The 57,371-nt window shown below is 67.9% G+C and carries 53 protein-coding genes (2 of these 53 only partly in view); 35 read left to right on the forward strand and 18 right to left on the reverse strand.

From position 1 onward, the window contains the following. The 9 genes from FDA38_RS06815 to FDA38_RS06855 all read left to right on the forward strand — a co-directional run. Nucleotides 1–412, forward strand: partial view of a nucleotidyltransferase domain-containing protein gene (locus FDA38_RS06815; RefSeq protein ID WP_137253183.1) — the end only. The gene continues 506 nt to the left of window position 1, outside the view; only the last 412 of its 918 coding nucleotides appear in the window; its start codon lies beyond the left edge, outside the window; the stop codon is at nucleotides 410–412. Then, nucleotides 402–1,157, forward strand: a complete 756-nt coding sequence (locus FDA38_RS06820; protein ID WP_233714561.1) for a nucleotidyltransferase domain-containing protein — start codon at nucleotides 402–404, stop codon at nucleotides 1,155–1,157. Before FDA38_RS06815 ends, FDA38_RS06820 begins: the two co-directional genes overlap by 11 nt. 204 nt (nucleotides 1,158–1,361) lie before the next feature. Then, complete coding sequence (locus FDA38_RS06825) at nucleotides 1,362–3,485, forward strand: alpha-galactosidase (protein WP_137253184.1); 2,124 nt, start codon at nucleotides 1,362–1,364, stop codon at nucleotides 3,483–3,485. 137 nt (nucleotides 3,486–3,622) lie between these two features. Then, on the forward strand, nucleotides 3,623–4,465 hold the full coding sequence (locus FDA38_RS06830; RefSeq protein ID WP_137253185.1) for a carbohydrate ABC transporter permease: 843 nt from the start codon (nucleotides 3,623–3,625) through the stop codon (nucleotides 4,463–4,465). Beyond that, the gene (locus tag FDA38_RS06835) at nucleotides 4,462–5,361 is read left to right on the forward strand and encodes a carbohydrate ABC transporter permease (RefSeq protein ID WP_233714562.1); all 900 of its coding nucleotides are present in this window, start codon (nucleotides 4,462–4,464) and stop codon (nucleotides 5,359–5,361) included. Before FDA38_RS06830 ends, FDA38_RS06835 begins: the two co-directional genes overlap by 4 nt. An 8-nt stretch (nucleotides 5,362–5,369) precedes the next feature. Beyond that, nucleotides 5,370–6,731, forward strand: coding sequence for an ABC transporter substrate-binding protein (locus FDA38_RS06840; RefSeq protein WP_137253186.1), 1,362 nt, complete (start codon nucleotides 5,370–5,372; stop codon nucleotides 6,729–6,731). 182 nt (nucleotides 6,732–6,913) lie between these two features. Beyond that, nucleotides 6,914–7,465, forward strand: coding sequence for a DUF1707 SHOCT-like domain-containing protein (locus FDA38_RS06845; RefSeq protein ID WP_137253187.1), 552 nt, complete (start codon nucleotides 6,914–6,916; stop codon nucleotides 7,463–7,465). After that, the gene (locus FDA38_RS06850) at nucleotides 7,462–7,875 is read left to right on the forward strand and encodes a hypothetical protein (protein ID WP_137253188.1); all 414 of its coding nucleotides are present in this window, start codon (nucleotides 7,462–7,464) and stop codon (nucleotides 7,873–7,875) included. The genes FDA38_RS06845 and FDA38_RS06850 overlap by 4 nt, the downstream gene beginning before the upstream one ends. Continuing rightward, nucleotides 7,868–9,322, forward strand: coding sequence for a multicopper oxidase family protein (locus tag FDA38_RS06855; RefSeq protein WP_233714563.1), 1,455 nt, complete (start codon nucleotides 7,868–7,870; stop codon nucleotides 9,320–9,322). Before FDA38_RS06850 ends, FDA38_RS06855 begins: the two co-directional genes overlap by 8 nt. Before the next feature lie 259 nt (nucleotides 9,323–9,581). On the opposite strand, the gene FDA38_RS06865 is transcribed toward FDA38_RS06855, so the two are convergent. Genes FDA38_RS06865 through FDA38_RS06885 form a run of 5 tightly spaced genes read right to left on the reverse strand, consistent with a single transcriptional unit; the run spans nucleotide 9,582 to nucleotide 14,130 of the window. After that, nucleotides 9,582–10,679 (reverse strand): sulfite oxidase, encoded by a 1,098-nt coding sequence (locus FDA38_RS06865; protein ID WP_137253190.1) that lies wholly within the window; start codon nucleotides 10,677–10,679, stop codon nucleotides 9,582–9,584. 44 nt (nucleotides 10,680–10,723) lie between these two features. Next, complete coding sequence (locus tag FDA38_RS06870; protein WP_130444881.1) at nucleotides 10,724–11,332, reverse strand: response regulator transcription factor; 609 nt, start codon at nucleotides 11,330–11,332, stop codon at nucleotides 10,724–10,726. Between the two features lie 10 nt (nucleotides 11,333–11,342). Continuing rightward, a complete protein-coding gene (locus tag FDA38_RS42920) occupies nucleotides 11,343–12,479 on the reverse strand; it encodes a sensor histidine kinase (RefSeq protein ID WP_137253192.1) in 1,137 nt (378 codons plus the stop codon). A gap of 17 nt (nucleotides 12,480–12,496) precedes the next feature. Then, nucleotides 12,497–13,231, reverse strand: a complete 735-nt coding sequence (locus FDA38_RS06880) for an ABC transporter permease (RefSeq protein WP_137253193.1) — start codon at nucleotides 13,229–13,231, stop codon at nucleotides 12,497–12,499. Further along, nucleotides 13,228–14,130, reverse strand: coding sequence for an ABC transporter ATP-binding protein (locus FDA38_RS06885; protein ID WP_137253194.1), 903 nt, complete (start codon nucleotides 14,128–14,130; stop codon nucleotides 13,228–13,230). Before FDA38_RS06885 ends, FDA38_RS06880 begins: the two co-directional genes overlap by 4 nt. Nucleotides 14,131–14,304: 174 nt before the next feature. On the opposite strand from FDA38_RS06885, the gene FDA38_RS06890 reads away from it, so the two are divergent. Continuing rightward, entirely contained in the window at nucleotides 14,305–14,796 is a 492-nt protein-coding gene (locus FDA38_RS06890) for a DUF1269 domain-containing protein (protein WP_137253195.1), read from the forward strand. On the opposite strand, the gene FDA38_RS06895 is transcribed toward FDA38_RS06890, so the two are convergent. After that, entirely contained in the window at nucleotides 14,793–16,079 is a 1,287-nt protein-coding gene (locus FDA38_RS06895) for a hypothetical protein (protein WP_137253196.1), read from the reverse strand. The two genes, FDA38_RS06890 and FDA38_RS06895, sit on opposite strands and share 4 nt — an antisense overlap. Nucleotides 16,080–16,351: 272 nt before the next feature. Between FDA38_RS06895 and FDA38_RS06900 the strand changes: the two genes are divergently transcribed. After that, a complete protein-coding gene (locus FDA38_RS06900; RefSeq protein ID WP_170989607.1) occupies nucleotides 16,352–18,541 on the forward strand; it encodes a chitobiase/beta-hexosaminidase C-terminal domain-containing protein in 2,190 nt (729 codons plus the stop codon). 16 nt (nucleotides 18,542–18,557) lie between these two features. Here FDA38_RS06900 and FDA38_RS06905 read toward each other — a convergent pair whose 3' ends face one another. Continuing rightward, complete coding sequence (locus FDA38_RS06905; protein ID WP_137253198.1) at nucleotides 18,558–19,535, reverse strand: glucuronyl esterase domain-containing protein; 978 nt, start codon at nucleotides 19,533–19,535, stop codon at nucleotides 18,558–18,560. A 109-nt stretch (nucleotides 19,536–19,644) separates the two neighbouring features. Between FDA38_RS06905 and FDA38_RS06910 the strand changes: the two genes are divergently transcribed. Together FDA38_RS06910 and FDA38_RS06915 are read left to right on the forward strand one after the other, a co-directional pair. After that, complete coding sequence (locus FDA38_RS06910) at nucleotides 19,645–20,679, forward strand: LacI family DNA-binding transcriptional regulator (RefSeq protein ID WP_137253199.1); 1,035 nt, start codon at nucleotides 19,645–19,647, stop codon at nucleotides 20,677–20,679. A 55-nt stretch (nucleotides 20,680–20,734) separates the two neighbouring features. Continuing rightward, nucleotides 20,735–21,634: an aminoglycoside phosphotransferase family protein gene (locus FDA38_RS06915; protein ID WP_233714564.1), complete on the forward strand. Its 900-nt coding sequence runs from the start codon at nucleotides 20,735–20,737 to the stop codon at nucleotides 21,632–21,634. A gap of 6 nt (nucleotides 21,635–21,640) precedes the next feature. On the opposite strand, the gene FDA38_RS06920 is transcribed toward FDA38_RS06915, so the two are convergent. After that, a complete protein-coding gene (locus FDA38_RS06920; RefSeq protein WP_137253201.1) occupies nucleotides 21,641–22,288 on the reverse strand; it encodes a TetR/AcrR family transcriptional regulator in 648 nt (215 codons plus the stop codon). Nucleotides 22,289–22,354: 66 nt separating this feature from the next. Here FDA38_RS06920 and FDA38_RS06925 point away from each other — a divergent pair, with 66 nt between their 5' ends. From FDA38_RS06925 to FDA38_RS06935, 3 genes are read left to right on the forward strand one after another with little or no spacing between them, the layout of a single operon-like run. Next, nucleotides 22,355–23,809, forward strand: a complete 1,455-nt coding sequence (locus FDA38_RS06925) for a flavin-containing monooxygenase (protein WP_137253202.1) — start codon at nucleotides 22,355–22,357, stop codon at nucleotides 23,807–23,809. Nucleotides 23,810–23,863: 54 nt separating this feature from the next. Next, entirely contained in the window at nucleotides 23,864–25,168 is a 1,305-nt protein-coding gene (locus tag FDA38_RS06930) for a hypothetical protein (RefSeq protein WP_137253203.1), read from the forward strand. Next, on the forward strand, nucleotides 25,165–25,500 hold the full coding sequence (locus FDA38_RS06935; protein WP_137253204.1) for a hypothetical protein: 336 nt from the start codon (nucleotides 25,165–25,167) through the stop codon (nucleotides 25,498–25,500). Before FDA38_RS06930 ends, FDA38_RS06935 begins: the two co-directional genes overlap by 4 nt. 54 nt (nucleotides 25,501–25,554) lie before the next feature. Here FDA38_RS06935 and FDA38_RS06940 read toward each other — a convergent pair whose 3' ends face one another. Both FDA38_RS06940 and FDA38_RS06945 read right to left on the reverse strand, forming a co-directional pair. Further along, nucleotides 25,555–25,776: a hypothetical protein gene (locus FDA38_RS06940; RefSeq protein WP_137253205.1), complete on the reverse strand. Its 222-nt coding sequence runs from the start codon at nucleotides 25,774–25,776 to the stop codon at nucleotides 25,555–25,557. A 358-nt stretch (nucleotides 25,777–26,134) separates the two neighbouring features. Beyond that, nucleotides 26,135–26,875, reverse strand: a complete 741-nt coding sequence (locus FDA38_RS06945) for a MerR family transcriptional regulator (RefSeq protein ID WP_233714565.1) — start codon at nucleotides 26,873–26,875, stop codon at nucleotides 26,135–26,137. A gap of 79 nt (nucleotides 26,876–26,954) precedes the next feature. On the opposite strand from FDA38_RS06945, the gene FDA38_RS06950 reads away from it, so the two are divergent. The 6 genes from FDA38_RS06950 to FDA38_RS06975 are packed head-to-tail and all read left to right on the forward strand — an operon-like array spanning nucleotide 26,955 to nucleotide 33,416. Further along, the gene (locus FDA38_RS06950) at nucleotides 26,955–28,778 is read left to right on the forward strand and encodes a hypothetical protein (RefSeq protein ID WP_137253207.1); all 1,824 of its coding nucleotides are present in this window, start codon (nucleotides 26,955–26,957) and stop codon (nucleotides 28,776–28,778) included. Further along, nucleotides 28,775–29,794, forward strand: a complete 1,020-nt coding sequence (locus tag FDA38_RS06955) for an alpha/beta fold hydrolase (RefSeq protein WP_233714566.1) — start codon at nucleotides 28,775–28,777, stop codon at nucleotides 29,792–29,794. The genes FDA38_RS06950 and FDA38_RS06955 overlap by 4 nt, the downstream gene beginning before the upstream one ends. A 46-nt stretch (nucleotides 29,795–29,840) precedes the next feature. Further along, entirely contained in the window at nucleotides 29,841–30,989 is a 1,149-nt protein-coding gene (locus FDA38_RS06960) for a CaiB/BaiF CoA transferase family protein (protein ID WP_267901737.1), read from the forward strand. Between the two features lie 60 nt (nucleotides 30,990–31,049). Beyond that, nucleotides 31,050–32,477, forward strand: a complete 1,428-nt coding sequence (locus tag FDA38_RS06965) for an NAD-dependent malic enzyme (protein ID WP_137253208.1) — start codon at nucleotides 31,050–31,052, stop codon at nucleotides 32,475–32,477. Beyond that, entirely contained in the window at nucleotides 32,474–32,851 is a 378-nt protein-coding gene (locus FDA38_RS06970; RefSeq protein WP_233714567.1) for a VanZ family protein, read from the forward strand. The genes FDA38_RS06965 and FDA38_RS06970 overlap by 4 nt, the downstream gene beginning before the upstream one ends. A gap of 7 nt (nucleotides 32,852–32,858) precedes the next feature. Then, on the forward strand, nucleotides 32,859–33,416 hold the full coding sequence (locus FDA38_RS06975) for a YqgE/AlgH family protein (protein WP_137253209.1): 558 nt from the start codon (nucleotides 32,859–32,861) through the stop codon (nucleotides 33,414–33,416). Between the two features lie 6 nt (nucleotides 33,417–33,422). Here the strand turns inward: FDA38_RS06975 and FDA38_RS06980 are convergent, their stop codons facing one another. Then, the gene (locus FDA38_RS06980) at nucleotides 33,423–33,692 is read right to left on the reverse strand and encodes a DUF3039 domain-containing protein (RefSeq protein ID WP_137253210.1); all 270 of its coding nucleotides are present in this window, start codon (nucleotides 33,690–33,692) and stop codon (nucleotides 33,423–33,425) included. 148 nt (nucleotides 33,693–33,840) lie between these two features. Here FDA38_RS06980 and FDA38_RS06985 point away from each other — a divergent pair, with 148 nt between their 5' ends. Together FDA38_RS06985 and FDA38_RS06990 are read left to right on the forward strand one after the other, a co-directional pair. Continuing rightward, complete coding sequence (locus FDA38_RS06985; RefSeq protein ID WP_137253211.1) at nucleotides 33,841–35,631, forward strand: DEAD/DEAH box helicase; 1,791 nt, start codon at nucleotides 33,841–33,843, stop codon at nucleotides 35,629–35,631. A 165-nt stretch (nucleotides 35,632–35,796) separates the two neighbouring features. After that, nucleotides 35,797–39,129 (forward strand): CARDB domain-containing protein, encoded by a 3,333-nt coding sequence (locus FDA38_RS06990; RefSeq protein ID WP_137253212.1) that lies wholly within the window; start codon nucleotides 35,797–35,799, stop codon nucleotides 39,127–39,129. 79 nt (nucleotides 39,130–39,208) lie between these two features. Here FDA38_RS06990 and FDA38_RS06995 read toward each other — a convergent pair whose 3' ends face one another. Continuing rightward, a complete protein-coding gene (locus FDA38_RS06995) occupies nucleotides 39,209–39,955 on the reverse strand; it encodes a glycoside hydrolase family 16 protein (RefSeq protein WP_137253213.1) in 747 nt (248 codons plus the stop codon). A 47-nt stretch (nucleotides 39,956–40,002) separates the two neighbouring features. Next, entirely contained in the window at nucleotides 40,003–40,845 is an 843-nt protein-coding gene (locus tag FDA38_RS07000; protein ID WP_137253214.1) for a helix-turn-helix transcriptional regulator, read from the reverse strand. A 101-nt stretch (nucleotides 40,846–40,946) separates the two neighbouring features. Here FDA38_RS07000 and FDA38_RS07005 point away from each other — a divergent pair, with 101 nt between their 5' ends. Further along, nucleotides 40,947–41,669: an SDR family oxidoreductase gene (locus FDA38_RS07005; RefSeq protein WP_137253215.1), complete on the forward strand. Its 723-nt coding sequence runs from the start codon at nucleotides 40,947–40,949 to the stop codon at nucleotides 41,667–41,669. A 67-nt stretch (nucleotides 41,670–41,736) separates the two neighbouring features. On the opposite strand, the gene FDA38_RS07010 is transcribed toward FDA38_RS07005, so the two are convergent. Both FDA38_RS07010 and FDA38_RS07015 read right to left on the reverse strand, forming a co-directional pair. Then, the gene (locus FDA38_RS07010; protein WP_134104901.1) at nucleotides 41,737–42,285 is read right to left on the reverse strand and encodes an NUDIX hydrolase family protein; all 549 of its coding nucleotides are present in this window, start codon (nucleotides 42,283–42,285) and stop codon (nucleotides 41,737–41,739) included. Nucleotides 42,286–42,299: 14 nt separating this feature from the next. Further along, nucleotides 42,300–42,974, reverse strand: coding sequence for a helix-turn-helix domain-containing protein (locus tag FDA38_RS07015; RefSeq protein ID WP_170989608.1), 675 nt, complete (start codon nucleotides 42,972–42,974; stop codon nucleotides 42,300–42,302). 87 nt (nucleotides 42,975–43,061) lie between these two features. On the opposite strand from FDA38_RS07015, the gene FDA38_RS07020 reads away from it, so the two are divergent. Next, nucleotides 43,062–43,823 (forward strand): phytanoyl-CoA dioxygenase family protein, encoded by a 762-nt coding sequence (locus FDA38_RS07020; RefSeq protein ID WP_137253217.1) that lies wholly within the window; start codon nucleotides 43,062–43,064, stop codon nucleotides 43,821–43,823. 29 nt (nucleotides 43,824–43,852) lie between these two features. After that, entirely contained in the window at nucleotides 43,853–45,085 is a 1,233-nt protein-coding gene (locus tag FDA38_RS07025; RefSeq protein ID WP_137253218.1) for an MFS transporter, read from the forward strand. On the opposite strand, the gene FDA38_RS07030 is transcribed toward FDA38_RS07025, so the two are convergent. Continuing rightward, nucleotides 45,086–45,835: a hypothetical protein gene (locus tag FDA38_RS07030; protein WP_233714568.1), complete on the reverse strand. Its 750-nt coding sequence runs from the start codon at nucleotides 45,833–45,835 to the stop codon at nucleotides 45,086–45,088. A gap of 55 nt (nucleotides 45,836–45,890) precedes the next feature. Here FDA38_RS07030 and FDA38_RS07035 point away from each other — a divergent pair, with 55 nt between their 5' ends. After that, nucleotides 45,891–46,535, forward strand: a complete 645-nt coding sequence (locus FDA38_RS07035; protein WP_130444922.1) for an IclR family transcriptional regulator — start codon at nucleotides 45,891–45,893, stop codon at nucleotides 46,533–46,535. Here FDA38_RS07035 and FDA38_RS07040 read toward each other — a convergent pair. Beyond that, nucleotides 46,532–47,002, reverse strand: coding sequence for an Lrp/AsnC family transcriptional regulator (locus tag FDA38_RS07040; RefSeq protein ID WP_137253220.1), 471 nt, complete (start codon nucleotides 47,000–47,002; stop codon nucleotides 46,532–46,534). The genes FDA38_RS07035 and FDA38_RS07040 overlap by 4 nt on opposite strands. Nucleotides 47,003–47,152: 150 nt before the next feature. On the opposite strand from FDA38_RS07040, the gene hppD reads away from it, so the two are divergent. The 7 genes from hppD (at nucleotide 47,153) to FDA38_RS07075 (ending at nucleotide 53,629) form a co-directional block, all read left to right on the forward strand. Then, a complete protein-coding gene (hppD, locus tag FDA38_RS07045; RefSeq protein WP_137253221.1) occupies nucleotides 47,153–48,355 on the forward strand; it encodes a 4-hydroxyphenylpyruvate dioxygenase in 1,203 nt (400 codons plus the stop codon). 151 nt (nucleotides 48,356–48,506) lie between these two features. Continuing rightward, nucleotides 48,507–48,980 carry a hypothetical protein gene (locus FDA38_RS07050; protein ID WP_137253222.1) on the forward strand — a complete coding sequence of 158 codons (474 nt, stop codon included), beginning with the start codon at nucleotides 48,507–48,509 and terminating at the stop codon, nucleotides 48,978–48,980. 91 nt (nucleotides 48,981–49,071) lie between these two features. Next, entirely contained in the window at nucleotides 49,072–50,448 is a 1,377-nt protein-coding gene (locus FDA38_RS07055; protein ID WP_137253223.1) for an FAD-binding oxidoreductase, read from the forward strand. A 135-nt stretch (nucleotides 50,449–50,583) separates the two neighbouring features. Next, the gene (locus FDA38_RS07060; protein WP_233714569.1) at nucleotides 50,584–51,174 is read left to right on the forward strand and encodes an LppP/LprE family lipoprotein; all 591 of its coding nucleotides are present in this window, start codon (nucleotides 50,584–50,586) and stop codon (nucleotides 51,172–51,174) included. Nucleotides 51,175–51,222: 48 nt separating this feature from the next. Next, nucleotides 51,223–51,888 (forward strand): two-component system response regulator CseB, encoded by a 666-nt coding sequence (gene cseB, locus FDA38_RS07065; RefSeq protein ID WP_170989609.1) that lies wholly within the window; start codon nucleotides 51,223–51,225, stop codon nucleotides 51,886–51,888. A gap of 3 nt (nucleotides 51,889–51,891) precedes the next feature. After that, on the forward strand, nucleotides 51,892–53,136 hold the full coding sequence (locus FDA38_RS07070; RefSeq protein WP_137254163.1) for a HAMP domain-containing sensor histidine kinase: 1,245 nt from the start codon (nucleotides 51,892–51,894) through the stop codon (nucleotides 53,134–53,136). A gap of 79 nt (nucleotides 53,137–53,215) precedes the next feature. Further along, on the forward strand, nucleotides 53,216–53,629 hold the full coding sequence (locus FDA38_RS07075; RefSeq protein WP_137253225.1) for a hypothetical protein: 414 nt from the start codon (nucleotides 53,216–53,218) through the stop codon (nucleotides 53,627–53,629). Between the two features lie 48 nt (nucleotides 53,630–53,677). Here the strand turns inward: FDA38_RS07075 and FDA38_RS07080 are convergent, their stop codons facing one another. Then, nucleotides 53,678–57,371: the 3' portion of an endo-alpha-N-acetylgalactosaminidase family protein gene (locus tag FDA38_RS07080; RefSeq protein ID WP_137253226.1), read on the reverse strand. It continues 59 nt past the right edge of the window; 3,694 of the gene's 3,753 nt are visible here — the last part of the coding sequence; its start codon lies off the right edge, out of view; the stop codon is at nucleotides 53,678–53,680.

Genomic DNA, 57,371 nt, shown 5'->3' on the forward strand with positions numbered 1-57,371 from the left:
AACTCCACTCGGCGAGGAGTTGGTCGGCTTGCGACAGTCGTTCCTCTCGCAGCTGGTATACCAAACCTATTCGGGCTACGTGCTCAGCCAGTTCAAGAAGCTCGAGGCGGACTTCCGGCGAGACGGTTCGCCGAAGTGGAAGCACGTCATGCATCTGATCCGGCTACTGCTCGCCGCCCGCAGTCTGTTGCTGGAGGCAACGTTGGCCGTCGACGTCGGACCGCATCGCGACCGGCTGCTCGCGGTCAAGCGTGGCGAGGTGCCGTGGCAAGAGGTCGAACGCTGGCGTCTGTCGTTGCATGAAGAGCTGGACGGTGCACTCCAGCGAACGGCTCTCCCGGCGACGCCCGATGTCGCAACGGTCGACGAGTGGTTGCGGTCCGTACGAAAGAGGAGCCTCGGTGACGCGTGACATGCGGCATCTCGACTACGCCGAACTGCGCACGATCATGGGTGAGCAGCCGTACCCCCTGGTCTTTGCGACGGTTTCGGGTGCTCACCTGTACGGCTTCCCGTCCCGCGACTCCGACGTTGACCTGCGTGGGGTGCATGTTCTTCCGGCCGCTGAGGTCGTCGGGCTGCGGACCGGGCCGGAGACGCTCGATCGCACCTGGTTCGAGAACGAGGCCGAGGTTGACCTGGTCACCCACGACCTGGCCAAGTTCGCCCGGCTGATGCTGCGCCGCAACGGCTATGTACTCGAGCAGGTGCTGTCGCCGCTCGTGGTCATCAGTACGCCGGAGCATGCCGAGCTGGTGGAGCTTGCGGGTGGCTGCATCACCAGATGGCATGCGCATCATTACCGCGGCTTCGCGAAGACGCAGTGGGAGTTCTTCCTCAAGAACGGCGAGCTCAAGCCGCTGCTGTACACGTTCCGGGTGCTGCTCACGGGCATCCACCTGATGCGGACCGGTGTCGTACAGGCTGATCTGCGGGAGTTGCTCGACGGGGCGCCGGCCTATTTGCCTGAGCTGATGGCAGCCAAGGCCGAGGCCGAGCATGCGCCGGTGAACGGTCCGTCGGGGGAGCGGCTGTCCGAGGATGTCACTCGCCTCCAGACCACCCTCGACGAGGCGGAGCAGGCGAGCCACCTCCCCGACCGCCCGACAGCCGAGCCCGCCCTGCACGACCTCCTCATCCGCACCCGCCTCGGCTAACCGACTAACCCCGCTCGCCGGTGCGCACGCCCGGTAGTGGGGGCCGTGCAGTGGGTTGTGGGCTGGATAACGGTTGCCGATGGCTGGGCTGACAACGCTGGACAGTCGTAGGGTAATTACTTAACTTCGTGAAGCATTGACATTGAGGCTGGCGGGGTAAATAGTTCCGTCCTGAAATCAATCAGAAAGCAGAGTGAATCAACAGTGTCGAACATCGAGATCCTGCAGCTCCGGGCCGGCGCGGTCAGCCTGGTGCTCGACTGCTCCGGTCCCGGCCTTCCGTCCGTCCTGCACTGGGGTGCGGACCTGGGTGAGCTGACCGAGAGCGCTCTGCTGGAACTGCGCCGCGGCGCGGGTGCGGTCCAGGACGGCAACGGCCTGGACGAGAACCGTCCGATCGCGATCGTCCCGGAGTACTCGGCCGGCTGGTTTGGTATACCAGGCCTGAGCGGGCACCGCGACGGGCACGACTTCTCCGCCAGCTTCCAGCTGACGAGCGTCGCGCAGACCGGCAACACCGTGCAGGTCGACGCCGCCGACACCGAGGCCGGCCTCGATCTCAAGCTCACCATCGAGCTGACCGACTCCGGCCTGCTGCGCGCCAAGGCGGATCTGACCAACACGGCCGCGACGCCGTACACCGTCGACGGGCTGCTGCTTGCGCTGCCGGTGCCGACCGAGGCGACCGAGCTGCTCGACCTGACCGGCCGGCACATCGGCGAGCGCCACCCGCAGCGCCACGAGTTCACCCAGGGCGCGCACATCCGCGACAACCGCCGCGGCCGCACCGGCGCCGACGCGACCCTGCTGCTGTTCGCCGGCACCCCCGGCTTCGGCTTCAATGACGGCGAGATCTGGGCCGTACACACCGCCTGGAGCGGCAACCACCGCTCGTACGCCGAGCGCGGCATGAGCGGGTACGCCGTCATCGGCGGCGGCGAGCTCCTGCTCCCAGGCGAGGGTCGCGTCCAGCCGCAAGGTACGTACAGCACCCCGTGGATCTACGGCTCGTACGGCGTCGGCCTCGACCAGGTCTCGCACCGCTTCCACGACTACCTGCGCGCGCGGGCGAACCACCCGAAGACCGAGCGCCCCGTCGTACTGAACACCTGGGAGGCCGTGTACTTCGACCTCGACCTGGACAAGCTGAAGGCGCTCGCCGACGCGGCCGCCGAGGTCGGTGCCGAGCGGTTCGTCCTGGACGACGGCTGGTTCCGCGGCCGCCGCGACGACCACGCCGGGCTCGGCGACTGGTACGTCGACGAGGGGATCTGGCCGAAGGGCCTGCATCCGTTGGTAGATCACGTGAAGGGCCTCGGCCTGCAGTTCGGCCTCTGGGTCGAGCCGGAGATGGTGAACCCGGACTCCGACCTGGCGCGCGAGCACCCGGACTGGATCCTCGCCACCGGCGACCGGCTGCCGCCGACCGCACGCCACCAGCAGGGCCTGAACCTTGGTATACCAGCCGCCTACGACTACATCCTCGAGCGGCTCGACAGCATCCTGTCCGAGTACGACATCGCCTACCTGAAGTGGGACCACAACCGCGACTTCGTTGACGGCGGCAACCAGTTGACGGGTACGGCGGGCATCCACGAGCAGACCCTCGCGGTCTACCGGCTGATCGACGAGCTCAAGCGCCGGCACCCGGGCCTCGAGATCGAGTCCTGCTCCTCCGGCGGCGCCCGGGTCGACCTCGGCATCCTCGAGCGCACCGACCGGATCTGGGGCAGCGACAGCAACGACGCCCTCGAACGGCAGACCATCCAGCGCTACACCCAGCTGCTGCTTCCGCCGGAGCTGATCGGCTGCCACGTCGGCCCGCCGCGAGCGCACACCACCGGACGTACGCAGACGTTGTCGTTCCGCGCGACCACCGCGCTGTTCGGACACTTCGGTATCGAGTGGGACATCGCGTCCGCCAGCCCCGAGGAGCGCGAGGAACTCAAGGGCTGGGTCGCGCTGCACAAGCAGCTGCGACCGCTGCTGCACACCGGTCGCGTGGTCCGTTCGGACCGCGGTCCCGAGGACGTACTCGTCCATGGAGTCGTCGCGCAGGACGGCGGGCGCGGCGTCTTCAGCGTCGTACAGGTCAAGCAGTCCGTGACGTCCGCCGTCGGACGGGTCAGGCTGCCCGGACTCGACCCGCAGCGGACGTACCGGGTCAGTAAGGTCGCGACACCCGGACCCGAGTCGCGGTCCGCGGCCTGGTCGGTCGACGGTGGAAGTGTGGAGTTGAACGGCGCCGCCCTCGCCTCGGTCGGAGTACTCATGCCCGTGCAATGGCCCGAGAGCGCGATCTTGCTGGAAGTTACAGCGATCGGGTAAGCCCGCCCGATCGCCAAACAGAAGAGGAGATCCCCGTGACCGCCACCACCAACGCACCACCCGACACGAGACAAAGTCACGGGGACTCCGGAGCACCGCCGGGGAAGCGACGAAGCCTGGGAGATCTGAAGGTGGCGATGATCTTCATCGCCCCGGCCACCCTCGGCTTCGTCGTGTTCTACATCTGGCCGACGCTGCGCGGCGCGTACCTGAGCTTCACCGAGTACAGCCTGCTCTCGGCACCGAAGTTCAACGGGCTGGCCAACTACGACCGGATGATCCACGACAGCTTCTTCTGGAACGCGCTCGGCGTCACGGTCGAGTACGTCGTGATCAACATCGGCCTGCAGACCGTCCTGGCGGTCGGGATCGCGATGCTGATGTACCGGCTGACGAAATCGATCACCGTCCGCGCGATCATCCTCGCGCCGTACCTGGTCGCGAATGTCGTCGTCGCGCTGGTCTGGTACTGGATGCTCGACGTGCAGGTCGGCGTCGTGAACACGTTCCTGGGGTGGGTCGGGATCGACCCGGTCGCGTTCTTCGGCGACTCGCACTGGGCGATCCCGACCGTTGCCGGGATCAACGTCTGGCGGCACATGGGGTATACCGCACTCCTGGTCTTCGCCGGACTCCAGACGATCCCGTCGTACGTCTACGAAGCGGCCGAGGTGGACGGGTCGACCGAGTGGAAGACGTTCTGGCGGATCACGTTGCCGCTGTTGCGGCCTGTTCTGGTGATGGTCCTGGTGGTCACCATGATCGGGTCGTTCCAGATCTTCGACACCGTCGCGGTGACGACCCAAGGCGGTCCGATCAATGCGACACGGGTGATCTACTACTACATCTACGAGCGGGCATTCACGCGATTCGACTTCGGGTACGCCTCGGCGATGGCGCTGGTGCTGTTCGCCATCCTCGCGGTCGTCTCGCTGGTCCAGTTGCGGTTGCTGCGGGCGCGGGAGAGTGATCTCGCATGAGCATGTCGACTACTTCTGTGCGGCAGGTAAGCGTTGGGCGTGCTGTTGCCTGGGTCCTGTTGTTCATTCTGCTGATCGTCACGCTGTTCCCGTTCTACTGGATGCTGCGGACGGCGTTCTCCGACAACACCCAGTTGCCCGGTCACCCGAATTCGCTGCTGCCGGTGGAGACCACGCTCGGCGCGTTCAAGCGGGTGCTCGGGTTGTCGAGTATCGAGGAGGCGCAGGCCCAAGGCGGCTCCGGTGCGGCGGTCAACTTCTGGCTGTACCTGCGAAACTCGTTGGTCGTGGCAACCGTCACGACGGTATGCCAGGTGTTCTTCAGCGCGATGGCGGCGTACGCGTTCGCCCGGCTGCGCTGGCCCGGCCGGGACAAGGTGTTCGCGCTGTTCCTGGCCGCGCTGATGGTGCCGCCGATCTTCACCACGCTGCCGAACTTCGTGCTGATCAAGAACCTCGGCCTGCTGAACAGCTTCGCCGGCATCATCCTGCCCGGCGCGTTCATGACGCCGTTCGCGATCTTCTTCCTGCGGCAGTTCTTCCTCGGGATCAACCGGGAGCTGGAGGAGGCCGCGATGATCGACGGCGCGGGACACCGGCGGATCTTCTTCGGCATGATCATCCCGCTGAGTGCGGCGCCGATCGCGACGCTGGCGATCCTGACCTACATCAACTCGTGGAACGACTACTTCTGGCCGCTGCTCGTGGGTCAGCAGGAGAACGTCCGCGTGCTGACGGTCGCGCTCGGAGTGTTCCGGTCGCAGACGCCGCAGGGCGGCCCGGACTGGGCCGGGCTGATGGCCGCGACGCTGATCGCGGCGCTGCCGATGATCATCCTGTTCCTGGCGTTCGCCAAGCGGATCACGAACTCCATCGGCTTCTCGGGGATCAAATGATGAACCAAATGAATGCAACGCCGTCACGAAGGACGCTGCTGAAGGCCGGACTGGCCGCGCTCGCCGTACCGTCGCTTGCCGCATGCAACAACGGCGCCGCGGCGCGCGGTCCCGGCGAGGTCATCTACTGGCTGTGGGACTCCGCTCAGCTGCCGATGTACACCGAGTGCGCCAAGGTGTTCCACGAGCAGAACCCGCAGTACAGCGTCACGATCGAGCAGTACGGCTGGAACGACTACTGGTCGAAGCTGGTGACCGGGTTCATCTCCGACACGGCGCCGGACGTGTTCACCGGGCACTCGTCGAAGTATCCGCTGTTCGCCGCCAAGGGGCAGGTGCTGCCGATCGACGAGTACGTTGCCAAGGACAACGTTGATTTGAGCATCTACCAGAAGAGTCTCGCCGATCGCTGGATCGGTGCCGACGGCAAGCGGTACGGACTGCCGAAGGATTGGGATACCGAGGTCTACTTCTACAACAGCGCGTTCACCGAGGCTGCCGGGATCAGCACCGAGCAGCTCAACTCGATGACCTGGAACCCGCAGGACGGCGGGACCTTCGAGCAGATCGTCCGCCGGTTGACGGTGGACTCGAAGGGGCGTCGCGGCGACCAGCCCGGGTTCGACAAGGAGAACGTGAAGGTCTACGGGCTCGGGTACGCCGATGCCGGCGGTGGTGACGGGCAGACCAGCTGGAGTTGGTATACCGCGATCAACGGCTGGAAGTACTCCGAGGGCGAACCGTGGGGTACCAAGTTCTTCTACGGCGACCCGAAGTTCACCGAGACGATCGGGTGGTGGCGGGGCCTGATCACCAAGGGCCTGATGCCGACGTACGCGCAGGCGAAATCCGGCGTGGACGTGACGACCTCCTTCGGCGCCGGGAAGTACGGGATGACGCCGAACGGCTCGTGGATGCTCGGGACGTACGGGCAGCTGAAGCAGGTGAAGACGAAGCTGGCGCGGTTGCCGATCGGTCCGATCGGGAAGCGGATGTCGATGATGAACGGTCTGGCGGACACGATCTGGGCCGGGACGAAGCGGCGTGACGCGTCGTGGGCCTGGGTGAAGTTCCTCGGTTCCCAGACCGCTCAGGACATCGTCGCGAAGGCAGGTGTGGTGTTCCCGGCGGTGGCGGCGAGTATGCCGGCGGCGAAGGCGGCGTTCGCCAAGAGCGGATGGGACGTCACGCCGTTCCTGGAGCCGGTCGAGGCGGGCGACGTGTTCCCGTACCCGGCCAATCCGAATGCGGCCGACGTGACCGCGGTGATGACGCCGGCGATGGAGTCAGTGATGTCGTTCGAGGCCGAGCCGTCGTCGCTGGCGAAGGCGAACAACGACGTGAACAAGATCCTCGCCGTGAACAGCTGAGGGACCGCCTGGGGGTTCACCCTGGGCGGGCCTACGCCCGGGGGAGTACGCCGTACTGCGTCGGTAGGCGCAGGGTGCTCCTCCGGGGGTAGGTGAGGTGTCGCCGCTGAGGCGACGCGGAGACGGGGGCCGGAACGACAACCTTGGTGCCATCGGAGAACCGACGAGCATCGAGGAGCATCATGAGCGACGACAGGCCGGGCGGATCGATCCGCATCGGCGACAGTGAGCGTGAGGACGCGGTCAAGCGTCTGGGCGAGCATTACGAAGCCGGCCGGCTGAGCGCCGAGGAGCACTCCGAGCGGGTCGAGCAGGCGCTGCGGGCACGCACCGAGGCTGACCTGGACGGGCTGTTCACCGACCTGCCGGGTGCACACCAGGCTGCAAGCGAGGCCGCGAGTGAGAGCGGAGCCGGCGAAGGCTGGGCCGGCCCGTGGGGCTGGCGCAAGCCGCCGTGGACGGCACCGCAGAACGCCGCAGGTGCCGGCAGACCGGCCGCGGGCGGATCAGGTGGCGGGGCTGATGGGCCGTTCGGGGGTTCGCGGCCTGAGTGGGCTCGGCGTGGGTTCCTTGGGCGGATTCCACTGCCGTTGCTGATTGTGCTGGGTGTGGTTGGCGCGCTGGCGTCGTTCGGGTGTGTGGTGTTCGGCGGGCATCCGCCGTTCCTGCCGATCGTGTTGATCGTGGCGGCTGTGATCGTCGTCCGGAAGCGTCGGATGGAGCGCCGGGCATGAGGAAGGTATACCGGACGCTCGGTCTGTTGATCGCGATCGCGGTCGTGCTGCAGATCGCCTCGATCGCGCTCGCCGGGTTCACGATCGCGAAGGACGCCGACGACGGGACCGCGATCGGGGCGGACTACACCAACTTCGGGGAGAGCTACCACAGCATCGCCGGTACGGTGATCGGTCTGCTCGCACTGGTGTTCCTGATCGTCTCGTTCCTGACCGACGTGCCGCGTGGCCGGGTGCTTGCCGGGATCGTGGTCGGCCTGGTGGTCCTGCAGTTCCTGCTCGCGGTGGTGTCCTTCGGGGTCCCGGCGCTGGGCGTGCTGCACGGGATCAACGGGCTCGCGATCGCGGCTGTGGCAAGCATGGGGGCGCGGCGGGCCGCCGTACCCAACCAGCCCGTGACCAGTGGCTGAGGTCAAGAAGCGGCGATGGGGCCGGCTGGTCGCACTCGGGATCACCCTGGCGGTACTCGTACCGCTGGGGTATCTCTGGGCGACCAGCCTGGTCCCGGGCTCGTACAACCCGGCAGAGATGGGGTACGCCGACTACGGCGGCGGACCGTCGATGCCGATGGAGCACATGCAGCACAGCGGGACGAGCGTCGCGGATCTGACCGGACCGAAGACTGGTATACCAAATGTGAACGTGACGCTGACCGCGCGGAAGCAGAAGTTCCAGCTGGCGTCCGGGGAGACGGTCGACGGGTTCACCGTGAACGGGACGTCGCCGGGTCCGCTGATCCGCGCGCGGGTGGGTGATCTGATCCAGGTGACGTTCGTGAACGAGTCGGTCCCCGACGGCGCCACGTTGCACTGGCACGGGATCGACGTACCGAATGCCGAGGACGGGGTCGCCGGGGTGACGCAGGACGCCGTACCGGTGGGCGGGAAGCATATGTACCGGTTCAAGGCGACGGCGGCCGGGACGTACTGGTACCACTCGCATCAGGTGTCGGCGGACGAGGTGAAGGGCGGCCTGTTCGGGCCGATCGTGATCGCGCCGGCATCACCTGGTGAGGTCGTCGCGACGATCCACACGTACGACGGCAAGCGGACCATCAACGGCCGGACCGGGACGGGGCGCGTTGATCTTCCGGCGGGTACGACGGCGCGGGTGCGGGTCATCAACACCGACAACGCGATCCTGCGGGTGGGTCTGGTTGGTATGCCATTCAAGGTGGTCGCAGTTGACGGCCGCGACATACACGGACCGACGCCAACCACGGCTGCGTATCCGTTGGCCGCCGGCGGGCGCGTCGACCTGGAGGCAGGCGTGCCGGCCGGTGGGATGCGATTGGACGCGGGTACGTCGTCAACGTCGCTGGCGATCGGACCCGCGGACCCGCCGAAGGCCGAGCTGCCGGCCGACAACGTCGACCTGCTGACCTACGGGACGCCAGCACCGCTCGGCTTCGACCCAGCGAAGGCGAACCGCAACTTCGAGTACCGGATCGGCCGGAGCGCGGGCTTTCTGGATGGCATACCAGGGCTGTGGTGGACGATCAACGGGCACAAGTTCCCCGACGTACCGATGTTCATGGTCGCCGAGGGGGACATCGTCAAGATGAAGATCTCCAACACCAGCAGCCAGGCGCATCCCATGCACCTTCACGGCCACCACGTCGTCGTCCTGTCCCGCAACGGCGTCGCCGCGACCGGCTCACCCTGGTGGACCGACACCCTCGAGGTCGGCAACAAGGAGACCTACGAGATCGCCTTCGTCGCCGACAACCCCGGCCTCTGGATGGACCACTGCCACAACCTCCCGCACGCCTCCCAGGGCCTGGTCACCCACCTCATGTACGAAGGCATCACCACCCCGTACCAGGTAGGCGGCCACTCCCACAACGAACCCGAGTGAGTCAGGACGCGAGCTGCGCGAGACGCGAGCACGCGGCGTCGAGCGCGGCTTGCTGGGAAGCGTAGGAGCCGTACCACAAGGGGTTGTCCGGCTGGGGGTCCAGTTGGTCGTCTACGTCGGCGTACCACTCTTGTGAGGTTCTGAAGACCCGTGCGTGTAGATGGTTTTCGTTCACCGCCACCACTCCTGGAGTGAGAACCGTGTACCTCTCCAGGATGTGGTGTGGGTCCGGCGGAAACGAACAACGACACGCGGGTTTTCAGGTCACGAGGACGGTGATGCGCTGGGCGGTGTTGTTGCTGAAGCCGCCCCGGTTCCAGTCGGCTTCGATTGGTTGCTCTCGGCCACTTGCGTCGTAGGCGCGGACCGTGAGCACGTGCTCGCCGGGGGTGGCCTCCCAGTCGTAGGCGAAAGCCCGCCAGGCGAGTTCGTCGTTGCCCAGGGCATCCAACGTGGCCTCGTGCCAGTTCACGCCGGCGTCGGTGCTGACCTCGACGCGTTCGATCGGCGCCCAGCCGGACCAGGCCCGCCCGAACAGCGGAACGGTGCCTGCGGCAACGAAGCGGTGGCGGCTCATGAAGTCCGGGAACCCCGGCGGTACGAGCAGCGCCCGCGGCTCGATCCGGGTCACCGGACGGCCCGGATCGTCGGGGCGCTGACGGATCACGTAGGCGACCGCGTTCTGGAACCCGTCGAACTCGTGGTCGATCAGCTCGATCGACCGCAGCCACTTCACACTCGCCATCCCGTACCACCCCGGCACGACGAGACGCAGCGGGTACCCGTGCTGCGGCGGCAGCGGCCCGCCGTTCATCTCCCACGCGACGATCGCACCCGAGTCGATCGCCTCCGTGAGCGACAGCCCGCGCTGATAGTCCTGTACGACGCCACGCTCGACCCCGCGATCCGCGCCGGTGAACACCACGTCCACGGCATCCTCGCGAATCCCGGCCAATCGCAGCAGATCGGACAGCAGCACGCCGGTCCACTCCGCCGTACCGACCGCTTCCGACAGCCACGGCTGGCTGATCGGCCGCGGCTGCAGCGTGGCGCGACCGTTGCCCGCGCACTCCAGTGTGACCCGGATCGTACGGCGTCCCATCGCGCGCAACTCGGTCAGCCCGAACGACAACGGTTGCTCGACGCACCCGTTCAGCTCGAGCCGCCAATCGCCCGCGTTCGTTGCCGGTATGTCGTAATGCACCAGCACGTAGTGCAGCCCCGGCGGCGTCACGTCGTACCGCAGGCTCTCCAACGGCATGCCGTGGTTCCGCGCAGCCAGCTGCAACTCGTCGGCGGTGATCCCCTCACCCGTATCCGCCAACCGGCCCCGGACACTGAATTCCTCGATCGACACCACAAATCCCACCCCCTGGCCCAACCCTAGAGGGTTGGGGCCTCCTACAACCAGCCGTTGTCGACCGCGATGCGGGCGGCTTCGGCGCGGGTGCGGGCACCGGTCTTACCGATTGCGGCGGAGAGGTGGTTGCGCACCGTCCCCTCGGACAGGTGCAGTTCCTTGGCGATATCGGCGACTGTCCCGCCCTCGCGAGCGGCCCGCAGCACGTCGGCCTCGCGCCCGGTGAGCGGGCTCGTGCCGGCGACGAGGGTCTCCGCAGCGAGTGACGGATCGACGACGCGCAGCCCCTGGTGCACCCGCCGTACGGCGTCCGCCAGCTGCGTCGCGGGCGTGTCCTTGACGACGAACCCGGCCGCGCCGGCCTCCATCGCGCGGCGCAGGTACCCGGGCCGGCCGAACGTGGTCACCATCAGCACCCGCACCCCGGGTACGGCGGTCCGCAGCGCGGCGGCCGCCTCGATCCCGTCCAGCCCCGGCATCTCCACGTCGAGCAGCGCGACATCGGGCTGGGAGTTCTTCGCGGCATCGATCACCTCGTCACCGCGACCGACCTCGGCCACCACCTCCAGGTCGGGCTCGAGGTCGAGCAGCGCGGCCAGGGCCCCACGCACCAGCGCCTGGTCATCGGCGATCAGCAGTCGGATACTCACAGGTCCATCCTCACAGGCCGACGCGAACTGCGAGCCGGAACCCACCGCCGGGCGCCTGACCGACCTGCACACTCGCACCGGCCTGGTCCGCACGCTCCCGCAGCCCGACCAGCCCGTGCCCCGACGCGCCACCACCCGGCGTCGGTCCCTTCCCGTCATCCAGTACTTCGATCTGCGTCGCCGTGATCCGGATCGTGCACCGCTTCGCGCCGGAGTGGCGTACGACGTTCGTCACGCCCTCCCGTACCACCCACGCGAACAGCTCCCGGTTCTCCTCCGGTACTTCGTCCATCGTGGTCGGCAGGTCGGCCTTGATCTCGGCGGCCTGCAACGCGGCCCGCGCCGAGACCAGCTCACCGGCCAGGCTCAGCTCGCGGTACCCGGCGACCGCGGCCCGTACGTCGGCCAGCGCCGCCCGCGCCAGGCTCTCGACGTCCGCGACCTCGGCGGCCGCCCGGGTCGGGTTCGCCTCGATCAGCTTGCCGGCCAGCTCCGCCTTCACCGTGATGACGGTGAGCGAGTGCCCGAGGATGTCGTGCAGGTCGCGGGCGAAGCGGTTCCGCTCCTCCTGCACAGCCAGCTCGGCCATGTCCTTGCGGGCGGCGTTCAGCTCGATGCTGCGCTGGATCGCCCGCCGCAGTCCGAACACCGCCAGCGCGCCGAGGAAGATCGCGAAGCCGTAGCTGCCGTCGTCGGTCCACCCGGGCACCACCCGCAGCGAGACCTCGGTGCCGGCGAGCAGGACCGCGACGAACGCGACGGCCGCCCGGAGATCCAGCAGCATCATCGCGACGGAGGCGATGTAGACGAGGCCCGTGAGCGCGGTCTGGCCGGCCGTCGGGATCATCAGCAGGCAGAGCGTGAGCATCAGGCCCAGGTACGCGACCTGCTGCCAGACCCTCAGCAGGTGCTTGCGGGCCATCCGGCGCAGGATCCCGAAGAACCCCAGGTAGCTGGCCGCGAACAGGATCACCGTCAGGAACCCGAGGACCTGGGTGACCCCGTCCTTGCGCTCCGCGATCTTCTGCAGCGGCTGCGCCAGGTAGAACAGCCAGACCCCCGCGGCCAGCCAGCCCCAACGGCCCGGTCCGGCGCCGACGCGGTCGGCCATCCCGTCCAGGACGCTGGGTCTGCGGTTGGTCGTCACGGTGGTCACGGTACCGGTCAGGCGCGGGCGGTGTCGGCGCGGAATCGGCGCAGCCCGATGAATCCGAGTACGACGGTCCAGGCGAGCACCACGAGCAGCGCCTGGGTGTCCACCCCGCCCTGCGTCAGGGCGCTGCGGGAGGTCAGTCCGGTCCAGTACGCCGGGGTCAGCTGCGCGATGTGCTTCATGATCGACGGCATCTGGTCGACCGGCAGCCACAGGCCGCCGAAGGCCGCGATCAGCATCGTGCTCAGACCGGTGATCGGCTGCACGCTGTCCGGCTTGGCGACGTACCCGATGACCAGGCCCAGGGCGGCGAACGGCAGGGCGCCCAGCCAGGACACCATCGCGACCATCGCCCACTGGCCGGCGTCCAGATGCACGTGGCCGACGGCCATGCCGAAGACGAACACGACGAGCAGCGGCGGGATCGCCAGCAGCAGCGACAGGATCACCTTGTTGACGACGTACGCCTGCGGCTTCAGCGGGGTGAGCCGCAGCGTGCGGTTCCAGCCGCCGTCGCGCTCGGCCGCGATCACGCCGCCGCTGCTCATCGCGGCGGACATCGAGCCGAACATCGCCATACTCACCATCACGTACGCGATCGCGGAGATCCCGCCCTCGGTGGCGTCCTTGGGGATCGTCAGGCCGAAGATCATGAACAGCACCAGCGGCATCAGGATCGAGAAGATCAGCACCCGGCGGTTCCGCAGGGTGCGGCGGATGTCGAAGATCAGGTAGTTGCGGTTCATGCCAGGGTCTCCTCTTGGGCCGCGCTGATCGCGAGGACGGCGTCCTCCAGGTCGGCGGACGTGACTTCGATGTCGTGGGCGGTGGTGTTCTCCAGCAGGTGCCGCAGCGTGTTGTCGGAGTCCGCGCACTGCATCAGGACGACCTCACCGCGGGTCTCGACATTCCGTACGCCGGGCAGCGACGCGAGCGCGGCGAGATCGGCGCCGGGGATCGTGGCGCGGATGGTCCGGCCGGACACGCTCGCCTTGATCTGTGCGGCGGTGCCGTCGGCAACGACCTTGCCGTTGCGCATCAGCACGACGCGGTCGGCGTACGAGTCCGCCTCCTCGAGGTAGTGGGTGGCGAACAGGACCGTGCGGCCGCGGGCGGTCTCGGCGTGCATCGAGGCCCAGAAGTCACGGCGGGACTCCACGTCCATACCGGTCGTCGGCTCGTCCAGCACGATCAGGTCGGGCTGCGGGATGATCGCCATCGCGAACCGCACCCGCTGCTTCTGACCGCCGGACAGCGCCTTCATCGTCCGGCCGGTGAGGTCCGCGATACCGGCGCGCTCGAGCGCCTCCTGGACCGGCATCGGGTCCCTGTGCAGGCCGGCGACCAGGTTCAGGAGTTCGCCGACCTTGGCGTCCTCGATGATCCCGCCGCTCTGCAGCATCACGCCGACCTGACCCTGGGCGATCGCGTCGGTCGGCGTACCGCCGTACACCTGGACCGTGCCGTTGTCCGGCTTCACCAGGCCGAGCAGCATCTCGATCGTGGTCGATTTGCCCGCGCCGTTCGGCCCGAGCAGCGCCACCACCTCACCGGCCCGGATGGTCAGATCCACCCCGGCGACGGCCTGCACGTCCGCATAGTTCTTGGTCACACCCCGCAGGCTGACCGCAGTCGTTGTCGTCATACCCAGAAGCTTGTCCGAGGACGTCGTACACCCCCTGGATCGCTCGTCACGACCCACCCATGACATCCGTCAGCCCAACTATTCGCCCGGGCCGACCGTCCACTCAGTGAAGAGGAGGTGGTTGAGGTGGTCGAACTACGGGCACGAGTGGGAGGGTGGCAGGGGAGGACCGAGATGGCGACGTTGACGGTGTGGAAGTTCGAGACCTGGGACGGGGCCAACCAGGCGATCGGGACGCTGGAGAGCCTGGCCAAGCAGAAGCTGATCCGGGTGCATGATGCGGCGTCGGTCTCGTGGCAGCCGGAGAAGAGGCGGCCGCGGACGCGGCAGGTGCGGAACATGACCGGGCCGGGCGCGGTCGGCGGGGCGTTCTGGGGGATGTTGTTCGGGACGATCTTCCTGATGCCGTTCGCGGGGGCCGCGATCGGGGCCGCGGCGGGTGCGGTGGCCGGACGGCTCATCGACGTCGGGATCGACGACGACTTCATCAAGGAAGTGCGGGCTCAGGTGACGCCGGGTACGTCGGCGCTGTTCCTGCTGTCCAGCGACGAGGAGACGGACAAGGTCCGTGAGACCTTCAAGAAGACAAGGCTCCGCGCCAAGCTGATCCACATCAAGCTGAGCGACGACCAGGAGTCCGCCATCCACGAGATGTTCGACAACTAGACGTCCGGGTGGGCTGACACGAAGCTCTTGAAGGCCGAGTACGGCGGGTCGAGCGGCGTACCGTCAGCCTCGGTCAGACCCCACTGGGTGCCGCCGTCGAGCTCGTAGAACATCGCCGACCGGAACGCCTCGGTGGTGCGGTGGGAGCGGAACTCGGCGAGCTGACTCTGGATGTACGACGCCCGGTGCGTGGTGCCCTGGTTGGGATCGGAGTTCCACTCGGTCATCATGAACGGCTTGCCGTAGCGGGCCTTCGCGTAGACCGGGAGATTGAACGACGGGCCGGCGCCGTCGGCGCCGATGTGGAAGATGTCGCCGTCGCCCTCGTAGTTGTGCCAGGTGGTGATGTCCCAGCGGATCTGCGGGTAGCCGCCGGAGCCGTCCGGCTGCAGGCCGTCCCAGAGCGCGTCCGCGGCGCCGATATCGGACTTGCAGAAGTTGATGCCGCACGCCGCTGACGGCTGCACGGTCTTCACGCCGTCGATCAGGCCCTTCATGAAACCGCGCATGATCGGCCAGTTCGTGTTGTTGAAGTCGATCGCCTTGGTGCCGGCGTCGGCGACGTGGTCCGGCAGGATGATGTACGGATCCCGGGTCAGCTCGTTGCCGCACTCGTACATCGTCACGCCGTACGGCGCGAACGCCTGCGCGACCTGGGTGCTGATCGCGCGTGCGGCGTTGTACGCGTCCGACTCGGTGCCGTACGCCAGCGCTCCGCTCGCGTCGCGCAGGCCGGCGTCGATCACCGGGAACGTGTGTTTCCCGACGCTGTTCAGGTGACTTGCGATCGCGGCGGCGCGGCCGATCGTGCTTGCGTCGCCGCCGGTGTTCACGCGGAAGACCGATGCGCCTAGTCCGGACATCCGGTCCGCGATCACGGCCGGCGAGAGCTGGGTGTCGTAGTGCCCGTTGACGCCGTACATCAGACCGGCCGGGGCGGAGAGTGCGGTTCGCGGATCGGTGACCTTGCGCCAGACGTCGTTGAAGCAGACGTACCACTGGCCGCCGGTGCCGCAGTGGTACACCCGGCCGCCGTACCAGAGCAGGACGGAGACGTTGTAGGTCTCGCCGACGGTCGAGCCGTTGCGGTAGATGACGCCGCCGGAGACGGTCCAGACGGCGCCGCCGATGTCGGTGATCGAGGTGGCCGACGGGATGGTCGTGCCCTCCGGCGAGGCGTTGGGCGAGTCGCCGGCAGCGGCGTACGGCGTACCTACGGCGGTGGTGATGAAGGCGGTGGCAGCTGCCGCACCGAGCAGCACGCGACGCGAGACCTGTTTCATTTCCGGCTCCCATCTGGAGGGAGATGCGCAATTGTTTGCGCAGCCAGCATGAGCGCCGGCAATCAAACCGTCAAGAGCTCGCAATGCACCGTTGACAAAGTTGTCATCCCGGTTCTAGCGTCCCCGATCAACCCCCTGATCCCGCGTGAATCTTGATCCTCGACGGAGTCCTCGTGAAGATTCGTCCGCTGTCCGCAGGGCTTGCCGTGGTGCTGCTGTGCACGGTCTCACCGGCACCATCTGTGCAAGCATTTTCACTAACCTCCGAGGCCGTGCCTGTCAGCTGTACGCCGGCGGCCCCGAACCCGACCACCGACAACGTGACCGACTACCGGCTCGACGCCAATGCCGTCGCGCCCGGCCGTTGGTCGTACCAATCGATCGCCGGCGACGCCACCAGCCTGCTGGGCAAGGGCGGCTCGGGCGTGTTCGCGGCCGACGAGTGGGCGGCCGACGTGAAGAAGCCCGAACACGCCTGGTTCGTGAAGGCCGACGGCTCGATCGGCACCGACTACCGCGCCATCGCCGAGACCTACACGGTCGCCGACCAGGCCGACGGGAAGGACGTGCACCTCCGCGGTAGCTTCGACTCGCCGGGCGGCCGCTTCCGGGTGTTGCTCGCCCACGACGGCGACGCCACCAAGGTCGCGGGGCCGTTCACCGAGCTCTACACCTACACCGGCAAGGCCGCGTCGTTCGATCTCGACGTCATCGCGTCGAAGGGCGACGACCTCCTGTTCGTCAGCGATCAGGTCACCACCTGGTGGGCGCCCGGCAAGCTGAAGGCAGCGATCACCACCGAGTTGGCTCCGGAGACCGCGGCAGTCACGGCCACGCCCGGCCCTGGCGCGGTCCGGTCGGGCGCGACTGTGCAGCTCGCCAGCGCGACGAAGGATGCCTGCATCCGCTACACGACCGACGGCAGCGACCCGGCGATGTCGACTACGGCGTACCCCTACCGCATGCCGATCGCGATCACCGCCGACACCGACCTGAAGGCGGTCGCCACCGCGACCGGCTCCGCGCCCAGCGTCGTGGCCGACCTGCCGTTCGTGCTCAACGAGCCGTTCCGCGCGTTCGCCGGTGAGAACCAAGGCACCCAGACCGGTCTCGTCGCCGGCGTGCAATGGGACCGGATGGACTTCGACTGGGGATCGATCGAACCGGCGAAGGGCCAGATCGACCAGGCCGCTGTCGCCGAGTACCTGCGCCAGTTCAACCTCGCCAAGTCACACGGCATCACGATCCTGCCGGTGCTGGCGTACACCGCCGGCTGGGCGGCCAACCGCACCGGCTACTCGTACGACTTCCATGGAAAGACCTACGAGTACGGCCCGGCGAAGTCCGAGAACAACGGCCAGTTCGTCCGTCAACTGGTGACCAAGGACGCGAGCGGCAAGGTGCTGTCGACGAAGGACGTGCAGACGAGCATCGGCCGTACGCCGCCGCAGAACCCGGCCGACTGGGCGAACTTCGTCAAGCTCGCGGTCGACACCCTGAAGCCGCTGGGGATCACCTACTTCCAGGTCTGGAACGAGGCCTACCCCGGCTCCGGTTTCTGGGAGGGCGGCATGGATCAGTACATGACCGACATTCAGTTGCCGGCGGCAAAGATCATCCACGACGCGGGCGTCAAGCTCGTTTACGGCGGCTGGATCTGCGGCGCGCCGCTGAGTGAGTACATCGCGCTGCTCGACAAGTTCAAGGCCTGGAAGAGTATCGACGTGTACGACCTGCACTACATGCCGATCGGCACGATGCAGACCATCTACGCGGCGGCACAGAAGCGCGGGATCAAGAATCCTGCCGTCTGGCAGACCGAGATCGGCTTCACCACCGAGGACAAGTTCGTCGCCGACATCTACCCGCGCGCCTTCCACTGGGCACTGAGCAAGGGCGGCAACGACCTCGACCGGTTCAAGCTGCTGTACTTCGCGGAGTGGGCCCCCGACGACACCAGCGCCTTCGGGTACAACCGGACCCTGCGCACCGGCAACAACCTCAGCCCCAAGGGGAAGACCCTGGTGACCCTGGCGAATCTGTTGCGCGGGGCAAAGGCCACGACGTACGACGACTTCGAGACGTCACCGCAGCTGAAGCCGGAGCTGAACGAGGCGCTGTCCACGGCCAACGGCTTCCGGCTCGACGACAAGCGGGTCGTGCTCGCGATCGACCTCAAGCGGCAGAACCAGGCCGACATCTTCGAGGACCCGAACACCGGTGACACCATCCACCTGAACTTCGGCGAGCCGACGATGACCGTCACGCTCCGGAACGTCCGCAGCGTGAAGTCGCTCGACCGCGTCGACCTGTACGGGAACCGGACGCCGCTGCAGTGGAAGAACACCGGCCACGACACGATCGAGGCCGAGGTGCCGATCATCGATCCGGACCCGACCGTGAAGGCGCTCAACCAGACCGAGCAGGAGGACGTGTTCTACCTGTCCCTGCAGCAGAGCTGAAGCACGATGCACGCCCTCACCTTTGCGCAAAGGTGAGGGCGTGCCTCCAATCCTCCTCGAGCAGGTCGTGCCCGCCGGCCCGCACGTGGTAGCCGATCCCGCCGCCCTCGAACGCCGGAGTCGCCGCCACGACGGCCAGGTACTCGCCGATCGGATCGGCCCACGCGTCGTCCTCCGCGCTGGCGACATACACCCGCCGCGGCGCGATACAGGCGAGCAGTTGGTGCTGGTCGATCGGCAGGCTCTTCTCGAGACCGGCGTACGCCGAGAGCGACGGGACGAACCAGTGCGGGAAGCGCGAGGTGATCGCGGCGATGTCCTCGCCGCCGGGATGCCGGAAGAGCGAAGCGCCGCAACAGCCGGAGTCGTTCGACACCGTCAGGACGAAGCGCTCGTCCTGCGCGCCCGCCCAGAGTGCGGCCTTGCCGAGCCTGGAGTGTCCGAGCGCGACCGCGCCGGCCGTGGTCAGGCCGTCGATGGCGGCGGCGATGTCGAGGCAGCGCGACATCCCCCACGCCCAGGCTCCGACCGCGCCCCACGATCCCGCTTCCGCCGGGAACAACGCCCGTACGCCGGGAGTCGTCGGCGCCGGGTCGTCGGGCTCGATCTGGCGGTAGTCCACGGTCAGTACGGCGTACCCGGCGGCTGCGATCGCGGCGTACGGCCAGCGTTGTGCCTGGTCGCCGTCGATCGTCTGATCGTTGCCGGTGAAGTTGAGCGCGACGATGACCGGCGCCGGGGTTGTGCCCACGGGAAGGTGCAGGAGGGTGTCGAGCTCGAGGTCGCCGAGCGGGCAGCTGATGGTGGCCCGGTGACGTAGGCGATGGGCGAGCTCGCCCTCCTCCCGCGACCGCAGTACGACGTCGGTCACGTGGCCGCCGGTCGGCGTACGGCCGTAGATCGTGCGGGCGAAGTCGTCGACCGACGCGGCTCCGGCGGGCAGCTCGGGCAGTTCGGCACGTTGCCAGGCCTCGGGGAGTGCGGCGTCGGTCATGAAGGCTCCCTGTGAGGTTGAGCGTTTTCGCAGGCGATCTACGCCCGATCAGGTTAGTTGAGCGCAAGCGATTTCACACCTCTACACTCGGGTTTCGAGAGGAGGACGGATGGCGAAACGAGCCAGCATGAGCGATGTCGCCCGCGTTGCGGGGGTCTCGCTCACCACGGCGTCGCGCGCGCTGAGCGGTGGCGGGCGGGTGTCCGCCGAGACCCGTGCCAAGGTGATCGAGACCGCGGAGCGGCTGCAGTTCCAGCCGGACATGATCGCGCGGTCGTTCGTCACCGGCCGGAGTTTCATCGTCGGCGTCCTGGCCGAGAAGGCGCACGGGCGGTTCAGCATGCCGCTGATCGTCGGCGCGACGAACTACCTCGGCCGGGAGAACATCGCCGCCGTCACCCTGGACGCGCACGGCACCCCGCGGGCCTTGCATGAGTATCTGAAGCGCCTGCGGTCCCGTCGCATCGACGGCCTCCTCGTGGTCGGCGACGATCCCAACCGGGCCAGCCTCGTGCTCTCCGAGGACTTCGCCGTACCGGTCGTCTTCGCCTCGTCGTCCGCGACACCGGAGACCGACTACGTCGTCGCGCCGGACAACCGGGGTGCTGGTCGGGTCGCGGCCGAGCACCTGATCGGCCTCGGCCGCCGTCACATCGCCCATGTCACCGCTGCCGTCAACGATCCGGCGGTCGGTGCGCGGGTCGAGGGTTTCACCGGCGCGATGCGGTCCGCCGGGATGGCGATCGCGATGGGCGGCGGTCCGCTGTACGGGAGCTACCTGCAACGGTGGGGGATCGACGCGGCCGAGAGCATCATCGAGAGCGGCCAGCCGGTCGACGCGATCTTCGCGGCCAACGACGAGATCGCGATCGGTCTGTTCGCGACGTTCCACCGGCACGGCATCCGGGTGCCCGACGACATCGCGATCGTCGGCTACGACAATCGTCTCGCCGGCGTACGGCGTCCCGATCACCCGCTCAGCACGTTCGACCCGGAGCTGCCGACGGTCGGCGCGCGCGCGGCCGAACGCCTGCTCGCCGTCATCGGCGGCGCCGGCGAGCCGGGGATCGACTACGTCCAGCCCCGCTTCGTCGAAGGGCGTTCGACCATGGGGCCGACGCTCGAGCCGTACGACATTCTCTGACCGTTCTGGCCGAAATCGTTTGACCGCGTGTCCGTGGGGTGTGAGGGTCCGGGGCGTGGACCGGGTTGCGAAGTTGCATGACGACGAGGTCGATATCGACGCCTCGCTGGTGGAGCGGCTTGTTGCTGAGCAGTTTCCGCGGTGGGCGGGTCTGTCGGCGCGGGTTGTCGAAGGGTCGGGGACGGACAACGTGACGTTCCGGCTCGGGGACGAGCTCGCCGTACGGCTGCCGCGGACCGCGTCGACCAGTGGGCAGGTGGAACAGGATCTGGCCTGGATGCCGCGGCTGGCGCCGTACCTGCCTGTTCCGATCCCGGAGCCGCTGGAGCTCGGGCGGCCGGGGCAGGGATATCCCTTCAGCTGGGGCGTTTACCGCTGGTTGCCGGGTGAGCCGTTCGATGCTGCGTCGGGTGATGCGGTGGCCGTCGCGCGGCAGCTGGCCGAGTTTGTGCGGTGCCTGCGAGAGGTCGACACCGCCGGTGCGCCGGTGCCGTCGGGTGACCCGTTCGAGCGCGGTACGCCGTTGACGCCGCGGGACGGGATGTTCCGCGAGGCGCTCGACGAGATCCGCGAGTACTTCGACGTCGCCCGCGTCCTCGCGTCGTGGGAGGAATCGCTGGCGGCGGACACGTTCGACGGCCCGGCGCGCTGGATCCATGGCGACCTGATGTCCGGCAACGTGATGGTTGCCGACGGCAAGTTGTCGGCGGTCATCGACTTCGGTACGGCGCGCGCCGCGGACCCGGCCGCCGACGTCATGCCCGCCTGGTGGATCTTCGAAGGCGAGTCCCGGAAGGCCTACAGGCAAGCGCTCGCGGTCGACGACAACACCTGGCTCCGAGCCCGCGGCTGGGCGCTCTCGCTCTCCATCATCGCCATCCCGTACTACCGCGACCGCAACCCCGACACGATCCCCGACGGCCAGGCATACGTCGCGGACCTCCTCGCCGACTGATACGTATCAGGTGGATTTGAGGGTGTGCAGGCCCTGCCAGAGCAGGTCCTGGAGGGTTCGGGCGACCTTCTCGGGGGTTGGCGGGGTGGTGGAGCGGGTGCGCCAGATCGCTAGCCGTTCGGTGGCGCCGGAGATGCTTTGGGCAACTATTTGGACCTCGTCCTCGTCCACCGGGCGACCGGCGGGGAGGTTCATCCGGACCATCGTCGCGATCAGTTCGATGAAGGCCGCGCGTACTTCGTCTGTCGCTTCCGCGGCCGGGCCGGCGCTGAGCATGCCCTCGTCGACGAGGACCGACCACGCCTGCGGATGGTCGTCGAGGAACTGGAACCACGCGACGAACCCGGCGTACAGCGCGTCCTCGGCGTCCGGCGCTTCCATCACGGCATCGGACACCGTGTCCAGGAGTTGACCGCGGAGTCGGGCCAGGCAGGCGAGGAACAGGCCGTCCTTCGAGCCGTAGTACTGGTAGATCAGCGGCTTCGAGACGCCGACCTGCGCGGCGACGTCGTCCATCGACGTGCCCTGGTATCCCCGCTCGCCGAAGATCCGCTCGGCGGCCTCGAGGATCTCCCGCTCTCTCGCGGCTCGATCGCGCCGACGCTTCGGCGCGGCCGAGGGTGCGGCGGAGGTCGCGGCAGTGGGCGAGGTCACTTGCGGAGTCTAACTGACTCCGAGTAACTTACTGGGAGTAAGTTCCAGCCGAGCGGGAGGCCAGGGATGACTGAGCAGCATCGGATCGTGGTGATCGGCACCGGGTTCGCCGGGATCGGAATGGCCGTTCGGCTGAAGCAGGCCGGGTACGACGACTTTGTCGTGCTGGAGCGTGCTGATGACGTCGGCGGCACCTGGCGCGACAACACGTACCCGGGCTGTCGCTGTGATGTCCCGTCGCACCTGTACTCGTTCTCGTTCGCGCCGAACCCGAGCTGGTCGTCGACGTTCTCGCCGCAGCCCGAGATCGAGGACTACCTGCGCAAGGTCACCGACGCGTTCGGCGTCCGCCCGCACATCCGCTTCGGCCACGCGGTCGAGTCGGCGCGCTGGGAGGACGGGCGCTGGCGGATCGCGACCAATGAGGGCGAGTTCACCGCGGACATCGTGCTGTCCGGCATGGGCCCGCTGGCCGAACCGTCGTACCCGAAGCTGCCGGGGATCGAGGACTTCGAAGGTGAGGTCTTCCACTCGGCGCGGTGGAACCACGACCTCAACCTCAGCGGTCGCAAGGTCGCTGTCATCGGGACCGGGGCGTCGGCGATCCAGTTCGTGCCGGCGATCCAGCCCGAGGTCGAGGAACTGCACCTGTTCCAGCGCACGCCGCCGTGGGTGATGCCGCGGCCGGACCGCAAGATCACCGCGGCCGAGAAAATGGTATACCGGCGGTTTCCCCTTGTGCAGAAGGCGGTTCGGGCCGGGATCTACTGGGGTCGCGAGTCGATGGTGCTCGGGTTCGCCAAGCTGCCGGCGATCATGAAGCAGGCGCAGAAGGTCGCCGAGAAGCACCTCGCGCACCAGGTCCGCGACCCGCTGCTGCGCGCGAAGCTGACGCCGGACTTCACCCTCGGCTGCAAGCGTGTGCTGATCTCCGACGACTACTACCCGGCGGTCGCGCAGCCGAATGTCGAGGTCGTGACCGACGGGATCGCCGAGGTCACCCCGACCGGCATCATCACGGACGACGGCGTGAAGCACGAGGTCGACACGATCATCTACGGCACCGGCTTCAAGGTGACCGACCTACCGGTGATGGACATGGTGCACGGCCGCGAAGGTGTCTCGTTGCGCGAGGCCTGGGCGGACGGCATGGAGGCCCACCTCGGTACGGCGATCGCGGGCTTTCCGAACTTCTTCATGCTGATCGGCCCGAACACCGGCCTCGGCCACAGCTCGATGGTCTTCATGATCGAGTCCCAGATCGCGTACATCATCGACGCCCTCAAGACGATGGATGCGCAGGGCCTGCGGGAGGTCGAGGTACGGCGGGAGGTCCAGCGCGCGTTCGTCGACGGGGTCCGCGCCTCGATGCGGAACACGATCTGGACCCGCGGCGGCTGCACCAGCTGGTATCTGGACTCGGAGGGTCGCAACACCACGCTCTGGCCGTCGTTCACGTTCCGGTTCCGCTCGCTGACCAGGCGCTTCGACCCCGACGAGTATCAGACGCTCGCTATGTGACATCGAGCGTGTTACATTCGATCGGTCGGATAGTCCGGGTGATCGGAGTGCGCGGTGCTGCCACTGCATGGGATCGGCGGTCGAGGGGACCTGCCGGTGCCGATGTGGCTGGCGATCTACTCCGCCGGCGCCGCAGTCGCGGTCTCGTTCTTCGCGCTCGCGGCGTTCTGGTCGCGTCCGCGGTTCGAGCGGATCGCCGGCCGACCGCTGCGCGTGCTGACCTCGGTCGTCGACAGTCGCGTGACCCGAGTCTTGTTGAAGCTCGCGGGTGTCGCGGCGCTCGCACTGCTGCTCGGCGCCGCCTGGTTAGGCGATACCGAGCCGTCGCTGAACCCGGCGCCGACCTGGCTGTACGTGTGGATCTGGGTCGGCATCATCCCGCTCTCACTGCTCTGCGGCCCGATCTGGCGGCTCGCGAATCCGTTGCGCACGATCGCCGGCCTGGTACGGCGTACGTCGTACCGGCAACTGTCCGACCGGATCGCGTACTGGCCGGCCGTGGCGGGATTGGCCGGATTCCTATGGCTCGAGTTGGTATACCAAAACGGATCCGAGCCGCGGGTGGTGGCGGTTGCCGTCAGCATCTACGCGCTCGTGAATGTTGCCTTGGGCATCGTCTATGGTCCGGCCTGGTTCGCGATCGGGGACAGCTTCGAGGTGTACGCCGAAGTGCTCGCGCGGCTGAGCCCGATCGGACGGGGCGTCGACGGCGAGCTGGTCTTGCGAAACCCACTGGCCGGCCTGGCGACGATGCCGCAGCGGCCGGGACTCGTTGGTCTGTTGTGTTTGTTGCTCGGGTCGACGGCCTTCGACGGCATCTCCCGCTGGTCGGTGTGGACGTCGTGGGCTGGTGAGCTGAGTCGTTCGCAACACCTCGTGATCTACTCGCTCGGGTTGCTCGTCGCGATCGCGGTCGTCACGGGGCTGTTCCTGTTGGCTGCGCGGACGACGGGAGCGGCACAGATCCGGCCGGGTGGGATCGGGGTTGCCGGGCTGCCCGGGGCGTTCGTGCACTCGCTGGTGCCGATCGCGATCGGGTATGCCGTGGCGCATTACTTCTCGTTCGCGATGTTCCAGGGGCAGGAGGGGTGGTTGCTCGCGACCGATCCGTTCGCGCGGGGATGGGATCTGCTCGGGACGAGCGGGATGCGGATCGATTACGCGTTCCTCGGCACCGGTGTCATCGCGGGGGTCCAGATCGGTGCGATCGTGCTCGGACACGTACTCGGGGTCGTGTCCGCGCACGATCGCGCTGCCGACCTGTTCCGGCGCAGGCAGTTGCGGCGGGCGCAGTACCCGATGCTGGCTGCGATGGTTGCGTTCACCGCCGGCGGGATCGCGCTGGTGACGGCGTCATGATCGCGCTGCACATGGGCGGTATACCGGAGACCGCGATGGTGCTCGGTCCGATCCTGTTGATCGTCGCCTTCATCCGCATCGCCCGCCGCAACGAAGCAAACCTCCCCGACGAGGACGACTGGGACGCCGACCTCGGCGACCTCCCCGCCCAGCGGCCGGACCCCGCCCAGCGGCCGGACCCGGACGAGCGGTCGGAGTCGGACGAGCGGTCGGAGTCGGACGAGCGGGCGGAGTCGGACGAGCGGGCGGAGTCGGACGAGCGGGCGGAGTCGGACCGAGGTCGCGACCTGGACCGGCGGCGCGACCCGGTCGATCACACCTGGACAAAGTGAGGCCCGGAGAACCCCCTGCGGTTCGCCGGGCCTCGCCCCGTTGCTCCCCGTGGCTTATGCGGCCAGAGCCGGTTCGTAGTACCCGCTGAGGCGGGTGGGTGTCGCGAGCGTGACGAGCTTGGCGAGCTCGGAGCAGCCGGCCGCGAGGGCGTCCTCGAGGGTGGGCCACTGGTCGACGCACCAGTACGGGTCGTCGGGCTGACGGTCGAGGTCGTCGTCGATGTCGGCGCACCAGCCGCCGGAGCGGATGTGGTGGACGTGCAGTCGAAGCTTCATGGCGGTTCAGCTCTCGGGTTCAGCTCTGGTTCAGCTCTGGGGTCAGAAGGGCAGTGGACGGCCGGACGGGGTCCGGAGGTCGAGGGTCTGGTTCTGGGTCTGGCGGCGGGTCGTCGTGGTGCGTGGTCGCCGACGGATCTGGATCTGGCGCATCGCCGTCCTCCTGCCTGGTCTGTTCTGGTAGCTATACGGTCGCGCGTGAGTGCTGGTTCACGCATGCGGAGGATTACCTATCTGTCTCCCGAGGAATCCCTGATGCGGACCAGGGGAGGAGATAGGGGATCGGCTGATCGCCGGATAGTGCTACCTAGGGGCAACGACCCGCCTCGCTGCGCTCGGCGGGGGAGGAGGAGAGGGGTCAGCCGGTGGAGGGGAGGGTGTTCGGGTTGACGCCGAGTTCCTCGTAGGCGACCTGTTCGATCTCGCGGGCCATCGCCTCGCGGAACGCTGCGACCAGCGCCTGGCCGGCCAGCGGGATGATTCCTTCGAGCGTTCGCTGGATCTCGGGCCAGCCGTCGGCGGGCATGCCGGCGTTGGTGAAGTCGCGCCAGACGGTCGAGCGGAACAGTTCGACGTACGTCTTGGCGACCGCGTCCGCCTGGGCGAACAGTTTGGGCAGCATCTCGAAGATCGCTTCCATCGGGACGCCGAGCTTGATCACCTCGAGGCCGGTGCGGAGCAGGTCCGAGTTCGGGATCCGGAGCCGGCCGTCCTCCAGCCGCTCCGCGATGCCCAGCTCGACCAGCCGCTCGATCACGGCCGGGTCGTACGGCACGCCGGCCCGGTCGGCCAGCTGCTCGCCGTCGAGCACCTCCGGCTCGGACGGCGTCCACGGGTTGACGAGGGTCTCGAAGACGCCGAGCGCGAGCGCGCCATCGGGGAGCTCGCCCAGCATCCGCTCGACGGCGGCGAGCGTGTAGCCCTTGTCGAGCAGCTCCCGGACCAGGGTCAGCCGGGCCACGTGATCGTTGCCGTAGTAGCCGGTCCGGCCGACGAGCCGCGGCGGCGGGATCAGCCCGCGCCCGGCGTACGCACGCACGTTGCGGACCGTCATCCCGACCTTGGCGGCCAGTTGGTCGACCGTGAGCTCCTCTTCCACCCTTGACAGTCTTGCAGACTCCACGTTACATAGTAGATGTAACATCAAGCATGGCGCATGTCTGATGTAAGGAGCTTCGATGACGATCCCGCTGGCGACCACCGGTACGGCGAGCTTCGACCAGATCGCGATCGTCACCGGCGTGGTGGGTTTGGTATACCTCGCACTCGCCGTGCTGCTGTGGCGGGAACGGACCGGACGCGTCACGCTGGTAGGTAGGTTTGCGGACACCATCGGGAGGCTGGACGGAGTCCCCCGATGGGCCGCACTGACGCCGTACCTGCACGCGGTCTCGCTGCTCGCCTGCGCGTTCGGGGTGTGGCGGGACATCGCGATCCACATCGATCGCGGCCGCGACACCGGCCCGTTCGGTACGGCGGCGCACTATCCGATCTTCTTCGGCATCCTCGGCGTGATCATCTCGGGCGTGTTGCCGATCGCGCTCGCGGGCAAGCCGCTGCCGGCCCGCACGATCAAGCTGACCAAGGGCTGGCGGATCCCGTGCAGCGCTGCGCTTGTGACGGTCTGCGGGACGTTCGCGCTGGTCGGGTTCCCGCTCGACGACGTGTGGCACCGGCTGTTCGGTGAGGACGTCACGCTCTGGGGACCGACCCACCTGCTGATGATCGGCGGGGTGGTCTTCTCGATCTTCGCCCGGTTGCTCGCGATCGCTGAGGTCGAGCAGTTGGTCGGGCCGAACAAGCGACGGCTGTTCCAGGAGATCGTCTCGGTCGGTGCGCTGTTGATCGCGTGGGACCTGTTCAGCACCGAGTTCAACTACGGCGTACCGCAGTTTCCCCTTGTTTTGCAGCCGATCCTGATCGTGTTCGGCGCCGCGCTCGGGTTCACGATCCTCCGGGCGCGACGCGGTCCGGGTACGGCGTTCGCCGCGTTGGCGGTCTACCTGATCATCCGCGGCGGGATCGCCTGGGCGGTAGCGGAGCCGCTGGGGCAGATCGTCGGGCACTTCCCGTTGCTGATTGTCGAGGCGGTGCTGGTCGAGCTGGTGGCGTTTGCCTTGGGCAACAAGAACCGCTTCCGGCTCGGTGCGGTCGCGGGTGCGCTGATCGGGACCGTCGGCGTGGTGGCGGAGTACGCCTGGAGTCATGTCTGGATGCCGATCGCCTGGCCGTCGTCGATGCTGCCGTCCGCTCTTGGGTACGGCGTGATCGTGGGAATCGGAGCCGGTCTGGTCGGAGCGTGGCTCGCGACGCGGTACGCCGAGGTTGCCGGCGAGGAACGGGCCGTCGGGATCAAGCACATCCGGCCGGTCGCGGTCCGCCGCACGCATCAGCTCGGTGCGGTCGGGCTGGTCGCGGTCGTGGCGACGGTGTTCTTCTGTGTGCCGCGGTCGGCGGACCCGGGTGTGTCGGGTGTGGTGACGTTGGACCGGGTGGCGACGGGGGCCGAGCCGACGGCGTACGTCACGATCACGATGTCGCCCGGGGATGCGGTCGATGGAGCGCGCTGGTTCGAGGCGCTGGCCTGGCAGGGCGGCGGTTTGGTATACCAGCCGATGGAGAAGGTTGCCGACGGCACGTACCGGTCGGCCGGCGCGGTGCCGATGTACGGGAAGTGGAAGTCGATGATCCGGCTGCACCAGGGGCAGCGGGACATGGTGGCAGCGTGGGTGTACGCGCCGGAGGATGCGGCGATCGAGAAGCCCGCGGTGCAGGTGTCGAACGGGCAGACTGTCGAGTTCGTGAACGAGCAGCAGATCCTGCGGCGCGAGGAGAAGACCGACGTGCCACGATGGATGTGGAACGCCGGTTACGCACTGCTCGCTGTGGTCGGACTTCTCGAGATCATCGGGATCGCCTGGCTGGTCGGCCGTGGTGCGCGCGGCGGGCGGGCGCGTGCGGCTCATCTGGCCGCCGGCGAACGGGAACGGGAGATTGCGTGACGATCCAGTTGGAGCGGTCCGGGGTCACTGCTCGCGACGGAGTACGGCTGAACGTCGAGGTCACCGGGCCGGCTGACGCGCCGGTGACGGTGTTGCTCGTGCACGGGTGGACGTGTTCGACGCGGTCGTGGCACAACCAGGTGGAGAAGCTGCCGGAGGTGCTCGGGCCGGATGCGGTACGCGTCGTCACCTATGACCATCGCGGGCACGGCCGGTCTGATGCGGCGCCTGCCGGGTCGATGCGGCTTGATCAGCTTGCTGATGACATGGTCACGGTTCTGGACGAGGTCGTCGGTGAGGGGCCGGTGGTGTACGCCGGGCACTCGATGGGCGGCATGACGTTGATGGCGGCCGCGGAGCTGTATCCGGAGCTGTTCGGTTCGCGTATCCGCGCGGCGGCGCTGGTCAGCACCACCTCAGGCCACCTCACCGAGGGCGCCCTCGGTATCCCACCCCGCTTCGACCCAGCAGCTGCCCGAATCGCTCCCCGAGTGCTGAACGCAGTCGGCGCGAGAGCAGAGAAACGAGCAGCACGCAAAGCTGCCGCGGGAGCGGACGGTGTGGGAGCGGGTGTGCTCGGCGACGGCGGGGGGCGTGGGGCGCAGCGGGGGGCGCGGTTGGTGGCGGCGCGGCGGCGGGCGGTGGCGGTTGCGGCGAGCTTGCAGGTGCCGGCTTTGCGGCGGGTGGTGTTCGGGAAGCATGCGGATCCGGCGGAGATCGAGCTGTTCCTGCAGGACCTGGCGATCGTGCCCGGTCCGTCGTACCTCGGGTTCTTCGAGACGATGATGGAGCACGATCGCGGCGACGCGCTGAAGGTGCTCGACCAGGTGCCGGTGGAGATCATGCACGGCACCCGCGATCGTCTCCTCCCGCCGCGGCACGCCAACCGGATCGCCGCTCAGCTCCCGAGCGCGCGCCTGTGGATCTACCCCGGCGCCGGCCACATGCTCATGCAGGAACGCCCCCGCGACGTCACCCACCGGCTCGCATCCCTTGCCCGCAAGGTGTCCGCCTGAGAGTCGCGTCACGGCCCGCCGCGGTGTACTCGCCTACGCTCGACCCGTGAACCTTCTGTCCGACGTCGTGGTCGTGGACCTCACCCGTGCGCTCGCGGGTCCGCACGCGGCGATGATGCTCGGCGACCTCGGCGCCCGGGTGATCAAGGTGGAGACCCCGAACGGCGGCGACGACAGCCGCGGCTGGGGCCCGCCGTTCGTCGAGGGCGAGTCGACGTACTACCTGTCCGCGAACCGGAACAAGGAGTCCGTGACCGCTGACCTCAAGTCCCCCGAGGGCAAGGAGTTCCTGACCAGGCTGGTCCGCAAGGCCGACGTCCTGATCGAGAACTTCCGCCCTGGCGTGCTCGACCGGCTCGGCTTCTCCACAGCGCAACTGCACGAGCTCAACCCCGGTCTCGTCATCCTCTCGATCACCGGCTTCGGGCACGACGGGCCGGACGGCGGGCGCGCCGGGTACGACCAGATCGCGCAGGGCGAAGGCGGCCTGATGAGCATCACCGGCGCAGTCGAACCGACCAAGGTCGGCGCCCCGATCGCGGACCTGCTGGCCGGCATGTACGGCGCTTACGGTGCGCTGGCCGCCCTGCACGAGCGATCGATCACCGGCAAGGGTCGCGTCGTACGGACGAGCCTGCTCGCGTCGGTGATCGGCGTCCACGCGTTCCACGGAACGAAGTGGACGGTCGCGCATCAGCTGCCTGAACGGGTCGGCAATCACCACGCGCAGATCGCGCCGTACGGGATGTATCGAACCGCCGACACCAGCATCCAGGTTGCGGTGGGTAGCGAGGGGCAGTGGCGGACGTTCGCGCCGATCGTCGGGCTCGACCCGGAGGACGAACGGTTCGCGGTCAACTCGCAACGGGTTGCCCATCGTGACGAGCTGACCGCCTCCATCGAAGCAGCGTTCGCTGCCGAGCCGGCCGATGTGTGGCTCGAACGCCTTGCGGAGAAGGGGATTCCGGCCGGGAAGGTTCGCGACTTCCAGCAGGTGTACGAGTGGGAGCAGACGCTGTCCCAGGGCCTGCTGATCGATGTCGAGCACCCGACCCTGGGCACGATCCAGCTCCCCGGCCCGCCGCTGCGCTTCGACGACAACCCGTACGCCGGTGCTCGCGAGACCAACCTGCCACCGCCGCGGCTGGGTGAGCACGACGAGTCGGTCCGGGCCTGGCTGGACGAGGACGCCTGAGCCGGGAACTTTACGTACGTAACCTCCGGGCCTTACCAGTGGCGTGAGAGGATCACCCGCGTGACTGCCTTGCCGAGTGTTTCGTACTCCATCACCGTTCGCCTCGAGGTGCCCGCGGGTGGCTCGACGGTGAGCAAGCTGACGACCGCGGTCGAGCAGGCCGGCGGTCTGGTCACCGCGCTCGACGTGACCGCGTCCGGCCACGAGCGGCTGCGGATCGACGTCACCTGCGCCGCGGCCGACACCGAGCACGCCGGCCGGCTCGTCGAGGCGATGCGGGCCGTGCCGGGCGTCGAGATCGGCCGGGTCTCGGACCGGACGTTCCTGATGCACCTCGGCGGCAAGATCTCGATGGAGGCCAAGCACCCGATCCGCAACCGTGACGACCTGTCGATGATCTACACGCCGGGTGTCGCGCGGGTCTGCCTGGCGATCGCGGCCAACCCGGACGACGCGCGCCGGCTGACGATCAAGCGCAACAGCGTCGCGGTCGTCACCGACGGTTCCGCCGTACTGGGCCTCGGCAACATCGGCCCGAAGGCCGCGCTGCCGGTGATGGAGGGCAAGGCGGCGCTGTTCAAGCGGTTCGCCGGGATCGACGCCTGGCCGCTGTGCCTGGACACCCAGGACCCGGACGCGATCGTCCAGATCGTGAAGGCGATCGCCCCCGGGTTCGCCGGCATCAACCTCGAGGACATCTCCGCGCCGCGCTGCTTCGAGATCGAGGCCCGGCTGCGCGAGGAGCTCGACATCCCGGTCTTCCACGACGACCAGCACGGTACGGCGGTCGTCGTACTGGCTGCTCTCTACAACGCGCTGCGCGTGGTCAGCAAGGACATCACGAACGTGCGGGTGGTGCTGTCCGGCGCCGGCGCAGCCGGTACGGCGATCCTCAAGCTGCTGCTCGCCGCGGGCGTGAAGGATGCCGTCGTCGCGGACGTCGACGGGATCATCCACACCGAGCGCGATGGCCTGTCGCCGGAGCTGCGCTGGATCGCGGAGAACACCAACGCCGCTAAGTACAGCGGCAACCTGAAGGGTGCGCTGGCGGGCGCCGACGTGTTCATCGGCGTCTCCGCGCCGAACATCCTCGACGGCGCCGACATCGCCACGATGAACGACGACTCGATCGTGTTCGCGCTGGCGAATCCGGTGCCCGAGGTCGACCCGGGCGAGGCCGGCGAGCACGCGGCCGTGGTCGCGACCGGCCGTAGCGACTACCCGAACCAGATCAACAACGTGTTGGTGTTCCCGGGGGTGTTCCGCGGTCTGCTCGACGCGCAGTCCTCGAAGGTGTCGGTCGACATGGAGCTGGCCGCCGCGAAGGCGCTCGCCGGTGTCGTCACGGACGAGGAGCTGAACGCCACGTACATCGTGCCGAGCGTCTTCCATCCCGAGGTGCACACTCGCGTCGCACACGCTGTCCGCGACGCGGCCGGCGGCAAGGCGCCGGCGCACGAGAACTACCCGGACGACTCTCCGGCGTGACCGTGCAGGTAGCGGATGAGACGAAGACGGGACGGTCGGTCTGGCTGTGGCGGATCGCGTTCGTCGCGGCGGTGGCGTTGCAGCTGTACGGCGTCTACTCGCCGCGTGAGGCGGGTCCGCACGTCGGGATCCCGCAGATCGACAAGGTCGCGCACGCTTTCCTGTTCGCGGCCGTCGCATTCACCGGGCTGAAGGTCGGCGTACCGGCGCGATGGTTGCTGGGAGCACTGGCCGCGAACGCGATCGTCAGCGAGCTCGTGCAGCACTGGCTGCTGCCGCAGCGCGACGGGGACCCGTTGGACGCGCTCGCGGACCTCGCTGGTGTTGCGATCGGTGCCTGGATCGGGTTCAGAGCGAACCGTCGTACGCCATGATGGAGGTATGACGGTCTCGACCCTGACAGGTTCGCTGCTGGTGGCGACCCCGTTGCTCGACGAACCGCCCTTCCGCCGGTCGGTGATCCTGCTGCTGGACCACGACGACGACGGCGCACTGGGGGTGGTCGTGAACCGCGCCGCGGACCTCGCGGTGGACCGGGTGCTTCCGGACTGGTCGACGGCCGTGGACGAGCCCGGCGTGCTGTTCATGGGCGGGCCGGTCGGGACCGACAGCGCGCTCGCGGTCGCCGAGGTGGTCGAGGCCGCGGACCCGCCCGGCTGGCGCGAGTGCTTCGGCCGGATCGGGCTGGTCGACCTCGACGTACCGCCGGTGCTGCTCGAGGGCGCGATCAGCCGGATGCGGATCTTCGCCGGGTACGCCGGCTGGTCCAGCGGTCAGCTCGAGGGCGAGATCGCGGAGGGCGCCTGGTACGTCGTGGAGTCGGTGACCGAGGACGTGTTCGGCCACGACCCGGAGACGCTGTGGCGCCGGGTGCTGCGCCGCCAGCACGACCAGATGGCCTACCTGGCGACGTACCCCGACGACCCCACGATGAACTAGCGGGTCCTACTCGCCGCCACCGTCGCCGCCCCCGTCATCCGGGTTCAGCGAGTCCCAGATCTCCTTGCACTCCGGGCAGACCGGGAAGCGCTCGGGGTCGCGGCTCGGCACCCACACCTTGCCGCACAGGGCCACCACCGGGGTGCCCATCACCATCGCCTCGGTCAGCTTGTCCTTCGGCACGTAGTGCGAGAACCGCTCGTGGTCCCCGCCCTCCAGCGGCTGTGTCCGCTCATCGACAACCGTCTCCGCGCCCGGGGTCAGCTGAGTACTCATACCCCTGAGTGTATGACGTCCCACCAGGCGATCCGGGAACTTTATCCACAGACTGCCCGTACCCCGACATGCCGTACGACGGTTGTCACATCCGTCAGGTAACGTTCCTGCACGGCCGACAGTCGACTATCGGGGGAGAACGCCGTCCGTGGATTCGCATCTGCCCGCCGCGCCAGCCGTACTACCACCGGCGTATCCGGAACGTGCGGCGTGGGGTACCGCGAGCAAGCTCCGTGCGTGGCAGTCCGAAGCGCTGAAGCTGTATCTCGACGCCAACCCGCGCGACTTCCTCGCAGTGGCGACGCCGGGCGCTGGAAAGACCACGTTCGCGCTGACCGTGGCCGCCGAGCTGCTGCAGCGGCGGGTGATCGAGCGGATCACCGTGGTGACGCCGACCGAGCACCTCAAGGTCCAGTGGGCCGAGGCCGCCGACCGGGCCGGGATCGCGATCGACCCCGCGTTCGCCGGGCGGCGCGGCAAGACCAACAAGGACTTCCAGGGCGTCGCGGTGACGTACGCCGGGGTGGCGGTCAACCCGCTCGCGTTCCGGGTCCGGACCGAGCGGTTCAAGACCCTGGTCATCTTGGACGAGGTGCACCACGGCGGTGACGCGCTCAGCTGGGGCGAGGGTGTTCGCGAGGCGTTCGAGCCCGCCGCGCGCCGGCTCTGCCTGACCGGTACGCCGTTCCGCAGCGACGACAACCCGATCCCGTTCGTCACGTACGAAACGGCGCATGACGGGGTCGCCCGCAGCAAGGCCGACTACACCTACGGGTACGGGCATGCCCTGCGCGACCACGTCGTACGTCCGGTGATCTTCATGTCGTACTCCGGTGAGATGCGCTGGCGGACCAAGGCCGGTGACGAGGTCGCGGCGCGACTCGGCGAGCCGCTGACCAAGGACCTGACCGCGCAGGCGCTGCGGACCGCGCTGGATCCGGCCGGCGAGTGGATGGGGGCGGTCCTCGCCGCCGCGGACAAGCGCCTGACCGAGGTACGGCGGCACATGCCGGACGCCGGCGCGCTGGTGATCTCGGGCGATCAGAACACGGCCCGTGCGTACGCCAAGACCCTTCGCGAGCTGACCGGCGAGGCGCCGACCGTCGTGCTGTCCGACGAGAAGGCGGCGAGCAAGAAGATCCAGAAGTTCTCCGAAGGGGAATCGCGCTGGATGGTCGCGGTGCGGATGGTGTCCGAAGGTGTCGACGTGCCGAGACTGGCGGTCGGGGTGTACGCGACGCCGACCTCGACGCCGCTGTTCTTCGCGCAGGCGGTCGGACGGTTCGTCCGGGCGCGGAAGCGGGGTGAGACGGCGTCGGTGTTCGTGCCGTCGGTGACCCGGCTGCTCGGGTTCGCGGCCGAGATGGAGGTCGAGCGGGACCACGTCCTCGGCCGGAAGAACAGCAACGAGGACGGCGACATCTTCGCCCTCGAGGACGACCTGCTGAAGCAGGCGAACCAGACCGAGGGCGCCAGCGACGAGCTCGAGGGGAACTTCGAGGCGCTCGGGTCGGACGCGAGCTTCGACCGGGTGGTGTTCGACGGCGGCGACTACGGGACGGGCGGTGACCAGGCGTCGGACGAGGAGCTGGACTTCCTCGGGCTGCCCGGGCTGCTCGAGCCGGACCAGGTGCGCGAGCTGCTGCACAAGCGCCAGCAGAAGTCGCTGGCCGCGCAGAAGAAGTCGTCCCGGACGACAAGTGAGCGCGAGGACCCGACGCCCACCGAGCTGGCCACCCACGAGCAGATCGCACTCCTTCGCCGCGAGCTGAACGGCCTGGTCGCTGCCTGGCACCACCGCACCGGCCAGCCGCACGGCGTCATCCACAACGATCTGCGCCGCAAACTCGGCGGCCCCGCGGCCGCCCACGCCTCCTCCATCCAGTTGAAGGAGCGGATCGAGCTGATCCGCGACTGGGCCACCCAGCGTCGCGCCTGAGCTTCGCTAGCCGACACCCCGTCCTGGAATCAGGGCGGGGTGATTTCTGTGGGTGGCGAAGTGTTGACCTGCTGCGACGGGTGCTGCAAGCTTCGCGGTACGAGCTGCAAGAAATCATCAATCTCATGCAATTAGCTCACCTCCCACCGCCCCGACGGAGGACCCATGCATCGGAAGACCCTCCTACGGCTGCTGCTTGCCGCCGTACTCATCGCCACCGGCCTGCTGTCCGTCCCGACAGCCACCGCCGCGACCCTGACCAAGACCCTCTCTGCCAGCAGTTCGATCGGGGAGTACCCGAGCGGCAACGCCGGCGACGGCAACCAGAACACGTACTGGGAGAGCAACAACAACGCCTTCCCGCAGTGGATCCAGGCGGATCTCGGTGCCACGAAGGACGTCAACCAGATCACGCTCAAGCTCCCCGCTTCATGGGGCCCGCGGAGCCAGACGCTGACCGTCCAGGGCAGCGCCAACGGCTCGTCGTTCAGCACGATCGTCAGCAGTACGGCGTACTCCTTCAGCGGGAGCAACGTCGTGACGATCAACTTCACCAACACCGCCGCGCGCTACGTCCGGCTCACCTTCACCGCGAACACGGGCTGGCCGGCTGCGCAACTGTCGGAGTTCGAGCTGGCCGGGCCTGGTGGCGGGCCGGTCGAACCTCCGACCGGCACCGACCTCGCCGCCGGCAAAGCGATCGAGGCGTCCAGCTCGGTCTTCAGCTTCGTCGCGTCGAATGCGAACGACGGCAACGCCGGCACGTACTGGGAGTCCAACGGCTTCCCGTCGACGCTGACCGTGAAGCTCGGCGCGAACGCCGACCTCAGCTCGGTCGTCGTCAAGCTCAACCCCGACCCGGTCTGGGGTGCGCGCACGCAGAGCATCCAGGTCCTCGGCCGTGAACAGTCCGCCACGACGTTCACCTCGGTCGTGGCGCGAGCCGACTACCAGTTCGACCCGTCCGCCAACCAGAACACGGTCACCATTCCGGTCACCGGCCGGTACGCCGACCTCCGCCTTCAGGTCTTCAGCAACACCGGCGCACCCGGCGGCCAGGTCGCCGAGCTCCAGGTCTTCGGTACGGCGGCGCCCAACCCCGACCTCGTGGTGACGAACGTCGCCTGGTCCCCGGCCAACCCGACCGAGACCACGCCGATCACCCTGTCCGCAACCGTCAAGAACAACGGGTCCGCAGCCGCCCCGGCGAGCAGCCTGAACTTCCTCCTCAACGGCAGCACCGCCGGTACGGCGAACGTCGGCGCTCTCGCGACCGGCGCATCCGCCACCGTCACCGCCGACGCCGGGACGCGTGCCCAAGGCAACTACACCGTTGCCGCCGTCGCCGATCCCACCAACGCGATCGTCGAACAGAACGACAACAACAACACCCTGCAAGCGACCAGTCAACTGCAAGTCACCCAAGCTCCCGGGCCGGATCTCCAGGTCACCGGCATCACCTCCAACCCGGCCAACCCGGCTCCCGGCGCAGCGGTCTCCTTCACCGTTGCCGTCAACAACCGTGGTACGTCGGCCTCAGCCGCGAGCGTCACCAAGCTGACCGTCGGCACCACCACCCTCACCGGCAACACTGCGTCGATCGCCGCCGGTGCCACCGCCAACGTCGCGATCAGCGGAACCTGGACGGCGACCAACGGCGGCGCCACCCTGACCGCGACCGCCGACTCCACGAATACCGTTGCCGAGACCAACGAAACCAACAACACCCTGACCAAGTCGATCGTCGTCGGTCGCGGTGCCGCCGTACCGTTCACGTCGTACGAGGCCGAGGCGGGTTCCTACACCGGCACGCTGCTGACCGCGGACGCACTGCGGACCTTCGGGCACACGAACTTCGCCACCGAGTCGTCCGGCCGCCAGTCGGTCCGGCTCAACTCGAGCGGTCAGTACGTCGAGTTCACCTCGACCGTTCCGACCAACTCGATCGTGGTCCGCAACTCGATCCCGGACTCGGCCGACGGGCAGGGGCTGCAGGCAACGATCAGCCTGTACGTCGACGGCACGTTCAAGCAGAAGCTGAACCTGTCGTCCCACAACAGCTGGCTCTACGGCAACACGGACCAGCCTGAAGGACTCACCAACACCCCTGGTGGCGACGCACGCCGCCTCTTCGACGAATCGCATGCCTTGCTCGGTACGTCGTACCCGGCCGGCACGAAGTTCCGGCTGCAGCGCGATGCCGGCGACACGGCGTCGTACTACATCGTCGACCTGGTCGACCTCGAGCAGGTCGCGCCGCCGCTGTCCCAACCGTCCGGCTGCACGTCGATCACGCAGTACGGCGCGGTGCCGAACGACGGCGTCGACGACGCGGACGCGATCCAGCGGGCCGTGACCGACGACCAGAACGGCGTGATCGGCTGCGTCTGGATCCCGGAAGGTCAATGGCGGCAGGAGAAGAAGATCCTCACCGACGACCCGCTGAACCGCGGTCAGTACAACCAGGTCGGGATCAGCAACGCCACGATCCGCGGTGCCGGGATGTGGTATTCGCAGCTTTACTCGACCATCGAGCCGCAGAACGCCGGCGGTATCAACCACCCGCACGAAGGCAACTTCGGCTTCGACATCGACAAGAACGTGCAGCTGTCCGATATCGCGATCTTCGGGTCCGGGCGGATCCGCGGCGGTGACGGGAACGCCGAGGGTGGCGTCGCGCTCAACGGCCGGTTCGGGACCGGTACGAAGATCAGCAACGTCTGGATCGAGCACTCGAACGTCGGGGTCTGGGTCGGGCGCGACTACGACAACATCCCCGACCTGTGGGGCCCGGCCGACGGGCTCGAGTTCAGCGGGATGCGGATCCGCGACACGTACGCCGACGGGATCAACTTCACCAACGGCACCCGGAACTCGAAGGTGTTCAACTCGTCCTTCCGGACCACCGGCGACGACTCGCTGGCCGTCTGGGCGAACAAGTACGTAAAGGACCAGTCGGTCGACATCGGCCACGACAACTCGTTCACCAACAACACCGTGCAACTGCCGTGGCGGGCGAACGGCATCGCGATCTACGGAGGCTATGGCAACAACATCCAGAACAACCTGATCTACGACACGATGAACTACCCCGGCATCATGCTCGCGACCGACCACGACCCGCTGCCGTTCTCCGGTACGACGCTGATCGCGAACAACGCGCTCTACCGCTGCGGTGGCGTGTTCTGGAACGAGGCGCAGGAGTTCGGGGCGATCACGTTGTTCCCGTCGAACCTGCCGATCCCCGGCGTCACGATCCGCGACACCGAGATCTACGACTCGACGTACGACGGGATCCAGTTCAAGACCGGCGGCGGCGAGATGCCGAACGTTGCGCTTAGCAACATCCGGATCGACAAGTCGAACAACGGCTCCGGCATCCTCGCGATGGGCGGCGCCCGCGGCAACGCGACGCTCTCCAACGTCACCATCACCAACTCCAGGGACGGCGACATCCTCAAGGAGCCCGGCTCGAGCTTCACCTTCACCGGGCAGTAGTCAGGCCACCGGGCAAACCCAGCCCCGCCCGGTGACCCCCGAGGCCCCGCACCCCGTCCGAGGTGCGGGGCCTCAGCTTCTACGGGCGGTAGACCCGGACGTAGTCGAGCTGCATCGACCCGGCGCTCACGGTCGGCGGGATCTTCCCGTACACGAACAGATCCAGAATCAACGCGTCCCCGCTGCCGGAGTACGCCCCCTGCCGGCACACCTCTTTGCCGTCGACATACCAAACCGTATGGTCTGGTCCGACCTGCTCGGCGATCGTGTGCCAGTCGGTGGTGAGGTCGGTCGGCGACTCGTAGGTGCAGGCGCCGCCGGGGGACTGATGGTTGGTGAGGTACAGCGCCTTGTGGTTGTCGCTGTAGAACTCGTACGTGTCCTGCTCGTTCGATCCGTTACCGTTCCACGTCCAGGTCGAGGGCCAGAAACCCTTGTCCGCCGGGAGTTTCAGCCGCGTCTCGATGTAGTCGCCGGGCTGTACCGCGAACGACTGGGCCGGCTCGTGCCCGCACGCCTGCCCGGTCGTGATCAGCGCGCCCGACCACTGGTACCCGGCCGCTGGGTTGTTCTTCCGGGCTGTCATCGTGAGCTTCCCGTCGCCGACCGACAGCGCGTCCCAGGTATGCCATTCGAGCTGCTGATTGCCCTTGTTGCCGAGGCATTGGTCGGCTTCCGCGTTCGAGTGGATCGCCCACTTCGTCCGGTCGATCGCCGTACCGTCGAACTCGTCGGCGAACACCAGCTTCCCCGGCGCCGCGTCGGCCGCCCGGATCGGTACGGCGAACAAGCCGAGCACCACCAAAGCAGTAAGTAACTTACGCATCAGCTAGACCTCTCCGTCGAAAACCAACGGATCAAACGGTCGCTTGATCAGGGCCGGGTTGTCAACTCCTGCATACCGATCACATCCAGCAGCCGGATCGCCTGATCGGACTCGGATCCGGGCTCGGCCGTGTAGAGCACGACCCGCTGATCGCGCTCGGGGACGACGAGCACCTCGCAGATCACGTCGATCCGGCCGACCTGCGGATGGAAGATCGTCTGGCACAGCGACTGCTGCCGCCCGACCTCGTGCCGGGCCCAGATCTCCGCGAACTCCGGGCTCCCGTCGAGCAGGTCGCGCACCAGCCGCGCGATCTCCGGATCGTCCGGGTACTTCGTCGTCGCTGTTCGCAGGTCGGCCGCCGCCTCCGCCGCGAACTCCCGCGTCGCTTCCTCCCCGAAGAGCTCGGTCTGCCGATCCGTCAGGAACCGCAGCCGCAGCAGGTTGCGTTCGCGGGTGGGCAGGGCCGAGAAGTCGGTGATCAGTGCCGCCGCGAGCGGGTTCCAGGCGAGGACGTCGTACTTCGCGTCGAGCACCAGACCGGGTACGTCGAGCCGGCCGAGCATCCGGAGTACACCGGTGCGTACGTCGACGGGCGGCCCGGGCGGCGGTCCTGGTTGCTCGCCCGCGAGCCGGAAGAGGTGATCGCGCTCGTCGTCGGACAGCCGCAGTCCGCGGGCCAGTCCGGTCAGCACGGCGCGGGACGGACGCGGACCGCGGGCCTGCTCGAGGCGGGTGTAGTAGTCGGTCGACATGGTCGCCAGGCTCGCGACCTCCTCACGGCGCAGCCCCGGCGTCCGGCGACGCAGGCCGGCGGGCAGGCCGACATCGGCGGGTTGCAGGCCTTGCCGCTTGATCCGCAAGAACTCCGCGAGCTGTCCCCGATCCATGGTCCCAGGATCCCAGCCGCGCAACTGCCGAACCAGGGACCGCCGATCCCAGGGTCGGCCCGCTCTGCCTCGACGACGCAATCGGCCGGAGCGTGGACGGCATGAACACGAACAAGATCGCGCTCGTCACGGGCGCCAACAAGGGCATCGGCAAGGAGATCGCGCGGCAGCTCGGGCAGGCCGGGTTCACCGTGCTGGTCGGGTCACGGGACGTCGCGCGCGGCGAGGTCGCGGTGAAGGAGTTGGTTGCCGAGGGCCTCGATGCGATCGGGATCCAGCTGGAGGTCACGGACGAGGCGTCGGTGCGAGCGGCGGCCGAGCGGGTCGGGGCGGCGTACGGGCGGTTGGATGTGCTGATCAACAACGCGGCGATCATTCCGGAGGGGGACGATGCGGTGTCGCGGATCGGCGACGGCGTACTGCGGGAGGCGTTCGAGACGAATGTGCTCGGGTTGGTGCGGGTGACGCAGGCGTTCCTGCCGCTGCTTGCCGAGGATGCCCGGATCGTGAATCTGTCCACGTCGCTGGCGTCGTTCGAGCAGGTCGGGGATCCGGAGTCGCGGATGTCGACGGTGCTGACGCTCGGCTACAACTCGTCGAAGGCGGCGGTGAACATGGTCACGGTCATGCTCGCCAACGAACTCCGCGGCACGGGCATCCTGGTCAACGGCGCGGATCCGGGGAACTGCGCCACCGACATGGGTGGGTGGAGTGCGGTGCGTACGCCGGCGCAGGGCGCGGCGGTCGCCGTCGGGCTCGCGACGCTGGGCGCCGACGGGCCTACGGGGCAGGTGTATGCCGAAGAAGGCCGCCTCGCCTGGTAGCCCACACCGCAGCCGGGTGCCGGCGAAGCGCACCGCCGCCGGCGCGCGGCACGCGTCCGGCTGAGCGTCAGACGATGGCGCCGGACCAGGCGAGGGCCTGTTTGAGGAGTTGACCGCGGCCGCCCTCGAGGTCGTTCAGGAGGCTCGGGGCCAGGGCTTCCTCGGGGGTGAGCCAGGTGAGCTCGAGGGCGTCCTGGCGCGGGTTGCACTCGCCGGTGACCGGGACGACGTACACGAGGGCGACAGCGTGCTGCCGCGGGTCGTGCAGCGGGGTCACGCCGGGGAACGGGAAGTACTCCGCGACCGTGACCGGCACGAGCGTCGCGGGCAGGCGGGGGAACGCGGCCGGGCCGAGGTCCTTCTCGATGTTGCGCTGCAGCGCGTCGCGGATCGACTCGTTGTGCATGACCCGGCCGGAGACCAGTGTGCGGATGATCTCACCGGTCGCGGCCGAGGTCCGCAGCAGTACGCCGATGTGCTCGATCTGGCCCAGGGCGTCGACCCGGGCCGGGACAGCCTCGACGTACAGGATCGGGACCCGCGTACGGGTCTCGGCGAGCGCGAACTCGGACAGCCAGCCGGGATTCGGGTCAGGCGTTTGCAGCGACGACGTCATACCCACATCTTTGCTTACGGTCTGAAAGCGGACCTGTACTGGGATGGACTCAGTCCGAATGTTGAGCGGAATCTTCTGGTCGCGTGGCTCGGGTCGTGCCAGCCGACCGTGGCGCCGATGGTCGCGACCGGTAGCTCGGTCTCGATCAGGAGGCCGGCGGCGCGCTCGGCGCGGATGCGGTTCAGGTAGGCCATCGGGGACATGCCGACGGACTTGCCGAAGAGCCGGATCAAGTACCCGGGCGCGAGGTTGACGCGCGCGCCCAGCTGTTCGAGAGTCCACGGCTCGGCCAGGTCGGCCTCCAGCAGGCGCATCGCATGCTGCACCGCCGGATGCGCAGGCGCCTGCCTGCCGGCGCCTGGAACGAGCGCGCCGGACAGCAGTCCGAACACGTCCGGTCCCAGGTAGGCGTTCCGGACCACCAGCCCGGCGCATTCGACGTACCCGTGCCACTCGCCGGGCCGAAGTACGACCACCGAGTCCGGCCCCAACTCGACCTCCCCGGCGGCCGACACATGCACACCCCGCCCCGCGACCACGACCGCGATCTCGAAGAACGCGTGGCTGTGTACGGCGACGTCCGCGACCAGCTCGAGTCGCTCGCCCGCGACCGGCAGCCGCGGATCCGGGAAGACCTCGCTGCTCAGCACGTTGTGCACGACCGCCTCCAGGAGGTCAAGATCAGTCAAGTCCTGGTCAACCACTGTCTGTCGCCGGCAGCGGCGAACAGCGAGCCTGGAATCACCTTCCCGTCAACGGAATCCAGGAGTGCCCCGATGACCACGACCGAGCCTACGACACCGCTCACCCTCGACGAAGAGACGATTTCCGCCTATCGCCGCGACGGCGTGGTCCGGATCAAGAACATCATCGGCCGCGAGGAAGCAGCCCGGTTCGCGGAGGCTGCCGTCGCCGCGACCGAGAACGTCGACGACCTGTTCAAGGAGTCGAAGATCTTCAACCAGTACGTCAACGTCTGGCGTCAGAACGACGTACTGCGTGAGCTCACCCTCGACCCTCGACTCGCCGCGGCGGCGACCGCGCTGGCCGGCGTACCGCTGCGGATCTGGCACGACCAGGTGCTGATCAAGCCGCCGCACAACGGCGCTGCGACCGAGTTCCACCAGGACGCGCCGTACTGGCCGCATGCCGGCTCGCGCGCCTCGCTGTCGGCGTGGATCGCGCTGGTCGACGTACCGGTCGAGCGAGGGTGCATGACGTTCATCCCCGGCTCGCAGGACCACCAGAACCTGCGCAGTCAGGACCTGTCCGACCGCGACGACCTGTTCCGCGCCGCGCCCGATCTGCGCTGGGAGGAGCGGCTGACGATCCCGCTGCAGGCCGGAGACTGCACCTTCCACAACGCGTACCTCGCGCACTCGGCGACGCCGAACCTCACCGACGACCCACGGATCGCGCACGTCAACATCTACTTCGACGCCGAGGCGACGTACACCGGTGTCGGCCACGTGGTCACCGACGGCCTCGGGCTGACCGTCGGCGCACCGCTGGAGCACGAGCTGTTCCCGACTGTTTAATCTTTCACGTGGTGACATAAGTTGTCGTTGTGCGTCTGCTCACCGACATCCGTCCGTTGCGTGAGTCAGCCGATTTCCGGCGGTTGTGGGTCGGGTCGACCGTGTCGCAGCTCGGTCAGCAGATGACCGCGGTGACCGTGTCGATCCAGGTCTACGCGATCACGCATTCGACCTTCTCGGTCGGGCTTGTCGGGTTGTTCTCGCTGGTCCCGCTGGTCGTCTTCGGGCTGTACGGCGGGGCGATGGCCGACGCGATCGACCGCCGGATCCTGTCGCTCGTCTCGTCGGCCGGGCTGTGGTTGCTGTCGATGGTGCTGGTGCTGCAGTCGCATCTGGACTGGGGCAAGGTGTGGGTGCTGTACGCCGTCGTGGCCTGCCAGTCGGCCTGCTTCGCGGTCAACAACCCGGCGCGGTCCGCGATCATCCCGCGGCTGATCCGCCCCGAGCTGCTGCCGGCCGCGAACACGCTCAGCCAGGCCGCGTTCAACCTGGGCTTCACCGCCGGGCCGCTGCTCGGCGCGGCGGTGATCGCCTGGCACGGGTTCGCGGCGGCGTACCTGGTCGACGTGATCACGTTCACCGCGGCGCTCTACGCGCTGTTCCGGCTGCCGGCGGTGCCGCCGACCGGCGCGATCCGGCGGGCCGGGCTGCGGTCGGTGCTCGAGGGGTTCACGTTCCTGCGGGCCGCGCCGGCGCTGCTCGCGACGTTCCTCGCGGACATCCTCGCGATGGTGTTCGCCCAGCCGCGGGCGTTGTTCCCGGCGGTGGCGGGTGCGTTCTTCGGCGGCGGCGTACGGACGGTCGGGTTGCTGCAGGCCGCGCCGGCGATCGGGGCGCTGATCGGGGTGATCTTCTCCGGCTGGGTGACCCGGGTACGGCGGCAGGGCGTGGCGATCGTGCTGGCGATCACGGCGTACGCCGCGGCCGTTGGGCTGTTCGGGTTGTCGCGGACGATCTGGCTGGGGGTGGCGTTGCTCGCGATGTCCGGTGCGGCCGACATGGTGAGTTCGGCGTACCGGAACACCGTGCTGCAGTCAGCGGCGCCGGATGCGATGCGCGGGCGGCTGCAGGGCGTCTTCATCGTCGTCGTGGCCGGCGGGCCGCGGCTCGGAGACTTTGTCGCTGGTACGACGGCGTCGTTGACCAGCCCCACGATCGCGCTGCTCGGCGGCGCCGCGGTCTGCATCACCGGCCTGTTCATCCTGCTCGCGCGGAACCGGCCGTTCCGGGTCTACGACTCGCAGACCCGCGCGCTCAGCTGATCAGCCGCCGGTGGCGAGCTTCTTCAGGACCGTGAACCAGGAGTCCAGGTCCGGGTTGATCTCGGTCATCGGCTTGTCGCCGACGGTCACCATCTTGCGATCGCCCAGCGGCTTCTTCAGCTTGAACGCGGTCAGCGAGGCGTTGTCCTCCGGCGGACACGGGGTGTCGACGTCGACGGACACCACCACCTTGTCCTCCTGCTCGTCGACCCGCAGATCACTTGCGCAGGAGATGCCGGTCCCGATCAGCATGTCGCCCTCGTCGTACTTCGGCGCGTTCTGGATCCACTTCAGGTACGCCGGCTTCTTGCCCTTGATCAGCTGGTAGTACTGCACCGGCTGCGGGGTCTTCTCCGTGGTCGGGCCCTTGCCGTCGCCGAGGAACGTGCCGAAGACCATGTCGACGCACGGATCCTTCGCACCCGGGCCGTCGATCGCGCCGAACGCCCGCGCGGCCTTGTAGCAGCCGACCGCCTCGCGGTTGAACGAGATGTTGAAGCCGACCAGGATCAGCGCGCCGACGACCAGCGCGATCGCGAGCATCCGGCGGCTCTTCAGCTGCTGCGGACCGAGTACGCCGGCCGCGCGCCGGGCCTCCTCCGGGGTCGCGTCGGCGGGGATCGGCGCGGTGCGGAACAGGGCCATGATCGAGCTCGTCCACTGCGGATTGATCAGGGTCGGAACGGCATAGACCAGGATCAGCACCACGGCCACGAGGACGGCGGGGAGCAGCGACCAGTAATTTCGCACGGCAGCAAGATACGGGGCCATCGGTCCGCGCCCGAATAACGGATACTCTTTCTAGGTGCCCGCCGAGACTTCGCAGACGCTGGACCGGGGACTGACCGTCCTCGAGTTGCTGGCGGACGCGCCGGACGGCCTGTCGATCACCGAACTGGCCGCCGCGCTCGGGGTCAGCCGGACGGTCGTCTACCGCCTGGTGAACACGCTCGAGCTGCATCGGCTGGTGCGTCGTGACAGCGAGGGGCGAGCGCGGCTGGGCCTCGCCGTACTGCACTACAGCCGTCGCGTGCAGCCGACGCTGCGTGACGCCGCCCTTCCGGTACTGCGTTCACTCGCCGAGGACACCGGTGCGACCGCGCACCTGACCGTCGCGGACGGTGAAGAGGCGCTCGCGATCGCGGTCATCGAGCCCAGCTGGACCGACTTCCACGTGTCCTATCGGATGGGTTCCCGCCACGCGCTCGACCAGGGCGCCGCCGGCAAAGCAATCCTCGCCGGCCGCCGCAAGCCCGACCCCGCCGGCCGCCCCTTCGTAGTCACCTCAGGCGAACTGCAAGCCGGCGCCCAAGGCGTCTCCTCCCCGGTCCTCGGCGTCCCAGGCGTAGAAGCCTCCATCGGCGTAGTCGTCCTGGGCAAACTCGACCGAGACTTCGTGGGCCCCCGAGTAGCCCGAGCCGCAGTTGAAGTAGCCAAACGCCTCGCCTAGTTCTTGGTGGCTGCTTCTACCAAGGGGAGTACTCGGTGGGGGATTTGCTCCGCCAGCGCGATCACGGTTGAGGCTCTTTGGATGCCTCGGACGATGACCACCTGGTCGATCACGCGTTGGAGGTCTGCGTTGGAGCGGGCGACGATGCGGCACCACAGGTCCTCGGCGCCAGTGATCGTGTGAACCTCGAGTACTTCGGGGATCCGCGCCAGCGCCTCGGCGACCGTCGTGTGACCCGACCCCTGCTCGATCTGCAGCGTCGCGAACGCCGTCACCGGATACCCGATCGCGGTGGTATCGATGTCCGGCCCCCACCCGCGCACCACGCCGTCACGCTGCAACCGGTCCAGCCGCGCCTGGACAGTGCCCCGCGCTACCCCGAGCCGCCGCGACGCCTCGAGCACCCCGACCCGCGGCTCGGCCGCGAACAACCGCAGGATCCGGCCGTCCAGCGCATCCACCGACATGGCCATCCTCCGTCAATAGTCAGACTGACCAAATAGCCTAGCAACTCGACCATATGACTGCACAGCTTGTGCAGTGAAACAACGAACAGTTGCACAACCTGTCACCATCCCGCGAGGCTCGGTGCACGTACCCGACCCGGGAGGACCCCGATGACCAGCACCGACCTCACCCCCGCAGAGCTCGACGCCGATCTCGACCTCGACCAGCTCAAGCAGCTCGTCGGCCTGGTGCCGTACGACGAGAGCACCGACCCGTTCCCGGTCACCGCGATGGACGCCGTGGTGTTCGTGGTCGGCAACGCCACCCAGACCGCCAAGTGGTACCAGCTCGCGTTCGGCATGGACCTGGTCGCGTACTCCGGTCCCGAGACCGGCAGCAAGGACAGCAAGTCGTACGTGCTGAAGTCCGGCTCCGGCCGCTTCGTCATCTCCGGCGGCGTGAGCCCGAAGAGCCCGCTGCTCGACCACCACCGCAGGCACGGCGACGGCGTCTCCGACCTCTCCCTCGAGGTCCCGGACGTGGACAAGTGCATCGAGCACGCCCGCAAGGTCGGCGCTGTTGTCCTCGAGGAGCCGAACGACGTCACCGACGAGCACGGCACGATTCGTCGCGCGGCGATCGCGGCGTACGGCGACACCCGGCACACGCTGATCGACCGCAGCAAGTACGACGGCCCGTACCTGCCCGGCTTCGTCGCCGCGACCACCCAGGTGACCCGTCCCGAGGGGCACCCGAAGCGGCTGTTCCAGGCGGTCGACCACGTCGTCGGCAACGTCGAGCTCGGCAAGATGGACGAGTGGGTTGCCTTCTACAACAAAGTCATGGGCTTCGTGAACATGGCCGAGTTCATCGGTGACGACATCGCCACCGACTACTCGGCGCTGATGAGCAAGGTCGTCGCCAACGGCAACCACCGGGTGAAGTTCCCGCTGAACGAGCCGGCGGTGGCGAAGAAGAAGTCGCAGATCGACGAGTTCCTGGAGTTCTACGACGGCGCCGGCGCGCAGCACATCGCGCTTGCCACCAACGACATCCTGCGCACTGTCGACATCATGCGCGCCAACGGCGTCGAGTTCCTCAACACCCCCGACTCGTACTACGAGGACCCGGAGCTGCGGTCCCGGATCGGCAACGTCCGCGTGCCGATCGAGGAGCTGCAGTCCCGCGGCATCCTGGTCGACCGGGACGAGGACGGCTACCTGCTGCAGATCTTCACCGCCCCGATCGGCGACCGCCCGACGGTGTTCTACGAACTGATCGAGCGGCACGGCTCGCTCGGCTTCGGCAAGGGCAACTTCAAGGCGCTGTTCGAGGCGATCGAGCGCGAACAAGAGCGACGCGGCAACCTCTGAGCCCGGGCCGGCACGCCGAGAAGCTTGCCAGATGCAACTGAACACGGCGTGTCGCCGTCCGATTACCGGAATGACTGTTGAGGCAAGCTCCGTTCGCGTAGTGTGCCTTCCTGAGTGTGCGTCGGGGCGTGCACTCAGGAAGGGTTTCGTCATGAAGACACTGGGCATTCTGCTCAGCACCGCGGGACTGGCCGGAGTCGGCGTGCTCACCTTCGCCGCCGCAGCGCCGGCCCAGGCGGCCGAAGCGGCCACCTGTTCAGGTGCGAGATCCATCGCGTCGGCACCGATGCTGCGCGACCACAAACCACCCAGTTGGGGCACTGTCCGGTTGGTCCGGGACAACTGCTCGCAGTACTGGGCCGAGATCAGCATGGCGTCGCCGGTGGTGGCCAATGCGAAGGCCAACGCCTTCGTGGTGCAGTACGGCGGCGGCAACAACGGCCGGGTGCTCAGCTGTGACAGCAGCGGCGGCAACGGTTCGGTGATCGCGGGGCAGCGCACCTGCCGGACACCGAAGATCAAGGGCGGCAGCGGTATCACGTTCGCCGCGATCGGCCGCGAGTACCACAACTACGGCGGCGGCTACGAGGAGATCTCGGAGAACGCCACCAAACGCACCCGCTGAGCGGTCTGTGTCCTGCTGTGTCCTGCTGTGTCCTGATGCGGACATGGACAGGGGTGCGCAGTACCGCGCAGTAGTTACTAGGCTCGACGGTATGAGTGAGGTCGTCGAGCAGTTGCGTCAGGTCCTGCCGCCCGAGGCGTTGGTCACCGATCCGGACCGGATGGAGAGCTACCGGTACGACCGGGCGATGTTCTGCCCGGCCGGGATGCCGCTCGCCGTCGTGCTGGCGCGGGAGACCGCGCACGTGCAGGCGGCGGTGCGTATCGCGGCCGAGGCCGGCGTACCGATCGTGCCGCAGGGCGCGCGGTCCGGCCTGTCCGGCGCCGCCAACGCGCTCGACGGCTGCATCGTCATCTCGCTGGAGAAGATGGACAAGATCCTCGCCATCGAGCCGGTCGATCGATACGTCGTCACGCAGCCGGGCGTCTACAACGCCGTACTGTCCCGCGCCGTGGCCGAGCACGGACTGTTCTACCCGCCGGACCCGTCGAGCTGGGAGTTCTGTTCGATCGGCGGCAACCTGTCCACGAACTCGGGCGGCCTGTGCTGCGTCAAGTACGGTGTGACCACGGACTACGTGCTGGGTCTGGAGGTCGTGCTGGCGGACGGACGCATCCTGCGGACCGGCCGCAAGACCGTCAAGGGCGTCGCCGGGTACGACCTGGCCAAGCTGATCGTCGGCAGCGAGGGCACGCTCGGCATCATCACCGAGGCGACCCTCGCGCTCCGCCCGGCGGCCGCCAAGCCGCGGACGATGGCGGCGCTGTTCGCCGACGGCGTCGAGGCCGGCAACGCGATCCTCGAGATCATCCGCAGTGGCGTGTCGCTCAGCCTGCTGGAGATCATGGACCGGACCACGATCCAGGCGGTCAACAAGTACAAGCGGATGGACCTCCCGGAGGAGGCCGGCGCGATGCTGATCGCGCAGTCCGACGCGGGCGGTGAGGCCGGCGCCGCCGACGTGGCCACGGTCGCGAAGCTGTGCCGCGACAACGGCGCGCTCGAGTGCATCGAGGCCGAGGACGACGCCGAGGGCGAGCTGCTGCTCGAAGGACGCCGGGTCGCGCTGACGGCGTTGGAGGAGCTCGGTACGACGATGATCGACGACGTCGCCGTACCGCGGTCGCGGCTGGCGGAGTTCATCGGCCGCCTCGAGCAACTCTCGGCCGAGCTGGACATCACCATCGGCGTACTCGGACACGCCGGCGACGGCAACATGCACCCGACCGTGGTGTTCGACCAGACCGATCCGGACCAGGCCAAGCGCGCGCAGGAGGCGTTCGACCGGGTGATGGAGATCGGGCTCGAGCTCGGCGGGACGATCACCGGCGAGCACGGTGTCGGCGTACTGAAGCGCGCCTGGCTGGCCGAGGAAGTGGGGCCGGTCTCGCTGGACGTCCACCGGGCGATCAAGAACGCGCTGGACCCGAAAAACCTGCTCAATCCGGGCAAGATCGTTGCCGAGTGAGGTTGTGATCCAACCGCAATAGAACTGTCGAGGCCATTCGACGTCCATGCCCGTCGAATGTGACGTCCGGCCGACACTATGGAAGGTACTTAGCTGAATTCGCGGGGGGACTGGATGCAGGGTAGGAGGCGCCCGATGGGTCTGTGGCGCCGTACCGTGCTGCCTGCCGTCGCTGCTCTGGTCGGGACGATCACGCTCTCCGCCTGCGCGAACGGCGGCGGACTGCGGGTCGAGGGCCCCGAGTCGCCGCCGCCGAGCCCGACGCCGTCGGTTGCCTTCGGCACCACTCAGCCGCACCCGGAGAAGACCCCCGAGGTGGCCGTCGACCTGGCCAAGGTCCGGGTCAGACTGCTCGCCGATCGGCACCTGTCCAGCTACGCCCGGACAGTCCTTTCGAATTGCACGGTGATTTCGCGTTGCCTCAGCAGGGGTAAGACCGTTGATGTATTGCACAGCGGTACACCTCAGCAGATCGTTCTGATCCACACCCTGGAGAAGTTCGTCTTCGGTATCTTCCTGATCGCCGTCGAGCCCTCGGGCCCGCGACCGATCTGGAACCTGAACGTCGAGCAACCGACCGTGACCGCCAGCCCCGACGGGAACCTGGTGGTCGAGTCGAAGATCTTCACGATCAACGACCCGGTCTGCTGCCCGTCGGGCCGACGGGTCGAGGTCTACCGTTGGAACGGTCGGCAGATGACCAAGGTGAGCTCGGCGAACCAGTAGGGAGACTGAAGTTCGGTGGTACCGGAAGAACCGGCAGCGCGCATTCTCATGGTCGAGGACGACGCGGTGATCCGTGAGGCGACCCAGTTGACCCTCGAACGGCACGGCTACGACGTCACCACGGCCGAGGACGGCCTGGAGGCGATCGAGCGGTTCGAGAAGATCCACCCGGACGTCGTGATGCTCGACATCATGCTGCCCGGCCTGGACGGCATCTCGGTCTGCCGACGGGTCCGCGAGACCAGCACGGTCCCGATCGTGATGGTCTCGGCCCGCGGTGACGCACTCGACGTCGTACTCGGTCTGGAAGCAGGCGCCGACGATTATGTGACCAAACCCTTCGACACCCAGGTGCTGGTGGCGCGGCTGCGGGCGGTGATGCGGCGGGCGGTCTCCGATCCTGAGCGTCCGGCGCCGGCGGCCGGCTCCGGCGTCGAGTCGTTCGGCGACCTCGAGCTGGACCGGGAGGCCCTGGAGGTACGCCGCAGCGGCGCGACCGTCCAGTTGACGCCGACCGAGCTCAAGCTGCTGATCGAGTTCGCCAACAACCCCGGCGTGGTGCTGAGCCGCTCGACCCTGCTGCAGCGGGTCTGGGACTACGAGTGGGGTGGCGACGGCCGGCTGGTCGACGTACACCTGCAGCGGCTGCGGACCAAGATCGGTGCCGACCGCATCGAAACCGTCCGCGGCTTCGGGTACAAGTTGCGTGCGTAGTTGATGGGACTGCGCGGCAAGCTCGGTCTCATCTTCCTGCTGGTCTCCGCGCTCGCGATCCTCGTACTGTGCGTCGCGGTCTACACCCAGGCCCAGTCGGCCCGGCTGGACCGCACGCGCAGTTTCGCGGACGAGCGGATCCAGCTCGCGGCGCAGAGCTACGACACCAACGACGTACCGGTGTTCGGGGCGAAGGTGGACGATCCGGAGCTGCCGCCGCAGCTGCGCGACGCCGTGCTCGAGGGCAAGCGGGCCACGTTCAAGACTGGGTCGCCGCACGCGAAGATGTGGGCGGCGGTCGCGGTCAAGGACGGCAAGATCCTCTCGATCGAGCAGGACTACGAGACCAGCGACGACTCGATGAAGGCGTTGCAGCAGGCCTTGCTGCTCGGCGGCATCGGCACGGTCGCGCTGGTCGCCCTGGTCAGCGTGATCCTGGCCGGCAGCCTGTCCAAGCGGATCGTCGCAGTGGCCGGTACGGCGCGGCGCATCGCCGCCGGTGATCTGGACGCGTCGGCTGCCCAGGCTGTTGGCAAAGGCAAGGATGAGGTCCAGTCGCTGGCGACCGCGATCGACACGATGGCCAGCTCCTTGCGCGGCCAGCTCGAGGCGGAGCGCCGCTTCACCGCGGACGTCGCACATGACCTTCGTACGCCGGTGACCGGGCTGACCACTGCGGCCGAGCTGCTGCCGCCGGGACGACCGAGCGAGCTGGTTCGCGACCGGGCCAAGGTGCTGCGGCGACTGGTCGAGGACCTGCTCGAGATCGCACGCTTCGACTCGGGTGTCGAGCAGGCAGACCTGGAGCTGGTCGGACTCGGCGCCTTTGTCGGATCGGCTGTAGCTCGGTTGCGGATGCAGCAGGCGCTGGCGCCGGACAGTGTGATCGTTCACCTGCTCGGGCCGGATCAGACGGTGTCGACCGATTCGCGCCGGATCGAGCGGATCCTGGCCAACCTGATCGTCAACGGGCTACGGCACGGCAAGCCGCCGGTCGGGGTGACGGTCAGCGGGCGGACTGTCGAGGTGGTTGACCACGGCAACGGTTACCCGGAGGAGTTGATTGCCGAGGGCCCGCGTCGGTTCCGGTCCGGGATGGCCGAGCGCGGTGTCGGGCACGGTCTCGGTCTGACGATTGCCGCCGGCCACGCGAAGGTCCTCGGCGCCGATCTCACCTTCAGCGAGGCGCCGGGAGGCGGCGCGCTCGCGCGGCTCGTGCTGCCGGCCGAACCTGAGACGCAGTCGTAACACAACTCTTCAACCTTTGCCGTCGCCACCGCGTCTTCTCCTCCGTAACACCAACAAAACGAGGGGAAACCAGAACATCATGCGTACTCAGTTGATTCGCCGTACCGCTGCCGTCGTCGCCGGTCTCGCACTTGCCGGTGGGGGACTCGGCATCGCCGGCGCCCTGCAGGCCAACGCCGCCACGACGCACACCACCGTGGCGAGCGCGTCGGTCGCGGCGAAGTCGATCACGATCAAGTCGGACAAGACCACCGCGAAGGCGTGGGCGAAGGTCTCGTTCACCGGCAAGACCAGCGGTATCGCGAAGAACACCGTGGTCCAGGTGCAGCGGCTCGAGAACGGCAAGTGGGTCAACTTCCCGGCCACCACCAAGGTGACCAGCAAGGCCACCTATTCGGTCTGGGTGCAGAGCGGTCGCGTCGGCGTGAACAAGTTCCGCGTCGTGGCGGCGAACACCGCCTCCGCCGCGGCCTCGGTGACCATCACCAAGTAGGACGCGGAACGGCGCAACTCCCCAAGGGGCGGGGAGTGGCCCCGTTTCTCAATGCGTGCCGTAGACGTTGAACTCGGCGGCCGATCCGAAGACTGCGCCGTTCAACGAGCTTGTGCCGACGAACTTCACATACCGCCCTGGCTTGGCGGTGAAGTCAACCCGCTGTGCGGCGATGGAGTTCGGGAACTGCCCGGTCGTAACCGGCGTTCCCCAGTCCTGACCATCGGCACTCACATAGATCTCGTAGCCCTTCAACATCCCGTTCGTCCCGCTCTGCCGGGGCAGGTAGCTGAACCCGTTGACGTTGTACGTCGACCCGAGGTCGAGCGTCATGTGATGCGGGAAGTCAGCCGGTGTCGGGACCTCGGACCAGGCAGAATGCCAGATAGTACTGGGGTTTCCGTCCAGCGCCATCGTCGCGGCGCCACCGGTGGCGACGTCCTCGCTGTCCACATCTGCCACCTTGATCCGGGACTGCGGCACGATCCCCGGCGGGAGCACTGTCGCCTCCGCGCTGATCGTTGCCTGGCCACCCGTTGCCGTCAGCACATACTTTCCTTCTGGTGTACCAGCCGGCGGCGTGACATCCCACGTGGTCGTCGCCGTCGCGCCCGCAGCCACGCTGGCGTGGGTTGCCGGAGTCGTCGCGGTGACCGTCCAGCCGTCCGGCGCCTGGAGACCGAGCGTGATGTTGCTGGCAGCAACCACATCGTTGTTGGTGAAGGTCGTCGTGACAGTGTTCGCCTCGCCGGATACGAGCCCGGTCACCCCGGAGACCGCGACCGAGGTGCAGTCCGCCGGCTCCGACGTCGTACCGAGATCCGTGACGGCGAAGTTGTCCATGATGAAGTCGGTCTGGTCGCCGCCGTCGGTCAGCTTGCGCAGACCGACCCAATAGTCACCGCCGCATCCGGCCACGAACTCCTGGCTGAACGCCGCCTTCGTGCGCTGCTCGCCGATCGGGGTCGCCTTCACCCCGACGGAGTCTGGACGATCCACGCCCTGAACCCACGCGTACTGGCCGGCGCGACCGCTCTCGTAGTCGAAGCTGACCTTGTACTTGTGGCCGGGCCGGAAGTTCACTGTCGACGGAATGGTCCGGTATACCAAACCGGCGTTCTCCTCATGCGACTTGAGCGACCAGTCGTCGTCGAGGACATCGTCGACCAGCTTCCCGTTCCAACCGGCCTGCGTGTACGGCGCATGCTCCTTCGCCAGCACGGTCCGCGGGTCGGTCACCCCGCCTGCGTCTCCCTTGACGAACGGACCCCATCCCTGGTCCACGTTCTCGAAGTCATCCACCAACCCCGCTGCGGGTCGCTTCGTCTCCACCACCCGCACGTCATCTACCCGAGCCTGCGCTGCGCCCGCGGCTGCTGCGATTGACAGGTCGGCCGTACTGCCCTTCGCGTCGAACACCACTCGAGCGCGCTGGTAGTAGGCCTCGTGTTTGTCGTCGGCGGCAACCATGTTCTGCGCCGTCGATCTGGTCACCACGTTCTTGTTGCCGTCCACGGCGATGGTCGTCGGGCGGGACTTGCCCGGCTCGACCTCGACCCAGGCAGATGCGCTGTACGTGCGACCACGCGTCAGCCCGGTGATCCGCTGCTTGACCGATGACGCCTTCGTGCCGAGTTGGGCGACGTGCTGACCGTTGTCGAGGGTCGCGATGGTCGCGCCGCCGGTTGCATTCCAGGCGGCCAGGTTGCCGGCGTTGAAGCCGGGGTCCTTGAGGTGCGTGCTTTCACCCCACGCGGCGTCGCGCGGCTTCGGAGCAGCCACCGGGTAGAGGACGTACGGCTTGCCCGCAACCGCATCGAGCGTGATCGCGCCGTGGTGCGCCCGGATGGTGGTCGGCTTCGCGCGGCCGGTGTCCGTCAGTTGGTACGCGGTGAAGGTGTTGACGCCGGCGAACGCCGCGGGCAGCTGCCACGTCGTACGGCCGCCGGTCGGGTTGTAGTGGTAGAGCTTCTTGTTGTTGTCCCACGGGAGCAGGTACTTGTCGCCGTCGAGCACCTTCGCGTTCCCGACGTACACGGCTCGCTTGCCGTTCTCGACCGCGCCGCGGACGCCGCCGGTGAAGGTGATGTCGTTGGCGTTCCAGTCGATGATCTTCTGCTGCTGGAGGAACTTCGTCGGCAGGTTCTGCTTCCAGATGTTCGTGTAGAACTTGTTCCAGTCCGTCTCGCCGGTCCAGCCCTCGAACTCGACGATGCTGGCCTGGCCGAGGATCGGGTCGCTGTTCCAGACGTCCTTCTCGTGGTTGCGGACGAACCGGATGATCTGCGAGTTCAGGCCCTTGTTCGTCGGGCCGCCGTAGTCGAGGTCGTTGGCCCAGTGCGACCACAGCGACGTACGCTCGTGCCGGTCGGCCCACTCGGTCGCGATCTGCCAGCCCTGGTCGGACAGCTGCCGGGTCAGACCGTCGGCGAGCCAGCCGGACTGGTAGTAGACGTCGATGTACAGCTCCTGCAGGTTCTTGTCGGTCTCGTCGCGGAGCTGCTGGAACCGCTTCACGATGTTGCCGGAGGCAAGATCCGGGCGCTGCTTGATGTAGTAGCTCTGGTTCAGCCAGTTCCAGCCCTTGGCGGTCTTGTCGACCAGGTCCTCGCTGAACGCGTTCGCCTCCGGGTAGGACTCGGTCGCGTTCACGTGGACGCCGAAGGCCGCGTTCCAGGACTTGCCCTGCTTGAGCAGCGTGTTGAGGTCGGTCAGCCCGCCGGCGCGGAGGTTGTAGTTGCCGCCGTAGTCCGGGTGCCCCGAATCATGCCCCTCGGAGGCGTACCCCTTCAGGATCGCCATCTGGCCGAGCCCGTCGGTCGAGAGCGAGATGCGCTTCACGTCGTCGAGCGTGCGCAGGAACGGGTGCGTCGCCTGGCTGGCGAAGTTGAACGGGATGTGCGTGATCACGCGGTCCTTGACCTGGTCGCCGCCGTTCGGCTCGACCATGATCGAGCGGAACGCGACCGCGCCGTCCTCCCAGTCGACGGTCTTGTCGTGGTTCGCATCCGGCGTCACCACGACCTTCGCCCAGGGGAGCGGCTCGGTGTACGGCGACGTGTCGGCGCGGTACGTCCACTGGCCGCTCCAGACGCCGACGCGGGTACTGCCGTCGGCGGCCTTGCGGGCCTGGTGCCAGAACCGGGCGCCGTCGTCGACCGACTGACCTGCAGGCTTGTCGTACGTCGAGTTCGACTCGATGCCCGCTGCCAGGCCGCTTGTGTTGACGAACGCGTACGCCGCGCCGGTCGCGGACGTCTCGCCCGGGGTGGCCGCGGTGATCGGCGTGATCTTGTCCGCGGTGCGCGTCGAGTCCGGGTCGAGGGTGGTGAACGCGGTCGTCGCGCCGGCGTCCGTACTCGCGACCGAGACCAGGTCCTGGTTCGGGATGTCGATCGTGTGCACGCGACTCGCCTCGGTGTCGCGGACCGCGTCGATCGCGAACTTCGTTACCCGCCCAGCGACGCTCAGGCTGGCGTCGAGCTCGACACCGGGGAGGGCGTCGAAGGTGAGCGTGTACGACGCGCGGCCGTCGCCGACCGTCGCCGGTTTGGCGAGGTGTGCGGTCCGGGCGGTGCCGTCGATCGTGACCGTCGAGATCGCGTCCGGCTGGCCGCCGAGGGCCTGGCCGGAGGCGTTGTCGACGTACTTGACCACCCGGGGAAAGTCCGCCCCGACGGTGACCGTGAGTTCGTTCGACCGGAGAGTCAGGTCGCCGGCGGCGTGCGCACCTGAGGGCACG

It is taken from the genome of Kribbella jiaozuonensis (assembly GCF_005233875.1).
In the GTDB taxonomy this organism is placed as follows: domain Bacteria; phylum Actinomycetota; class Actinomycetes; order Propionibacteriales; family Kribbellaceae; genus Kribbella; species Kribbella jiaozuonensis.

Bases quoted from the DNA above. Each gene is read 5' to 3' on its own strand.
- FDA38_RS06950 (WP_137253207.1), top strand. From the start codon at position 26,955: ATGACGATCCCGCTGGCGACCACCGGTACGGCGAGCTTCGACCAGATC.
- FDA38_RS07020 (WP_137253217.1), top strand. From the start codon at position 43,062: ATGACCACGACCGAGCCTACGACACCGCTCACCCTCGACGAAGAGACG.
- FDA38_RS06995 (WP_137253213.1), bottom strand. From the start codon at position 39,955: ATGCGTAAGTTACTTACTGCTTTGGTGGTGCTCGGCTTGTTCGCCGTA.
- FDA38_RS06840 (WP_137253186.1), top strand. From the start codon at position 5,370: ATGAATGCAACGCCGTCACGAAGGACGCTGCTGAAGGCCGGACTGGCC.
- FDA38_RS07055 (WP_137253223.1), top strand. From the start codon at position 49,072: ATGAGTGAGGTCGTCGAGCAGTTGCGTCAGGTCCTGCCGCCCGAGGCG.
- FDA38_RS06935 (WP_137253204.1), top strand. From the start codon at position 25,165: ATGATCGCGCTGCACATGGGCGGTATACCGGAGACCGCGATGGTGCTC.
- FDA38_RS06975 (WP_137253209.1), top strand. From the start codon at position 32,859: ATGACGGTCTCGACCCTGACAGGTTCGCTGCTGGTGGCGACCCCGTTG.
- FDA38_RS07060 (WP_233714569.1), top strand. From the start codon at position 50,584: ATGGGTCTGTGGCGCCGTACCGTGCTGCCTGCCGTCGCTGCTCTGGTC.
- FDA38_RS06895 (WP_137253196.1), bottom strand. From the start codon at position 16,079: ATGAAACAGGTCTCGCGTCGCGTGCTGCTCGGTGCGGCAGCTGCCACC.
- FDA38_RS06925 (WP_137253202.1), top strand. From the start codon at position 22,355: ATGACTGAGCAGCATCGGATCGTGGTGATCGGCACCGGGTTCGCCGGG.
- hppD (WP_137253221.1), top strand. From the start codon at position 47,153: ATGACCAGCACCGACCTCACCCCCGCAGAGCTCGACGCCGATCTCGAC.
- FDA38_RS06835 (WP_233714562.1), top strand. From the start codon at position 4,462: ATGAGCATGTCGACTACTTCTGTGCGGCAGGTAAGCGTTGGGCGTGCT.
- cseB (WP_170989609.1), top strand. From the start codon at position 51,223: ATGGTCGAGGACGACGCGGTGATCCGTGAGGCGACCCAGTTGACCCTC.
- FDA38_RS06910 (WP_137253199.1), top strand. From the start codon at position 19,645: ATGGCGAAACGAGCCAGCATGAGCGATGTCGCCCGCGTTGCGGGGGTC.
- FDA38_RS07075 (WP_137253225.1), top strand. From the start codon at position 53,216: ATGCGTACTCAGTTGATTCGCCGTACCGCTGCCGTCGTCGCCGGTCTC.
- FDA38_RS06880 (WP_137253193.1), bottom strand. From the start codon at position 13,231: ATGAACCGCAACTACCTGATCTTCGACATCCGCCGCACCCTGCGGAAC.
- FDA38_RS06885 (WP_137253194.1), bottom strand. From the start codon at position 14,130: ATGACGACAACGACTGCGGTCAGCCTGCGGGGTGTGACCAAGAACTAT.
- FDA38_RS07010 (WP_134104901.1), bottom strand. From the start codon at position 42,285: ATGACGTCGTCGCTGCAAACGCCTGACCCGAATCCCGGCTGGCTGTCC.
- FDA38_RS06845 (WP_137253187.1), top strand. From the start codon at position 6,914: ATGAGCGACGACAGGCCGGGCGGATCGATCCGCATCGGCGACAGTGAG.
- FDA38_RS07000 (WP_137253214.1), bottom strand. From the start codon at position 40,845: ATGGATCGGGGACAGCTCGCGGAGTTCTTGCGGATCAAGCGGCAAGGC.
- FDA38_RS06850 (WP_137253188.1), top strand. From the start codon at position 7,462: ATGAGGAAGGTATACCGGACGCTCGGTCTGTTGATCGCGATCGCGGTC.
- FDA38_RS06990 (WP_137253212.1), top strand. From the start codon at position 35,797: ATGCATCGGAAGACCCTCCTACGGCTGCTGCTTGCCGCCGTACTCATC.
- FDA38_RS07040 (WP_137253220.1), bottom strand. From the start codon at position 47,002: ATGTCGGTGGATGCGCTGGACGGCCGGATCCTGCGGTTGTTCGCGGCC.
- FDA38_RS06980 (WP_137253210.1), bottom strand. From the start codon at position 33,692: ATGAGTACTCAGCTGACCCCGGGCGCGGAGACGGTTGTCGATGAGCGG.
- FDA38_RS06905 (WP_137253198.1), bottom strand. From the start codon at position 19,535: ATGACCGACGCCGCACTCCCCGAGGCCTGGCAACGTGCCGAACTGCCC.
- FDA38_RS07050 (WP_137253222.1), top strand. From the start codon at position 48,507: ATGAAGACACTGGGCATTCTGCTCAGCACCGCGGGACTGGCCGGAGTC.
- FDA38_RS06940 (WP_137253205.1), bottom strand. From the start codon at position 25,776: ATGAAGCTTCGACTGCACGTCCACCACATCCGCTCCGGCGGCTGGTGC.
- FDA38_RS06830 (WP_137253185.1), top strand. From the start codon at position 3,623: ATGATCTTCATCGCCCCGGCCACCCTCGGCTTCGTCGTGTTCTACATC.
- FDA38_RS06890 (WP_137253195.1), top strand. From the start codon at position 14,305: ATGGCGACGTTGACGGTGTGGAAGTTCGAGACCTGGGACGGGGCCAAC.
- FDA38_RS07070 (WP_137254163.1), top strand. From the start codon at position 51,892: ATGGGACTGCGCGGCAAGCTCGGTCTCATCTTCCTGCTGGTCTCCGCG.
- FDA38_RS07005 (WP_137253215.1), top strand. From the start codon at position 40,947: ATGAACACGAACAAGATCGCGCTCGTCACGGGCGCCAACAAGGGCATC.